Genomic DNA, 44,425 nt, shown 5'->3' on the forward strand with positions numbered 1-44,425 from the left:
CGCCGCCCGCGCCGGTAACGATCGCGACCTTGCCTTCATTGAGTCTGCTGCTCATGGGTAATCCTCTTCGTCCCGTGGATGTCGTTCGGTTGCGCTCAGCCCGGCAGGCCGAGGACGCTCTTGGCCAGGATGTTGCGCTGGATTTCGTTGCTGCCGCCGTAGATGGTGGTCGGCCGCGACTGGATGAAGATCCCCGCCGGATGCAACTCGGGGTCTTCGGCGAAGGGCTGCAGCAGGGCCGAATCCTCCCCGGCGACCTCCAGGCCCAGCTCGCTGATGCGCTGGAACAGTTCGGACTGGAAGATCTTCAGCATGGATACCTCCGGGCCGAGGCTCTCCCCACGCCGCAGGCGTTCGGCGAAACGCTCGTAGAGCGCCTTGTGGCTGTCCAGGTCCATGCTCAGCGCGGCGAAGCGGCGCGCGAACAGAGGGTCGTGCCACAGTCCCAGGTGCCGGGCCAGGCGCTCCAGGCGCTGGAGGGCGAAGGTGGACTGCTTGGGCGAACCGAGGAAGATCCGCTCGAAACCGAGCAGCGCCTTGGCCATGCTCCAACCCTGGTTGATTCCGCCGACCAGGCTGTCGTAGGGCACCCGCACGTCGTTGAAAAACACTTCGCAGAACTCGCCGTGCAGCTCCAGGTTGAGGATCGGCCGCACCTCGATGCCCGGGCTGTCCATCGGCACCAGCAGGAAGCTGATGCCGTGCTGCGCCTTGGCGCTGCGCTCGGTGCGGACCAGCAGGAAGATCCAGTTGGCCTCCGAGCCCATGGTGGTCCAGGTCTTCTGTCCGTTGATCACCCACTCGCCGTTTTCCAGGCGCGCCTCGGTGCGCAGGCTGGCCAGGTCGGAGCCGGCGTTGGGCTCGCTGTAGCCCTGGCACCAGATGTCTTCGCCGCTGAGAATGCGCGGCAGGAAGCGCGCCCGTTGCGCCTCGTCGCCATAGCGGATCAACAATGGGCCGAGCATGGTCACGCCGCTGTCGGGCAGGCGCGCGCAGCCGTACTCCTCCATTTCCTCCATCATGATCAGTTGCTTGCCGGCGCTCAGCCCCATGCCGCCGTACTCCCTGGGCCAGCCGGGACACAGCCAGCCCTGGCGCGACAACAGCAGGTACCACTCGCGGGTTTCCTCGCGCCCCAGGCGACGGGGCGGATTGCGGATGCGCTGCGGATAGTTGGCGGCGATCCACTCACGGACCATCAGGCGAAAGGCGTTGTCATCGAGACTGTCGTAGTCGCTCATCTCAGTTTCCTCTGAATACGGGGGGACGCTTGGCGAGAAAGGCCGCCTTGCCCTCGGCGTGGTCGGCGCTGAGAAACAACTGGCTCTGCAACTCGCCCTCCCGCTCCAGCAATAGGTCAAGGCCCTCGGCGAGCAACGCCTTGGTCATCGCCAGGGGCAACGGCGCCTGCTGCTCCACCCGCCCGGCCAGCTCCAGCGCCATCGCCAAGGCGCCGCCAGCGGCGCAGAGGCGGTCCGCCAGGCCGATGCGCAGTGCCTCCTCGGCCTCTACCACCTGGCCGAACATCAGGATCTGCCGTGCCCGCCCCCAACCGATGCGCGCCGGCAAGGTATGCAACTGGCCGAGGTCGGCGAGCAGCCCGACCTTGCCGAAGCCGGCGGCGAAGCGGGCGCCGGCGCCGCAAACGATGCTGTCGCAGGCCAGCGCCACGGACAGCCCGGCCCCCACCGCCCAGCCCTCGACCGCGGCGATCAGCGGCTTGCCCATGCGCACCATCTGCCGCACCAGCCGCGCGTTGTCCTGCATTCGCGCCCTGCCGGCGGCCAACTCGGTCACCCGCATGTCGCCCAGGTCGCCGCCGGCGCAGAACACCTCTTCGCCACCGGTCAGCAGCACGCTGCGGATCGATGGGTCGCATTCGGCCGCCTCCAGGGCCCGCAGCAATTCCATGCGCAGCGCCGGCGACAGTGCGTTGCGCCGGGCCGGGTTGTCGAAGCGCAACAGGCGCACCGTGCCGCGCGTTTCCTGCAACAAACCGCTCATCAGGCCACCTCCCGCTGTAGCAGCGCGGCGTAGCGCGCCTTGTGGAACGCCAGCGAGCCGTGGGCATTGAGCAGTACCATGGCGCGGCGCAGGAACAGGCCGATGTCCGCCTCGTCGGTGTAGCCGATGCCGCCGTGCAACTGGATGGCCTGGCGGGTCACCAGCAGAGCCGCTTCCGAGGCCCGTACCCGTGCGCTGGAAACCTGCCGCTGGCGCTCGCTTTCCGACGCCCCGGCATCGATCGCGGCGGCGGCCTGCTCGACCATGGCGCGCGACAGTTCGATCTGGATCCTCAGGTCGACCATGCGGTGCTGCAGCGCCTGGAAACTACCGATCTCGCGGCCGAACTGGCGACGTACCTTGAGGTACTCCAGGGTTCGCTCGAAGGCGCCATCCATCAGTCCGACCAGATAGGCCGCGCAGGCCAGCGCTGCCTCGTCCAGAACCTGTTCCGTTACCTCGCCGGACAACCACCGTGCCGGCGCATCGCGGAAACGCAGGCGCGCCAGGTGAGCGCCATCCTGGGTCGCCTCGCAGAGCAGTTCCACGCCATCGGCATCGCGCTCGACCAGCGCCAGGCCCTGCTCGCAGGCCACCAGCCAGGCATCGGCGGCGCCAGCCAGATGTACGTGAGCGACTTCGCCGTGCAGCCGCCCTTGCTGCATACGAGGGCGCCGCCGCCCATCGCGGTAGGCGATGCCCGCCGGCAGGACCAGCCGCTCAGCGGCCAGCAACGCAACGCGCTCGTCTTCCGGCAGCAGCGGCGCCACCAGCCCGGCCTCGATCAGCGGCTCGGGCAGCAGGCCGCGCCCCAGCGCCTCCAGCAACGCCGCGTATTCGCTCATGCCCAGGCCGCTGCCGCCCAACGCTTCATCCAGGCGCAGCGCCGGCCAGCCCATGGCGCAGACCTCGCGCCAGGCCTGGCGGTCCACCCCGCTACCGGTGAAACGACCGCGGCGCACGCGGCTCAGGTCGCCGTCGCGCGGCACCAGCGAAGCCGCGCTGTCGCGGATCATCCGCAGACGCTGCTCGCGCTCGCCGGCCCACTCGTCTTGCTCACTCATCTGTTCGCCCTCCTGTCGATACGCCGACCGCCCGTCCGTCATCTGCACGGGCGGCGCCGGCTTGTCCGCGCGGAGCGACCGCGCAGGCCGTGGTCCGGACGCGCGACGGATGGCTCCGCTGCCGCGCCGCCGGAACTCCGCTACGGCTTAGCCGCGCGGTACCTGAAGCTGCCCGAGGCCATGGCGATGACCTCGCCGCCCTCGTTGCAGATTTCCGCCGTGCAGAAGCAGATCGTGCGGGTCCGCCGCACCACCCTGCCAACCGCACGAAGCTCGCCGCGGGCGCTACCCATGAAGTGGGTAGCCATGTCGATGGTCACCATCGAGCAGTCCGGCAGGCAGGCACGGATCGCCTGGGCCATGGCGGCGTCCAGCACCGACATCAACACCCCGCCATGGAACTGTTGCAGGTAGTTCATCAGTTCCGGGCGATGCCCCAGGCGCACCCGCGCCACCCCGTCGGCATCGGTCCAGCGCTCGAGGCCGATGAACTCCTGGAAGCTGGCGGGCCGCTGCTCCGCCGCTGGCTGTCGTGGAAAAGAACTCATGGATGTGCACTCCTGCCGCAGGATCAGGCCTTGGCCGCGCTCCGCTCGGCGGTATCCCCGGCACTGCCCGGCGCTTGCCGTCGGGAAGCGCTCTCGGCATCGCGGGACTCGCGGTTCGGGTCGTAGAGCCGGTCCGCAATGAACAGCGCCGGGATCAGCCCGGTGAGCACGTAGGTGATGCCCATCACCAGGAAACCCGCGCCGATCGACACGTGGGTGGCCAGCAGGCCGATGCCGGCGGGCGCCACCGCCGCGCCGATACGACCCAGGTTGTAGGCGGTGCCCACCGCCGAGCCGCGGACGCGGGTGGAGAAGCTCTCGGTCATGTAGGTGGCCAGCACCCCGACCGGAACGCCGTAGATGAAGCCGAAGGTGATGAGGATCCAGAGGATGTTGGAGGGCGAGTGGTAGAACACGATCAACGGCATGAAGGCGGCGCTGCCGATGGCCCCGGCGGCGAAGGTCAGGCGCCGGCCGAAGAGATCGGCGCAGACGCCGGCGGCGACCTTGCCGAGGATCATCGCGCTGTAGGTGCCGACCATGTAGCCGGTCATCGACTTGAAGTTCATCCCCAACTCGCTCTCCAGGTAGGACGGCATCCAGTTGTTGGTGCCGTAGTAGCCGAACAGCAGGAAGCAGGAGGTGAGGCTCCAGAGCAGGAACATGCCGCGCGTTTCCGGATCGCCCAGCATCCGTCCCAGCGGGCCGGCGCCGCCAGCCTCGGCGTGGCTATGCGGAGCCGCGCCGGGACGCTGGCGCCCGGCCTGGGCCGCGAGCCAGGACGGCGACTCCGGCACCCAGGGCCGCAGGGCCAGGCAGACCAGCGCCGGCGCCACGGCGGTGAAGAACAAGGCGCGCCAGCCGAACTCGGGGATGATCTGCCCCGCCAGCAGGGTCGCCACGAGGTAGCCCACGGTCCAGCCGGCCTGCATGGCGGCGAGGATGGTGGTGCGGTACCTGGTTCCGACGCACTCGGACATCAGGATGTTGCAGGCGACGAACAGCGAGCCGAGGCCGAGCGAGGCGACGAAGCGGATCAGCGCGAACTGCCAGTAGTTCTGGGTCAGCCCCAGCAACGCGGTACCGATGGAGAACAGCACGATGGTCCAGGTCACCACTCGCACCCGGCCGAAGCGGTCGCAGCACCAGCCGCCATAGATGCCGCCGACGGCCATGCCGGCGAGAGTCAGGCTGCCGAGGGAGCCGGCTTCGAAGTTGCTCAGGCCGAATTCGGCCTTCAGGCTGTTGAGGCTGTAGGCCAGGAACATCAGGTCGACGCCGTCGGCGAGCAGGCCGAGGAAGCAGAAGACGAAGGCGATCAGCATGGTGCGCCGGGAAATGGCCGGCGCCGGGTTCGGGGAAAGCGCGGTTGCATTCATTATTCTTGTTCTCGCAAGCAGGATTTCGGTTGATCTTCACGGCAGCCCGACAGTCGTTCCCTCGCGCCGCCGCCCTTCGCTTCAGTCCGGCCGCTCTGGCGGCGGACCTACCCGGCCGTTGTCCAGCACCACCACATCGCGCTCGACGACGCGAGTGCGGAACGAGCCGTCGCTCCACATCTCGGTACGCAAGGTCTCGCCGGGAAACACCGGAGCCGAGAAACGCACCTGCAGATGTCCCAGTTGCCCCGCGCGGTAGTCGGCGAGCCCGCGCAACACCGCGTGGAATGCCACGCCGAGGGTGCACAGGCCATGCAGGATCGGCCGCGGGAAGCCGGCCCGCAGCGCTGCCGCGGGCTCCGCGTGGAGCGGGTTGTCGTCGCCGTTGAGGCGGTAGTACAGGGCCTGCTCCGGACGGGTCGGCAGGTCGAGTCGCAGGTCGGGTGTCCGTTCAGGCAAGCGATGCGGCGTTTCCGGCACCTGCCGGGAACCACCGAAGCCGCCGTCGCCGCGAAGGAAGGTGGTGCTGCGGGCGACAGCCAGCACCTCGCCGCTGAGCGCGTCGCTGAGCACCTTCTCGCTGTAGAGCAGCGCGCCCTTGTCGGCGCCCTTGTCTACCAGACCGGTGACCCGGGTCCGGCCGATCACCTCGCCTTCCGCCGGCAACGGCCGCCGCCACTCCAGGCGCTGCTCGCCGTGAACCAGGCGCAGCGCGTCCACGCCAGTCGCCGGATTGCCCAGCCAGAAGCCCGGATGACCGAGCACCAGGGCCATGCACGGCAATGCCTGGAGATCGCGGCACGGATCGACGTAGGCCAGTTGGCGCTCGTCCAGCGGGTCGCCGCCCAGACCGAGGCTCAATGCGTAGAAGGCGCTGTCGCGCCGGCTGTAGCGCTGGCGTACTTCGGGGATCGGGTAGTTCAGGAGCACCTCAGGATCGAGCGCCATCGGCCACCTCCTCGACTTCCAACACCGCATCCACCGCCCAGGCGCCCTGGCCCTCCGGCAAGGCGATGACCGGGTTGAGGTCCACCGAGCGCAAGCGCTCTCCCGCCTCCCAGGCGAACCGCGAGAGATTCGACAGCAGCCGTGCCAGCGCCGCGACGTCGGCCCGCGGCCGGCCACGCGCGCCGAACAGGAGCGGCGCGCCTCTGATGCTACGGATCATCGCCTCGGCTTCGTCGACCTCGAACGGGCAGCGGCGGAACACCACGTCCTGCAGCACTTCGACGAAGATCCCGCCCAGGCCGAACAACGCCACCGGGCCGAACAGCGGATCGCGCTGGATCCCCATGAAGCACTCCACCCCGCCCTGCAGTTGGCGCGCCACCAGGACGCCATCGAGACGCGCCTGCGGCGCCTTCTCGGCGGCCCGGCGCAGGAGCAGTTGGAAACCGGCGCGTACCGCGTCCGCATCGCTTACGCCAAGCAGCACGCCGCCGATTTCCGACTTGTGCTGGATGTCCGCCGAGGCGAGCTTCAGCACCACCGGGTATCCGATGCCCTCGGCGAAGGCAACCGCCTCTTCGGCACTGCCCAGCACCGCCTCGGCGGCGGACTCGATACCGGCGCGCGCCAGCAGGCGCTTGGCCTCGGCTTCGCCGGGCGTGGAGGCGGGCAACTGTAGCCCGCCGGCAGGCCGGCGCAGGCGCAACGGCCGGGCGAAGGCTTCGCCGAGCCGCCCCATGGCCTGGATCGCCACTACCGCCCGGGTGGGGTCTTCGAACAGTGCGAAGCCGGCCTCCTCGTAGGGTGCCAGCTCCTCCCCCTCGCCCATCACCGAGACCACGAACAGACGCTCGGGATGAGCCTCCTTGATCCGCCGGAACTGCTCGGCCAGACGCGCGCCGATGGAGGCGGCGGTGCCGGCCTGGGTGAAGAAGGCGAGCAGCGAACGGTAGCCACCGTCGACCACCATCGACTCGGTAAAGTCGCGCACCAGCGTCAGGTCGTTCAGGGCCTGCGCGGTGCAGTCCACCGGGTTGATCGGCGAAGCGAAGGACAGCCGTGCCTTCAGCCGCTCCTGGGCCATGTCCGGCATCGGCGGCATCGGCAGGCCGACTTCCTCGGCGACATCGCTGACGATGATCCCGGCGCCGCCGCTGACGGTGATCATGCCGAGGCTGTTGCCCACCGGATAGATACGCCGGGTGGCGAGGTAGGCGATGTCCATCAGTTCCTCGGTGGTCCTGGCGCGGATCACCGCATAGTCGCCCAGCACGGCGTCCAGCACCTTGTCGTCGCCGGCCAGCGAAGCGGTGTGGGACAGCGCCGCGCGGCTACCCAGGGCGCTGCGCCCGACCTTGTGCAGGATCACCGGCTTGCCGGCGCGATGCGCGGCCTCCAGGGCGGCGAGGAAGCTGTCGACGTTGCGGATGGATTCGGCGTAGGCCATCACCACGTCGATCTCCGGCGACTCCACCAGCCAGCCGATGCTGTCGCCCAGGGTGACGTCGGCCTCGTTACCGGTGGCCACGCAGATAGGGGTTCCCAGGCGGCGCTGGCGCGCCATGCCGAGCAGGTGCGCGCCGTAGGCGCCGGACTGGGTGGCGATGCCTACCCGGCCGGGCAGCGGTACGCCACGTTCCAGGCTGGTGGAGAAGAACGCGTAGTAACCGAGGTTACTGTTGAACGCGCCCAGCGCATTCGGACCGAGCAGACGCATACCGTACTCGCGGGCAGCGGCTACCACCGCATCCTGCATCGCCGCGCCGGCCTCGCCGACCTCGCTGAATCCGGAAGAGAACACGATGGCACTGCGCGCCCCCTGGCGGCCCAGTGCCCGGACGGTCTCCAGCACCTGAGGCGCAGGCACCGCGACAATGGCCGCGTCCGGTGCCTGCGGCAGCTCCGCGACGCTGGCGAAGGCCGGTAGCCCCTGGATTTCAGCACGGTTCGGATTGACCGGGAGGATTTGCCCGGCATAGCCATGGCGCAGCATGTAGGCGATGGGTCGGCCACCGATGCGGGTCGGGTCGCTGGAAGCGCCGATCACCGCGACCGAGCGTGGTTCGATCAATGGAGTAAGACTGGCGAAACGGGGAGCGTCGATGAGCTGTTGCGAGTGGTTCGCTGACATGGGTTCACCTGATCCGTTTGTCTGTGGCCGGCACGACAACCTTCTCGCGGGCGAGCGGGCCCGCGGGACGCCGCCACGGCAGCGCCCGGAAGGCCTGTCGGCCAGGGGTCTAGAGCGTGTCGCCGGTACCGAGCAACGCGGTTACCTGGCTGGACAGCGTGCCGCCGTTGCCGTGCAGCAACGCCACGTCGGCCTTGGCCAACTGCCGCTCGCCGGCCTGGCGGCGGAGCTGGGTCACCGCCTCGATGATCAGGAACATCCCGTACATCCCCGGATGCACGCAGGACAGCCCGCCACCGTTGGTGTTCACCGCCAACTCGCCGCCGGGCGCGATGCGTCCGCCCTGGACGAATGGGCCGCCCTCGCCCTTGGCGCAGAATCCCAGGTCCTCGAGGAACAGCAGGGTGTTGATGGTAAAGGCGTCGTAGAGCATCACCAGGTCGATGTCGGCGTGCCGCACACCGGCCATCTGCATGGCTCGCGGAGCGCTTTCCGAGGCCGCCGTCACGGTGAGGTCGGGCATCGACACGATCGAGCGATGCCACTGCGCTCCGGCCGCGCCAAGGAAGTACACCGGCGCATTGGGCAAGTCGCGGGCGCGCTCGGCGCGCACTACCACGCAGGCGCCACCGCCGTCGGTGACCAGGCAGCAGTCGGCGGCACTCAGCGGGTCGCTGACCATCCGCGCGGCAAGGACGTCATCGACGCTCAACGGCCCGCGGGCGAACGCCTCGGGATTCAGGTTGGCCCATTGCCGGGCAGAGACCGCCACCTCGGCGAGCTGCTCGCGTGTGGTGCCGTACTGGTGCATGTGCCGGCTGGCCGCCAGGGCATAGGCGGTGATCGGGTGGCGCGGCTTGTAGGGCGTCTCGTGCCATTGTGGCTCGCTCATCGATACCAGGCGGCCGCCGGCGGTTCGCTGGTTGGAGCCGTAGCAGATCAGCGCAGCGTCGCAGAGACCGGCCTCCAGTGCCAAAGTGGCCTGCAGCAGGTGCAGCTCGAAACTGGAGCCGCCGATATTGGTGCCATCCACGAATTTCGGGCGGATGCCGAGGTATTCGGCGACCGACAAGGTGGGAAAGGCATGGGAGCTGGTGGCGGCGAAGATCGCGTCGATGTCGGAAAGCTTCAGGCCGGCATCGGCAATGGCCTTGAGCGACGCCTGGCCGAGCAGTTCGATGGCGCTGTAGCCCGGCGCCTCGCCGACGCCGGCGCTACCGATGCCGACGATGGCGGTCTTGCCACGGATGGCTGCGCTCATGGTCGTCCCTCCTGGTGGGGAACGAACACCACGACATTGGCACCATCCTGCTCGACGATGCGCGCCTGCACACGGGTGCCGATCGGCAGGCTCTGGTGCCCGTCGATCCGCGACATCATGCGCACGCCCTCGTCCAGGTCGACCAGCGCGACATTGTGATTGCCGCCGCGGGAGCGATTGACAGTGATCGCGTAGAGCGTACCCAGGCCGCTGGCGGGAACCCACTCGAGATCAGTCTCGCCGCTACCCGGCACCAACTGGCGCGGGTAGAACACATGGCGACCGCTGGAACGGCTGCGCTGCAACATGAAACGGCCCTGGGCGAGAAACGCAAGGTACTGCGCCTCAGGTCCCGGAGTACTGCCATCGGGAAGATCTGCCACGAGGTTTCTCCTTTGTTCTTGTCGACCTTTGCTGCAAAGTGCATCGCGCTGGACGCCGAACCGGATACTGCTTCCGCCCCCGGTTGTACGTTCCGGAAGGCCAGAATATATTCACTATCGTGAATGTCAATCACAATACTGAATGAAAAGAGGAAAAATGACCAAGGACGCCACAACCAAAGGCACCAGCAGCAAAGATGTCGGCGCGGTAGTGAACGCCATTCAGATACTTCGCCACCTGGCCCACGCCGACGGACCGCAAGGCGTGGCCGCCATCGCTCGCGCCACCGGTATCAGCCCGAGCAGCGCCTTCAATATCCTGCGCACCCTGAGCAACGAACGACTGACATCCTTCGACGATGCGGGCAAGACCTACCAACTGGGCCTTGGCCTGTCGGAACTGGCCGTAGGATTCGTCGGACGCAGCTATGCCGACCTGATCCAGCCAGAGCTGGAGCGACTAAGCCTTGCCCACCACATCCTCATCGCCCTGTGGCAAGTCACCGACGATGCGCACATCCGCGTCATCGCCCTTGCCGCACCGCCCGTCGCCCACGTCAACGTCGCCGTCGGCACGCGCCTGCCGGAACTGGTCGGCGCCGCCGGGCGTTGCATTGCCGGCCTGCGCGAACTGCCGGAGGACGAACTGCGCCGCCGACTGACCCGCGTGCGCTGGGAAAATCCGCCGAGCTTCGAGCGCTACCAGGCCGAAGCGACCGAGGCCGTCGAGCGCGGCTGGGCTATCGACCAGGAACACCTTTACCGCGGCGTGAGCATGGTCGCCAGCGCCATCACCGACCGCGACGGACAACCGCGCTTCGCCATCTCCGCGATCGGCATCAGCGCCCAGCACCAGCCCGACGACCTAGAACGGATCGGCACCAGCCTGCGGGATACCGCGCGCTTCGTGAGCCGCGCGCTATTTCCCCAGGGCGAGGCACTGAAGGGGAAATCCTGAAATGACATTCAACCCACTGAACGATTAGCCGGCCCGCCGTTATCGACCCGCGACGTCGGTACCACCTTTCAACCCGAGGACCGGCAGATAACGGAGGAAGCGCCAGAATCGCTTCAGCGTCACCCGGTCCCACGCCCGCAGCGGCACCGAGCGGAACAGCTGCCAGGCATATCGCCCATCCTGGACAACAGCCTTCTTCAGCGCCTTGTTCAGGATCAGTTGCCGGGCCCGGCGATAATTCGGGTGAGCCCGATAAGGCTCGATGGCTTGCATATCCGCCTCGTAATTGAGCTTGTACCTGCCGGACAGACCGCTTCCATGCCGGCGATAACGCCCCATGTAGGCCGGTAGTCGATGAATTTCATAGCCCTGCGCCGCGATCCTGAGGGTGATCTGGAAATCCTGCACGCGAATCGACGGGTCGAAGAAATCCGCCCGCTTCATCGCGTCCATGCGGTAGAGCGCCGTCAGCGGCATGACCACCAGGGTCTCGGCCAATGCTGCATCGAACCCCCAACGCTCCACACAACCCTCGCTGAAACCGTCTCGCGCCACTTCGTTACCGGCACTGTCGATACAGATATTGAAACCGCCCACGCACCCGACCTCGGGGTGCGCAAGCAAGTAGTCGACGCGCGTGTCGAGCGCTCCAGGCAGGACAATGTCGTCGAGGTCGGGAGTCATCACGAACTCCCCCCGCGCATGACGCAAACCGTGATTGAGCGCGTCGCTCACCCCTCGGTTAGCCTGGCGGTAGAGCTGGAAACCGTGACGCTCGCGGAGCATGGCGAGACGCTCATAGGTGTCGTCCGTGGATCCGTCATCCACCACGATCAACTCGAGATTGGGATAGCCCTGCGCGTAGATGCTGGCAATCGCCTCGTCCAGATACTTCGAGATATTGAAACAGGCGCAAACGACGGAAACGAGCGGTCGCATTTCTTCCTCCCCAGCCCCGGCTCCGGGACTCGGCACAAACCGATAACCTGGCTGTCCGCTGGAAGGAAACCGTGCCATGCAGCTCGGCCACACATCCGCGGCGCCTTCAAGCGCCGGGATACTAAGAAGAACCGCCCCGACCATCGAAACCGGCAGGTCGCCCGACCCGGCGCTCGAAGGACAGAAAATCGGAAGCAATGGAGAAATGCGCGCTCAGCGCACCCACGAAACCCAGACAGAGCGGGACGACCACCCAGAGGAGAAGGAAGGACAGAACGAAGGAAGGGCCCGCAGCATTCCTAGGAGAACTGCACGACCTGGCCAATACCCGAAACCATGGCACGGCTTTCTCGCCCGCCCCGCAGAGGGGACGCCCGAACGCTCGCCAGAAAAGACAAAGCCCCTGGAACGCCAGGCATTCCAGGGGCTTTGCTCATATGTAATGGCGGAGAGATAGGGATTTGAACCCTAGGAGCCATTGCTGACTCAACGGATTTCGAATCCGTCCCGTTCGACCACTCCGGCATCTCTCCGTGCGGCGCGCATGATACCAGCTTGTACGAAGAACGCGAAGCTTTCTTGAAGATTTTTTCGCGTTCTTTCAGATGGTTGCGCGCATTTAGAGGTTAAAGCGGCACGCCCAGGCGCTTGGCTACCTCTTCGTAGGCTTCGATCACATCGCCGAGGCCCTGGCGGAAGCGGTCCTTGTCCATCTTCTTGCGGGTTTCCTTGTCCCACAGACGACAGCCGTCCGGGCTGAACTCGTCGCCGAGGACGATCTGGCCATGGAACAGGCCGAACTCCAGCTTGAAGTCCACCAGCAGCAGGCCGGCGTCGTCGAACAGCTTGTTCAGCACTTCATTGACCTTGAAGGAATAGGTCTTCATCTGCGCCAGTTGCTCGGGAGTGGCCCAGCCGAAGGCCTGGACGTGGGATTCATTGATGAACGGATCGCCCAGGGCGTCGTTCTTCAGGAACAACTCGAAGGTGGGAGGAGTCAGGGCGATGCCCTCTTCCACGCCGAGGCGACGCACCAGGCTGCCGGCGGCGAAATTGCGCACCACGCACTCGACCGGGATCATGTCGAGCTTCTTCACCAGGCACTCGGTATCCGACAGCAGCTTGTCGAACTGGGTCGGAATGCCGGCAGCTTCCAGCTTCTGCATGATGAAGGCGTTGAACTTGTTGTTCACCGCGCCCTTGCGATCGAGCTGTTCGATGCGCTTGCCGTCGAAGGCGGAGGTGTCGTTGCGGAACAGCAGGATGAGACGATCGGCATCGTCGGTCTGGTAAACCGACTTGGCTTTGCCGCGGTAGAGTTCTTCGCGTTTTTCCATGATGGGCTCCGCTTACGGGTAATAGGGCCTAGGCGATCTCGCGCCAATCCAGGCCTGAATGCTGATCGGCCACCTGCAGCCAGCCCGGATCGCACCCAAGGGTGTCGACGAAGGTTTGCCGGGCCAGCTGCGGCGAGTTGTTCTTTTCGCTGAGATGGGCCAGCACCAGGTGCTGCATGCGACCCCAATCCAGCTGCTTCACCAGTTCTGCGGACTGATGGTTGTTCAAGTGCCCTCGCGAACCGCCTACGCGGGCCTTGAGAAAATAGGGATACGGGCCACCGGCAAGCATCGTGCTGTCGTGGTTGGCCTCGACCACCAGAGCATCCACCGCACGATAGCACTCCAGCACCTCGGCCGTGGCCATTCCCAGATCGGTGAGCATGCCGAAGCGCCGCTGCCCATCGGACAGCACGAACTGGGTAGGCTCGCGGGCGTCGTGCGAGACGCCAACCACCTGCACTTCCAGCCCGCGGATCGCCAGGCGCTGGCCGGCCCTCAACAGCTCGGCGGGGTGCACCGGGCGGCGCATGCCGCTCAGGGTACCCGCACTGAGATAGACCGGGATTTGGTAATGCCGCGCCAGCAGTTCGACGCCATGGATGTGATCGGCGTGTTCGTGCGTGACCAGGATCGCGTCCAGCTGCGCGGGGCTCAGCCCCAGGCGCGCCAGACGCTTGATGATTTCACGCAGCGGGAAGCCGCAATCGATCAGTATCCGGGTGTCAGAACTGCTCACCAAGGCCGAATTGCCCCGGCTTCCGCTGCCCAGAACCGCGAACCGCATTGCGCATGCTCTCCTGGAGTTTTTCCAGTACGTTTTGCGCGACATCGGCCGGCGCAGAGGTGTTGATGTCCTTGTCGACGGTGACCTGCACGGCGTCGCTGACGGTGGTCAGGCGGACCTGGTAGCGCTGCGCCTTGGCGTCTTCCTCTTCCTTGGTCTTCTCGCCGCCGCCGAACAGGCGACTGAAGAACCCGGGCTTGTCTTCGTCGGGCTTCTTCGCCCCTTCGGCGATGTTCACGTAGTACACGCCAAGGCTGCGGTTGAGGTCGTCGACGCGGATATCGGCGTTATCCAGGGCACGCCCGACACTGACCCAGGAGCGGTCGAAGTCGGATTGCAAGGTCAGCACCGGGTTGCCGCTGCCGTCCTTGCTCAACTCGAAGGTGCCGGGCGTGTCGTAGATCGAGTTGGCTGCCAGCAGGGAGACCGAGCCGCCCTGCTCGGCGCTGCGCGCCATGCTCGCGACCATCTCGTCGAGCAGCGCCGCGTCGAGGCTCGGCGCCACCGACTTGCTCGGCCAGCTCGGGCTGCTGGTGTCACCGGCGGCGCGGGTCTGGCTGAGCACGTAGACCTCGCTGGTATTGCTTTGCACGCCGGGCTCGATACGCACCCGAACCCGTGCCTGGCCGTCCGGCTCGACACCGCTCACGCGGCTGCTAAGGCGGCGTGCCAGCGGCGCGGAAAGCTGCGACAGCGATTGCCAGTCGGAACTGAACTCGCCGGTCTGCGGGCGCTCGTCGGCGATGCGGAAACCGTTCTCCTCGAAGAACTGCCGGGCCACCGGCCAGACTTCCGCCGGCGGACGCTGGGCCACGACCCAGCGGCTATCACCGCTGCGCTGCAGGCTGTAGTCGCTGATGTCGCCGGCGTTGGCCAGCGGCTGCGGACGCGGAACCTCGTACTCACCCTCTTTTTCGTGGGTGGTGGCGACGTTCAGCGGAATCGGCAGCAGCGGATCGAGCGGCTTGCTGTGCACCCCTTCGGGCAATTGCATGGGAGGCGTTTCGCGGGCGCCGAGGTAGTCGTCACCGCGGTCGCGGAAATAGCCCTCCGGCCCCCACAGCCAGCCGCAGCCGGAAGTGTTGCCGATAACCAGGGCGAGGGCGGTCAGTCCAGCCAGTCGCTTCATTGCGTGGAGCTCCTTGATCAAGCCAATACGCCGGTCTGGCGCATGGCCTGACGCAGCGGCTCGTGGCAACGCGGGCTGAGCCAGGTCAGGGGCAGGCGGATGCCCTCGGGGATCAGACCCATCTCATGCAGGGCCCACTTCACCGGAATGGGGTTGGATTCGATGAACAGCGCCTTGTGCAGCGGCATCAGGCGATCGTTGATGGCGCGCGCGGCTGCGGCGTCGCCGCGCATGGCGGCGGCGCACAGGTCGCTCATGGCGCGCGGCGCGACGTTGGCGGTCACGGAGATGTTGCCCTTGCCACCCAGCAGCATCAGCTCGACGGCCGTGGCGTCGTCGCCGGAATAGACGAGGAAGTCCTTGCCGACGCGCTCGATGACTTCCTTGGCGCGTTGCAGGTCGCCGGTGGCCTCCTTGATGCCGATGATGTTCGGCACCTTGGACAGGCGCTCGACGGTCTCCGGAAGCATGTCGCAGGAGGTGCGGCCCGGTACGTTGTAGAGGATCTGCGGGATCGCAACGGCTTCGGCGATATGGCGGAAGTGCTGGTACATGCCTTCCTGGGTCGGCTTGTTGTAGTACGGCGTCACCAGCAGGCAGGCGTCGGCGCCGCCGCTTTTCGCGGCCTCGGTCAGCGCCACCGCCTCGCGGGTGGAGTTGGCGCCGGTGCCGGCGATCACCGGGATGCGGCCCTTGACCTGGTCGACCACGCGACGGATCACCTGGATGTGCTCTTCCACGTCCAGCGTGGCCGATTCACCGGTGGTGCCGACGGCGACGATGGCGTTGGTGCCTTCCTGCAAGTGGAAGTCCACCAGCTTGGCGAGGCTGTCCCAGTCCAGTCGACCCTGAGCATCGAAGGGGGTGACCAGTGCCACCATACTGCCCGCAATCATGCAACCGCTCCTGCCGCGAAATTAAAGCGGTAATGGTACTGTCGGCGGCAGGCCTTGCACAAGACGAGCGCCACCTCGTCGGAAGCCGCTGACAGGCGGCAGACGTTTCCCTCGGCGGCGCTTTTCGCTACCCTTCCCGCTTTAGGTACGGCCCGTGCCGCCAGCGTATTCCAGGAAAGTTGAATGTCCACCAGCCAACCCCGCGAACAATTCCTTCTGATCAGCGCCCTCGGCCCCAATCCGATGGAGCTGACCACCCTGCTCTGCCGCGCCTGCGTCGAGAGCCGCTGCGCCGTGGTCAGCAGCCGCCTGACCCGCCACGGAGAGTTCAGCGCCCTGGTGCTGCAGATCTCCGGAAGCTGGGATGCCCTCGCCCGCCTCGAGGGCAGCCTGCCGGCCCTCACCAAGCGCGGCGACATCACCCTCAGCATGACCCGCAGCAACGCCCACGTGACCCGCGCCCAGGCGTTGCCTTACGTGGCCTATGTCAGCGCGGTGTATCGCCCGGACATCCTCAACGAACTCTGCCAGTTCTTCATCGACCACAACATCGAGCTGGAGAACCTGACCTGCGACACCTACCAGGCGCCGCACACCAACACCACCATGCTCAACGCCACGATTACCGTGACGCTGCCCGCCGGCACCCAGATCAGTTGGCTGCGCGACCAGTTCCTGGACTTCGCCGACGCCCTGAACCTGGATGCCCTGATCGAACCCTGGCGCCCCCAACACCCCTGAGGAGCCGAGCCATGCCGGTCGCAATCGACAAACCCGTACCCGACTTCACCGCCCCCGCAACCAGCGGCAAGGAGGTGACCCTGTCCGCGCTGAAGGGCAAGCAGGTCGTCCTGTACTTCTACCCGAAGGACAGCACCCCCGGTTGCACCACCGAGGGCCAGGGCTTCCGCGACCAGTACGCGGCGTTCCAGAAGGCCAATACCGAGGTCTTCGGCATCTCCCGCGACGGCCTGAAGTCCCACGAGAACTTCAAGTGCAAACAGGAATTCCCCTTCGAGCTGATCAGCGACAAGGATGAAGCGGTCTGCCAGCTGTTCGACGTGATCAAGCTGAAGAAGCTCTACGGCAAGGAATACATGGGCGTCGACCGCAGCACCTTCCTGATCGACAGGGACGGCGTACTGCGCCAGGAGTGGCGCGGCGTGAAGGTGCCCGGGCATGTCGACGCGGTTCTCGCCGCCGCCCAGGCGCTCAACGGCGCCTGAGCCCCGCCCCGAAAAAAAGGCCGCATCCGCGGCCTTTTTCATTTTTCATGCGGCCGATGCTATCGCGTGGCTGCCGGAGTCTCGGGAAGGTCCTTGGGCCAGGCATCCAGCACCGCTTTCACCAGGGTCGCCAGGGGGATCGCGAAGAACACGCCCCAGAAGCCCCAGAGCCCGCCGAACAGCAACACCGCGCAGATGATCGCCACCGGGTGCAGGTTCACCGCCTCGGAGAACAGCAGCGGCACCAGCACGTTGCCATCCAGCGCCTGGATGATCGCGTGGGCCACCATCAGGTAGATGAACTGGTCGCTCCAGCCCCACTGGAAGAAGGCGATCATCGCCACCGGTACGCTCACCACCACCGCGCCGATGTACGGCACCACCACCGACAGGCCGACCAGCAGGGCCAGCAGCGCTGCGTAGTTGAGCCCCAGGTAGGCGAAGGCGATGTAGGTCACCGCGCCGGTAATGACGATCTCGATGACCTTGCCGCGAATGTAATTGGCGATCTGCTGGTTCATCTCGGCCCAGACCTGTTTCATCAGCCCACGCTCGCGCGGCAGGTAGCGGTGGAACCAGGTATGGAAGCGCTTCTTGTCCTTGAGGAAGAAGAACACCAGGATCGGCACCAGCACCAGGTAGATCATGACGTTCACCACCACCGGCAGGCTGGCCAGCGACGAGGTCAGCGCCCACTGGCCGATCTGGCCGAATTCGCCGCGCGCGGTCTCGATGGCCTTGAGCACCTGCTCCTCGCTGATCAGGCTGGGATAGCGCTCGGGCAGCATCAGCAGCACGCTCTGCCATTCGCCGAGCATCCGCGGCAGTTCGTTGAACAGGGTGAACAATTGCTGCCAGAGCAGCGGCAGCAGGACCACCAGGAACAGCGCCAGCAAGCCGAGGAACAGGCTGTAGACCAGCCACACGGCGAACAGGTGCGGCACCCGGAAGCGTTCCAGCATGCCGACCACGCCCTGGATCAGGAAGGCGATCACCATCGCCGCCAGTACCGGCGCGAGCATCCCGCCGAAGGCGAGGATGACGCTGAAGCCGAGCACCAGCATGATCGCCAGCACCACTGCCTCCTCGTCGGAGAAGTAGCGCTGCATCCAGTCGCGTAACACCTTGATCATCGGAAATCCTGAATCGGAACGGCGAAGGCTCCGCTAACGCTTGCGCAGCCAGTATCGATAGACGCCTTCGGCGGCCTCTTCGCGCAGCAGTTCATGGCCGGCGAGCTGGGCGAAGGCCCGGAAGTCTCGCTGCGACCCGGCATCGGTGGCGATCACCTTGAGCACCCCGCCGCTGGGCAGGCGGTTCAGCTCCAGCTTGGCCTTTAGCAGGGGCAGCGGACAATTGAGACCACTGGCATCCAGCTCCGCGTCACATACCAGGGGGGATGAATCGTTATCCGTCATGACAGCCTCTCCCGAAGGGCCGACAAGCATACCCAAGCCTATCCGCCGCTGGCCAGTTGAAACGGCGCTCGAAGTCCAACAGCTTCGGGGTCTCGGGCAGATACCTAGGCAGTGCCGATAACCAACGGCTAAAGTAAGGCCTTTGCCAACCTGAGCCTCCTGCATGAATGTACTGCGCCCTGCCCTGTTGACGCTCGCCTGCATGCTCGCTTCGCCGGTCATGTCGGACGATCTGCCCTCCCTGGGCGACGCATCTTCCTCGATCGTTTCGCCGGAGCAGGAGTTCCAGCTGGGCCGCGCCTGGCTGAGCATGCTGCGCAACCAGGTCGATGCGATCTCCGACCCGCAGCTCAAGGACTTCGTCGAAAGCAGCGTCTACCGGCTGGCCGAAACCAGCGACCTGCAGGACCACCGGCTGGCCTTCATCCTCATCCGCGACGCACAGATCAACGCCTTCGCCGCGCCCGGCGGCGTGATCGGGGTCAACGGCGGGCTACTGCTCAACGCCCAGACCGAAGGCGAGTATGCCGCGGTGCTGGCCCACGAACTCGGCCACCTGATCCAGCGCCACTTCGCCCGCGGCATCGAGGCACAGCAGCGCATGCAACTGCCGGTGATGGCAGCGATGCTCGCCGGCATCGTCGCCGCGGCCGCCGGCGCAGGGGATGCGGGTATCGCGGCGATCGCCGGGACCCAGGCGGCGGCGATCCAGAACCAGTTGCGCTTTTCCCGGCAGAACGAGCAGGAAGCCGACCGCGTCGGCGTCACCAACATGGTTCGCGCCGGTTACGATCCGCGCTCGATGCCGAACATGTTCGAGCGCCTGGCGCGGCAGTATCGCTACGACGGCAAGCCGCCGGAGTTCCTCCTCACCCACCCGGTCACCGAATCGCGTATCGCCGACACCCGCAACCGCGCCGAACAGTATCCCCAGGGCGGCAAGGAAGACAGCCTGCGCTACCAGCAGATGCGCGCGCGCACCCAGTTGCTCTTCGAGGAAACCCCGGGGATGGCCGGCAAGCGCTTCCGCGCCATGCTCAACGACAATCCCAAGCTGGATGCCGCGCGCTACGGACTGGCCATCTCGCAGACGCGCATCGGCCAGCTCAACGATGCCCGTGACAACCTCAGGCAATTGCTGGCGAAGGCACCCAACGACGTGGCCTACAACCTGGCCCAGGTCGAGCTGGACATCACCGCCAACCGCCTGCCGGATGCCGACCAGCGGTTGAAGAAGATGCTCGCCCAGTTCCCCAGCAGCTACCCGCTGAAACAGGTGCGCGCCGACCTGATGCTGAAGATGAGCAAGCCGCAGGAATCGGAGAAGATCCTCGACGACCTGAGCAAGGCGCGGCCGCTGGACCCGGATGTCTGGAACCGCCTGGCCGAGGTGCGCAGCCTGACCAACAACGCCATCGGCGTGCACCAGGCCCGGGCCGAGTACCTGTCTCTGACCGGCGACTACCAGGCCGCCATCGAGCAGCTCGATTTCGCCAAGCGCCGCGCTGGCGGCAACTTCCAACTGGCTGCGCGACTCGACGCCCGCCAGCAGGAAATTCGCCAGCAGGAAAAGATGGTCAAGGAAATGTTCCGCTGAACGGCGTATCCGAGGAAAAACGCCCGGCGATGCTCGTCGAAACAGGGGGTTGGGCGAACAACCGCACCGCGCTTACTCGCCCTACGCAGCGGGATGCCCTCGCCAGGTTCAGGCGTTCCCGGCCTGGCGCAGGCGCGCGGCCTGGGTGAAGTCGAGCATGCGCTTGAGCGGACGGACCGCCCGCGGGATCAACGCCGGGTCGACGAAGATTTCCCCGCTGCCCTCGCGCAGGCAGGCCAGGGTCCGCTCGAGCGTGTTCATCGCCATCCACGGGCAGTGCGCGCAACTGCGGCAGGCGGCGCCGTTGCCGGCGGTGGGGGCCTCGATGAAATCCTTTTCCGGGCACAGCTGCTGCATCTTGTAGAAGATGCCGCGATCGGTGGCGACGATGAAGGTCTTGTTCGGCAGGGTCTGCGCGGCCTTGATCAACTGGCTGGTCGAGCCCACGGCATCGGCCAGCGCGACCACGCTTTCCGGCGATTCGGGGTGGACCAGGATGGCGGCGTCCGGGTAGAGCGCCTTCATGTCTTCCAGCTGCTTGGCCTTGAACTCCTCGTGGACGATGCAGGCGCCGTCCCAGAGCAGCATGTCGGCCCCCGTCTCGCGCTGGATGTAGCGTCCCAGGTGCTGGTCCGGTGCCCAGAGGATAGGCTCGCCGTTGTCCATCAGGTGTTCGACGATCTCCACCGCGCAACTGGAGGTCACGACCCAGTCGGCGCGTGCCTTCACCGCCGCGGAGGTGTTCGCATAGACCACCACGGTCCGTTCCGGGTGCTGGTCGCAGAATGCCGAGAATTCATCCACCGGGCAGCCCAGGTCGAGCGAGCAGGTCGCTTCGAGGGTCGGCATCAGCACGCGCTTCTCAGGGTTGAGGATCTTCGCCGTCTCGCCCATGAAGCGCACCCCAGCCACGACCACCGTCTGCGCCGGATGCTGGTTGCCGAAACGGGCCATCTCCAGCGAATCGGATACGCAACCGCCGGTCTCCTCGGCCAACGCCTGGATCACCGGATCGCAGTAGTAATGCGCCACCAGTACCGCGTTCTGCGCCTTCAGTTCGGCCGCGATCGCCGCGCGATGCTCGGCGCTCTCCTGCTCGCTCAACACGCGGGGTTGCTTGGCGGCCAGGTGGGCCTGGACCAGGAGTCGTTCGGAAATGTGCGTCATAGTCGCTACACCTGAAGGCGCAACAGCGCGTCTCTCGATTTTATACCCGGCGGCAGGCTGGACCGCCGGGAGCTGACGATTGCAGGTTTCGGGCACGGCACCCGCGACACCCTCGAGCGAAGCTCGGGGTATCCGCCTGCAAGGCCGCGGATTCTAACCGCATAGGTCGCGCCAGGGCCATCCCGGCGTCCGTACCGGCCTGGCCGGTGGCTACGCTAACAAAAGACATAGGTTTCGGTCGTTAGACCTACGCGACATAATTTTTTCGTTTCTTAGAACCGTCCCTAGCTCGGCTCGCTCCACGACCGAACACGACATGCCGGCATGCCAGCGTTAATACTTTGGTATTAGGCCCTTGGTATTAGCGTTAAATAACCGGTAAATATCCGGATTTTCTTTTCGTCGAATTTACGAGCAATATGAAACATATTTCGTTGAAATAAGCTCTTCTTTCACATAATTATAAAAATATCCTGAAACAGAGCCGTCATCCCTCACCTCCAAAACGACGACTCCCCGTGCCGTGCGCCCGCCGCGCAGAAAGCGAGCCGGCGGCCGATTCCACCCTCGCACGCCAGCCCTTGCGCTTCACTGACCGACGGGAGGTTTCCCCGATGAAAACGTCATCCAGAAGACAAGTTGAAACACTCGGGCGCTATCTATCGAGTCCTCGACGCTTCTTCCACAGTAGCGGCAACCTGACCCGATCAAGGGAAGCGGCACACGCCACCCAATAAAAGGAATAAGGGATGCCTATTCATAACCTGAATCACGTGAACATGTTCCTCCAGGTCATCGCCTCCGGTTCGATTTCCTCCGCTGCGCGGATCCTGCGCAAGTCGCACACCGCGGTCAGCTAGGCGGTCAGCAACCTGGAAATCGACCTGTGCGTGGAGCTGGTCCGTCGGGACGGCTACAAGGTCGAACCCACCGAGCAGGCGCTTCGCCTGATCCCTTACATGCGCAGCCTGCTGAACTACCAGCAGCTGATCGGCGACATCGCCTTCAATCTCAACAAGGGTCCGCGCAATCTCCGGGTGCTGCTGGACACCGCCATCCCGCCGTCGTTCTGCGATACGGTGAGCAGCGTACTGCTCGACGATTTCAACATGGTCAGCCTGATACGCACCTCGCCCGCCGATAGCCTGGCGACGATCAAGCAGGACAACGCGGAAATCGATATCGCCATCACCATCGACGAGGAACTGAAGATCTCCCGCTTCAACCAGTGCGTGCTCGGCTACACCAAGGCGTTCGTCGTCGCCCATCCGCAGCACCCGTTGTGCAATGCCTCCCTGCACAGCATCGCGAGCCTGGCCAATTACCGGCAGATCAGCCTCGGCAGCCGCTCCGGGCAGCATTCGAACCTGCTGCGGCCGGTCAGCGACAAGGTGCTCTTCGTGGAAAACTTCGACGACATGCTGCGTCTGGTGGAAGCCGGCGTCGGATGGGGCATCGCGCCGCATTATTTCGTCGAGGAACGCCTGCGCAACGGTACCCTGGCAGTCCTCAGCGAACTCTACGAACCGGGCGGCATCGACACCAAGGTGTATTGCTACTACAACACCGCGCTGGAATCCGAGCGCAGCTTCCTGCGCTTTCTCGAAAGCGCCCGCCAGCGCCTGCGCGAACTCGGCCGCCAGCGTTTCGACGATGCGCCGGCCTGGCAACCGAGCATCGTCGAAACGGCGCAGCGCCGCTCAGGCCCGAAGGCGCTCGCGTACCGCCAGCGCGCCGCACCAGAGTAGAGCGTTCTCCAGCAGACGCTGGCCGTGGGTGGTGAGAATCGACTCGGGATGGAACTGCAAGCCCAGCTGTCGATTGCGCGGATCGGCCATCGCCATGATCTCGCCATCGGCATCGGCCAGGCAGTCGAAACCTTCCGGCAGGCGACTGACCACCAGCGAGTGGTAGCGCGCGACGCGCAGGTCAGCGATGCCGTCGAACAGCGGGTGACGCTGATCGAAACGCAGGGACGTGCTCTTGCCGTGCAGCGGCTTCCTCGCCTCGCCCACCGCGCCACCGGCGGCCAGCGCCAGCGCCTGGTGGCCGAGGCAGACGCCGAGCACCGGCAAGCGCCCGCGGGCCCAGGCGAGCAATTCCAGCATGCAGCCGGCGTCTTCCGGCCGACCGGGCCCCGGCGACAGCACCAGCAGTTCGCAACCGTCGGCCAGCAATGCCGCCTGGATCGTCGGCAACGGCGTATCGTTGCGCATCACCCGGACCTCCGCGCCGAGCAGGCAGAACTGCTCGACCAGGTTGTAGGTGAAGGAATCGAAGTTATCCAACAGCGTGATGCGCATCGCGCTCTCCCCTTTCGCGTTCGGCAGCGGCCACGGCGGTCAGCACCGCCAGCGCCTTGTTGCGGGTTTCCTCGGCCTCCAGCCGTGGATCCGAATCCAGCACCACGCCGGCGCCTGCCCGGACCCGGGCGATACCTTCGCGGACCTCGGCGGAGCGGATGACGATGCTGGTATCGAGGTTGCCGGCGCTGTCGAGAATGCCGATCGCGCCACCGTAGCTGCCGCGATAGCCATCCTCGTACTGCCGCAGCAACTGCATGGCACGGACCTTCGGCGCACCGACCAGGGTGCCCATGTTCAGGCAGGCACGGTAGGCATGCAGCGCATCCAGTTCGCCATGCAGTTCGCCAGCCACGCGCGAGACCAGGTGCATCACGTGGCTGTAGCGATCGACCTTGAGCATGTCGCGCACCTGCCGCGTACCGCTGCGGCAGACCCGCGCCAGATCGTTGCGCGCCAGGTCGACCAGCATCATGTGCTCGGCGACCTCCTTGGCGTCCAGGCGCAACTCCGCTTCCAGGCGATTGTCCAGTTCCGCATCGATGGCGCCCCGGGCATCGCGTCCGCGCGGGCGGGTGCCGGCGATGGGATAGAGTTCCACCTCGCGACTCTCCGCGTCGTACTTCAATGCCGACTCCGGCGAAGCGCCGAACAGGCAGAAGTCCCCCGCATCGAGGAAGAAGCGGTACGGGCTGGGGTTGCGCAGGCACAACTGGCGATAGGCCCGCCAGGGGTCCGCACACGGCATGCTGAAGCTGCGCGACGGTACGATCTGGAACACGTCGCCGGCCCTCACGTGGGCCTGCAGGCGCTCTACCTGGCGGGCAAAGCTCGCATCGTCCAGGTCGACCTGGTAGTTGCCGGCCCGTACGCCTGCCACCGGCGACTCGGAAACCTCCTCCACGGCGCCATGGAATTCGTCGGCACACTGGCGCAGGCTGGCGGCCAACCGGTCGTGCCCGGCCGGATCGTGGACGAACGCCTGCAGCGAAGTCCGGCGCGCCAGGTGATCGATGTCCAGCAGCAACTCCGGCACCAGGAACAGGTAGTCCGGGCAATGCCGCGCAGGTTCGGCCGGCGCCGGCAAGGGTTCGAACTGCTCGGCCAGGTCGAAGCTGAACAAGCCGCCCAGCAGCGCGGGCCCCTCCGCGTCGCCCAGCGTTCCGAGCACGCGGCGCAGCGCCTCCAGGCTGGACAGGCCATGCAGGCGTCGCCACTCGTCCGCATGCGACTCTTCCTGGGGGAAGCGCCAGTGCAGGGTGTCGCCGTCACGCAAGCAGGTGACCTGGGCCGGACAGGCCTCGCTCAATGGCGCCAGCAAGGCACGTCCGTTGGAGTTCAACGCCCGCAGCACCACATCGCGCCCCCAGCACTCGATGCGCAGGCAGCTGGAAAGGATCGCCACGCTACGCCGCGCAGCCTTGCTGTCCACGTCGAAGCAGTCGAACAGCATCCGGTTGGCGCCGGCCATGCGCCAGATCGACAGCGCCTCCGGCACCAGCGTGCGGTACTCCAGACTTTCTTCCAGTCGATAGCCAACCCCGCTCACGAGCCACCTCCTCGCGCCCATGGGCGACTGGCCTGCGCGACGCTAGCGCGCAACGGCATGTTCATCATCGATAACCCCCCTTTTCCCCCAATTGCGACCGCTGCCGTCGGCGGCGATCGCCGCAATGGATGTCCCGTGTCAGTCCAGAGGCAGCGCCTGGCGGGAGAGAATCTCCAGCATCCGGCGCATGCTCCCCAGGTGCAGTTCGCCGGGCAGGAAGTCGACGCTCTGCCCACCCCAGGCGCGGTGCAGCTCCTCGCTCAGTTCGTCGAGGGATTCGCCCATGGACTGGCGCCAGAGCAACCGCCGGCACAGGCGCAGACACTCGGTATAGGCCGACTCGGCCCCATCCGCGGCCAGCCGCCCCCGCAGCAGGCCGCCGTGTCCCGGGATCAGTTGCAGCAGGGTCGGCAGACGCTGCAGACGTTCCAGGGACTCCAGGTAAGCCTCCATGTCGTCGAACACCAGCGGCCGCCACACCCCCTCTGCCTCGTCGAACTCGCCCAGGGCATCGCCGCAGAACAGGCGTCGGCGTCGCACGTCGTAGAAAACCACGTGATCGTCGCTGTGGCCGTGGGCCTCTATGACCTGCAGGCGATGCCGCGGTCCCAGCTCCAGCCACTCGCCGTCGGCCACCGCGCGAACCGGCAGAGCGTCCCAGGCACAGGCCTCGGGCAACCGCTGCTCCGCACGCAACAGTTGCCGGTTCAAGCGCTCGACCACCCGCACCGCGCTTTCCGACTTCCAGGCCTGGCAGGTCCGCTCGGACGCCAGGACCTGTACGTTCGGCAGCCGCGGACACAGGTAGGGCAGCAGGCCGCAGTGGTCGTAGTGCTTGTGGGTGATCAGCCAGTAGTGCACCTGGGACGGGTCGGCGACCCAGCGGCACAGGTCCGCCCAAACCAATTCGGCATCCCGGCTGATCCCTCCTTCAACCAGCGCCCAGCTCGCCTCACCGAGACGCAGCAGGAACACCGGCACCTGGACGTCCCCCAACAGGCACAGGTCATCATCCAGTTGACCGGGAGCCGAAAGCCTCAACATGGCCGGTTCACCTCCTCAGGTTTGCGGTACAGCGCCGCGCCCCAGGTCGCGCCGGAGCCGTAGGTCAGGACCAGCACCCGCTGTCCCGGCTGGATGTCCGGCCAGAACATCGCCAGCGTGACCGGGGTCGAGGCCGAAGCCATGTTGCCCAGACGATCCACGGTCACCGCGAACTTGTGCTGGGGAATGCCCAGTTGCTCCTGCACCGCATCGAGGATGCGCAGGTTCGGTTGATGGCAGATCACATGGTCGATGTCGTCCAGGGTCAGCTCATGGGCCGCGAGCATTTCGCCGGCGATCCGTACCAGGGTCTGGCTGGCATGCTCGAACATCGGCCGGCCGCGCATGAGGAACTCGCCCCCGCCCTCGCGCAGGACATTCTCGTCGAGGAAGGTCGGCGAGGCACTGCCCGGCGCCGCAGTCATCAGCAGGTCGAAGTAGTTGCCGTCGGCGCCCAGGCGCAGGTCCAGCAGGCCGTCGTCGAGGCTCTCGCCGGCGCTGACCACCACTGCGCCGGCACCGTCGCCGAGCAGGATCGACAGGTTGCGGCCGCGGTCCGAACAGTCCATGCGCTTGGACAGCACCTCGCCGCAGACCACCAGGACATGCCGTGCCAGCCCGGCGAGGATCTGCCCGCGAGCCATCTGCAAGCCGTACAGCAACCCGCTGCACTGTGCCCGGATATCCAGCACCGGGATGTGCCGCAGGCCCAGCAGCGGCTGGATCAGGCAGGCCTGGGACGGGTCGTGGTGATCCGGCGACAGGGTGTTCACCAGCAACAGGTCGATGTCCTCCGGCAGCAGCCCGGCAGCCTCGATGGCCTGGCGCGCCGCCGGCACCATCAGCGCGCTGACCGCCTGTTCCGGCTCGACGTGATAGCGGGTGCGCACGCCGGTACGTTCGACGATGAACTCGTCCGACGTATTGATGCGCCCTACCAGGTCATGATTGCTGACCTGGCGTTTCGGCAGGCTGAAACCCAGCCCGGCCAGGATCGGATTACCCATGTGCAGCCCTCCTCGGACACCGTGGTTCAACATGGCGATGCCTCAGCACACCAGCACCTCGCCCAATTGCCAGACCTGGGCGGCGAACCCCCAGCCAGTGGCTGCGCCGGCCATGACGATACGATCGCCGGGGCGGATCTTGCCCTCGCGCAGGCCGGTCATCAGGGTGTACGGGATGGAAACGGAGATCATCACGCCGGTATCGCCCATCGTCAGTTGGTACTGCTCAGGACGGGCACCGATGCCCTCGGCCCAGGCCTTGACCAGGAACGGCGCTGGCTGGTGGAAGACGAAATAATCGATGTCATCGCTGCCCAGGCCGGCCTTTTCCAACGCCCGGCGCATCGCGATCGGCACGTTGGTCGGAACGAAGCTGGCCATCTTGTTCTGGCCGTCGCTGAACAACGAGAAATACAGCCGCGGCTTGGCCTCGCCGGTCGGGTTTTCCGGCAGGCGCCAGCGACCGGTGGCCACTTCATAGAACGTGGCGTCGCTGTGTTCGGCCGAAGCCAGCAGATCGCAGCTGTCATCGTCGCCGCGGGTCAGCAGGGCCACCGCGCAGCCATCGGCGAACAGGGTCGAGGTACGCGAGGTGAAGTCGAGCAGGTTGGAGATGTACTCGCTGCACACCACCAGCACTTTCTCGGCCTTACCCTGGCGGATCATGCTCGCTGCCAGGCGCAGGTTGAGCAGGAAGCTGGCGCACTCCATCTGCGAATCCAATGGCAGCGCCCGACTCAGGCCGAGCTGCTTGGACAGCACGTTGGCCATGCGCGGGTAGAGACGTCCGCGCAGGTCCGGCAGGACATCGCCGGCGTCGGTCATGATCGGCGAGGAAGCCGAACAGATCAGCATGTCCACGCTATCCGGCGCGGTATCGCTGCTGCGCAGCAGGCGCTCGGCGGCCCGGACCACCAGGCTGAACTCGTTCTCGCCGTTCCGCGGGTCGAAATAGCCCCGCCGATTGACGCCCCAGAATTGCCACCAGGACTCGCTGAGGTCCGGTACCGCGGCGAACACCGGATCGTCGTTTTCGTAGCTGCGAGCCGGAAGTTCACAGGTGATCGCTGCCAGTTTGACCTTATGCATGAGCTTCTCCCGCCAGTTCCAGGGTCACGCCCTCCACCACCATGCCGAACGGATCGAAGCTGATCAGCAGCAGTTCATCCAGACGGTCGCGCTGTGCCGCGCGCAGTTGCGACGCCAGTTCGAACGGCCCCAGGCAACGACCATCGGGCCGTCCCTGGCCGAACCATTCCTCGCGCACCCAGTTCAGTTGCGGGAAGTCCCCGGCCAGACGGGTGAATCCGGCGCGTACCGCTTCGGGCAATCCAGGTTGGGCCGGCAGGTTGAGGTGTCCCTTGACGTCGCCTACCTGGCGAATATCGGTATTCAGCGGAATGCTCAGCGGCAGCCATTCCTGCGCCGGATCACCGCCCAGCGCACCGCGACGGAACGCGGCCTTGCCGGTCGGCCGGCAGAGCAGCGCCAGGGCGCCGTCGGCAAGGGCGAAGCCGGACTCGCTGTCCACTTCCAATCCCTGGCTGGATTCGCCGCGCACGACCAGGACGTTGCGATAGCCCTGGTCGCTGGCGAGGGTATCGACCACGTAGAGGGCGCGGGCCAGGCTCGAGTCGGTGAGGTCGAAGACATGCGCGCGATTCGCGCCGAGGACCTTCTGCAACGGATGGCCGATCTTCGGCGCCATGATGTCGCGGTTCTCGATCAGATGGTCGGGAGACAGGGCGAGGCCGACGATCAGGTCGATCTCCTCGGGCTTGACCACCGCCTCGTCCAGGGCTTCGCGAACCGCCGGCAGCAAGCGCTGCATCAGCATCTCGTCGCCCTGGGCGCGAGGGCGTTCGCCTCCCAGCGGCCCCTCCAGACACACATAGGATGGGGGCAGGTTCACCCCCACAGCCTGAATCAACATGCCCGTTCCTCCGGAAGGTTGTCGTGATAAAGGGTGTCGGCCAGGTGGCGCAGCTCGGCGCGCGCCAACTTGCCGTTGTCGTTGCGCGGCAAGGCCGGCAGCACATGCAATTGGCTGGGCAGCATGTGCGAGGGAATCTGTTCGGCGAGATGCTGGTCGATGCGCTGCGCCAGCAGGATCTGGTTGTCGTCCAGCGGAGTGGCCAGGGTGACGAACAGGGTCGGACGCAAGCCGTCGTGCAGCCGGCAGGTAGGAACCAGAACCGCCTCGCTCACTTCCGGCAGATGACGGCAGATCGCCTGCTCGACCTGGGTCGGCACCACCCAGCGGCCATTCACCTTGAACAGATCGTCTTCCCGCCCACAGTGACGGTAGGCACCCGACTCGTCGCGCTCGAACAGGTCGCCGGTGCGGTACCAGCCACCTGCGAAGCGCGCCTGCTGCTCTTCGCTGGCCCGCCAGTAACCCGGACTCAGCCCTAGGCCACGCACCAACAGCACGCCTTGCCGGCCCGCTTCCTCGATAGTGTGTCCTTCGCGGTCCACCAGCCGGCACTCATAGCCAGGCAACGGCAGCCCGGTGCTGTCGGCACGCGCCTGGCCCGGGCGGTTGGCGAGGAACACATGGCCGACCTCGGTAGCCCCGATGCCGTCGCAGATCTCCAGCCCGTGCGCGGCCCAGAATTCGAACTCGCCGCGCGGCAGCGGCGAGCCGGCGGAAAACGCCAGGCGCACGCTGCTCAACAGCTCCCTGGCCTGCGGACGCAGCGAGGCATAGATGGCCGGCACCCCAAACAGGACCCGGGGGCGGAAGGCGACCAGGTTCTCCAGAACCCGCTCCGGGCTCGGCCAGGTATCGTCGAGCAGCGCCGAGGCTCCGCTGAACCAGGGAAAGAACAGGCTGTTGCCCATGCCATAGCCGAAGAACATCTTGGGAATCGAATACAGCCGGTCTCCCGCCTGCAATGCCAGCAACTCCGTAGCGAACGCCCGGCAGAAACCGAGCGTGTTGCGCAGGCTGTGCATCACCCCCTTGGGCGCCCCGGTGGAACCCGAGGTGTATTGCAGGAAACAGGCTGCCGCCGGGTCCTGGCGATGGAAGGCACTCCAATCGAGGTCCGCAGGACCGACCAGCGCGTCCAGCGAGAAATCGTCGAGCAAAGGGCGTCCGGCGGCCGCACGCAGGGTCAACGGCGCCAAAGGACCGCTCAGCGACGGTGCATCGGCTTCACGCACCACCAGGCTGGCCTGGCAGTCGGCAGCGATATCGGCCAGGGCCTGCTCGCGGGACTTGGGATTGATCACGGCGGGAATGGCGCCGACCGCGATGCAGGCCAGGAACAGGCAGGCCAGCGAAGGCGAGTCGTTCAACGCCAGCACCACGCGATCGCCGGGCTTGAGCAGGCGGGCCAGTTGGCTGGCCTGGGAGAGAATGTAGGTCCGGCATTGCAGCCGGCTGAGAGTCTGGCCCCGATAGTGATAAACGGCGGTATCGGGATCGAAATCGAGGCGGAACAGAACCTCGGTCAGGTTGGCCAATGTGGACATGACAGAACGTTCCCTCTTCAGCGATATGCATCCGGATCAGGAGATACCTGAGCCAGAGCGCTTGCTTTGTCAGGAACGGGAAACTAGCGGCGCTGGGCGAAGCGCGATATTCGGAGTCCGAACGAAAAAGTTTCGGGGAGAAGAACCACGGGCTTCGTAGGCCGCGGCAATCGGCGCGAACCAAACCGCGAGAAATTTGGCACACCCACCGGGCTGCGCGGGATCCGAGAACGGCAACCAAGCAAGAAGGGCGGCAGCCTTTTTACGCAAGAGCCCATTGGCCAGACAAAAACCGTTACAACCCTTGCTCGAGGCCTCGTCCGAACCCATGAGATGGCAAACCAATGACAACCCACTTTGCTCGGCAAATCGCCTCCCAGATCTCACAGTTCGAGGCGCTCGACCTGGGCTCCAAGGGGCGACGGCATGCCTGGAAGCAGGCGGCCATCCATCGGGCCGATAGCGCTCCGCCCCGCCTCGCCTGCCATTTGCAGGCTTCCCTGTTGAAATCCCATTGCGTAGTACACTGGGCGAGCCTGCCGAAGAGGACACCTACATGCCCCATAGCTACAGGAAAATGGAATCGCCGGTCGGGACACTGACCCTGGTAGCCAGGGACGATGCCTTTCTGGTCGCGATTCTTTGGCAGCATGAGCGTCCCAACCGAGTACCGCTGGACGAGATGCGGCTCTCCGAGGACAGCTCCCTCCTGGCGGAAACCGAACGCCAGTTGCGGGAATATTTTTCCGGCAAACGTTCCCGGTTCGAACTCCCGCTCGACTTCCAAGGTACCGAATTTCAGAAAAAGGTCTGGTCCGCCCTGCTCACCATTCCATTCGGCGAGACCCGCAGCTATACGGAAATAGCCGTGCAGATCGGCAGCCCCAACGCAGTACGGGCGGTTGGAGCCGCCAACGGACGGAACCCACTGTCCATTGTTGCACCTTGCCATAGGGTGATCGGAGCCTCTGGCGGCCTCACCGGTTTCGCCGGTGGGTTGGCCGCCAAGCAGTGGTTGCTGCGTTTGGAAACCCGAGGCAGGACACCAGACCTGTTGAGCATGATCGAGGACGAGTGAGCTGCCGCTTGCCCTCGCGCCCGGTGTTCACCGGAAAAATCCTCGCCTTTTGACTTGACCCGACTGCAGCGGGGACATTTCAGATCGAGGACCGACGGCAACTGAGCGCAACTCGTTCGTAAGTCAGGTCCTTGTTCCTGGGCGGTAACTGATAGTCGACGGAACAGGAGCCATCGCTCCAGCGAATGGACAGGCGCCCCTGGTCCTCGATACCGAACACCAGCAAACGGGACAGGTTGTCGACCATTCCCACGACCCGCTCTTCCTTGTCGTATGCCTGTGCACCGAAGGGAATCTTTCCTCCAGAGTCCATGCTCAGGTCGAACTGCACCCGCCGACCGGACTCCGCGGAGAAACGCTTGGCGATCACGGCGCCCCGGGTCGGCACGGCCATTTGCGTGCTGTCGCTGATCTCGGTATCGCTTCCAAGGGTATTGGTGTCCAGGTTCACCCAGTTGTAACGATAGGGTTGCATGTAGGGGAGCACGGCATAGCCACGGCCGTCGGTGCGAACCGAAGAGTAGCCGTCGAGGCCGACGCCGCCGACCTCCGGAACCTCCACCAGGCCGAACGTTTCCCCCACCGGCTGGCCGAAGGTCACTCCCCCCGAATGCACCACTACCGAACCGCTTGCTCCCAGGTTGATCTGCTTGTTGTCGCGCCCCTGGCTGTAATTGGCGGACAACTTGGCCTTGGACGTGTCCCAACCCAGGCCGACGCTGCCGGAGTTGCCGCCGTCCTTGCTGTAGTTGGCCTGTGCGCTGTAGTTGAACGCATTGGCTTCATCCAGGTATCCGGAGATACCGGTGTTCAGGCTCGAATCACCATGCTGTGAACTCACGGCATTGGCATATACCTGACTGGAGCGTGCGCTACCGCCCAAGGGGATGCTGACGGAGGCCGTGAACTGGGTATCGGAGCGCCCGAACGAACCCGTCTCGTGGGTACGGGAAACCGCCAGGCTATAGCTCGCGCGCTTGATGCCGCTGCTGAAGCCGAACTGCACGCGACGGCTGCTGCCGGGGCGATTCCAATATGTGGTTTCGCCCGCCGTGAGATAGAGCGAACTGCGTCGGAACAGCGTCTGGTTCACCGTCAGGTCTATGCGGCTCTTCTGCCGACTGGAACTTGAGCCATAGAGGTAGCTCTCTTCGGACATGTCGTCGATATGCTGGCTGAGAGTACGGTAGCCTTCCGTGGAATAGCGATAGCCCACCACGGTAAAGCTGGTTTCGGTGGCGTTGATGGTCTTGGAATAGAGAAGCCGCAGACTCTGTCCCTGGTTGCGCCCACCCCGCCGCGTGCGGGACTGGCTATGGGTCACGTCCGCAGAAAAACCGCCCAGGGGCGTGTTGAAGCCGAGGCCCAGGTTGGTGGCATTGTACTTCTCCGCAGCGAGCAGGCCGCCAAAGCCGGTAACCCTGTCGGACAAGCCATACACAGCCGACCCCTGGAGCAGGTTGACCGACGGCTGGCCATCATTATGGTACTCACCGGCGGCCAGGCCATAGCGCAGGTTCCCCTTGCGGGTCATGACCGGCAGGTAGGAATAGGACTGCTTGAAGGACCGCTGGCGTCCGTCCGCCTCGATGATCTTGACCTCCAGGTCGCCATTGGAGCCGCTGGGATAGATGTCGGTGATCTCGAACGCACCGGGCGGTACGTTGGTGGAATAGATCACGAAGCCATTCTGGCTCACCTCGACCGTCGCATTGGTTTCAGCGATACCGCGCACCACCGGGGTATAGCTGATCTCGTTGTCGGGCAGCATGCCGATATCGGATTGCAGTTGCACGCCGCGCATACGCACGCTCTCGAAAGCATCCCCCTGAGCGGAGGTATACAACTCGCCGAGGGACAAGGTCCCCTTCAGGGCACGAATGTCACGTTCCACATAGGTACGGTTGCTACTGAACTTGTTGCGCATGCCGGTACCTCCGCTCAGGGAGGAGTCGTTGCGCAGACGCCAGCCAAACAGGTTGAAGCCGTTGCGCAGGCCCAGGTAGCGATAATCGCTGTTCTGGCCAAAGTTGGTGTTGCGCGTGAAGTTGGCCTGGTAGTTGGAAAACAACGCGGTGACACCGTCATCCCAAAGAGAGGGATCCACATAGCCACGCGAGTGCCGCTGTACATACAGCTGTGGAATGCTGACCAGCAGGGAAAGGCTGTTGACGTCGAACTCGATGGATGCACCGGGGATGAGTTCGGCGACATTCAGGGGCGTATTGTTTTCCAGATTATCCGGAATGAGCTTGTCCCGAGTCAGCCGGGCGATATCGACCCCGATCTCCTTGAGCAGCCCTACCCGGACGACCGGACGAACGCTTCCGGTTTCGGGATCGGCACTGAACACGACATCTTCGCGCCGGATCATGATCTGGTTCAAATGAATGTCGACGCTGTAAGTGCCGGGCGACACCGAGTTGCCGTTCTCGAAATACTTCAGTTCAACGGGCGCCCCGCCCTCGTTGTTCAGGAACTCGGCGTTGAATTCCACCGCGAAAGTTACGGCAGGCAAAGCCAATCCCAAGGCCATGAGACAGGAAGACCTGGAATAGACGGACAACTCGAAGTCGAACTTTTTCCTAAATATGGCCACGCGAATATTCCTTGGACTAATTTCCGACAAAACGGAAACACCCATCCATAGGGGAAGTTAAGAGCAGTTCTTCTGCTCTTCTACTCTGCTCTTCTGAGCTTCAGTCGGATAAGGAGCTGGAATGTTTATCGAGTCCGCCATAGTCATTTACGCTCTGGAACTCGACATTTCCAGAAACGCCGGATGGAGTTCCCTTGATTTCGAATCGGCGACTCGACTTCGGCGCGACCATGTCGGCAGCAACAACATAATAGGCATTGCCAGCTTTTAATTTCACGCTGGCTAAAGAGACATGAAACGCAGTATCGTTGGAAACTTCGACAACCGACTTTCCACCCTGACGGACAAGACGCCAGCTCAACTTTCCAGGCGCTTCGGCGGAAGTTCCCGACAAGTTATCGGGGCGGTAGAAGACCTTGATACGCTGGCGCAAAGCTATCTGCAACGTATTAGCCGAGGCAGATTTTTGCGGAATTTCCTGGACGTTCAGGCGGAATACGGATTCCCTGTCGCTCGGCAAGCCCTCCCCTTGAAACAGGATACGCAGGGTTTGCTGCTTGTTGCCTCCCAAACGACTGAGGGCAGGCGTGATGACAAACGGAACCTCACGTTTATCTGCCCCATTATCAGCCTCTACCCAGGATTGAATCATCACGTCCTTGGAAGCCTGGTTCCTGACCAGGATCGCAGCCTCCTTGGCAGGCGCCTGCAGAACGACCCGGGTTCCTCCCAGTGTGATTCCCGCATTGGCCAGGGTTGAAAAAAGCAAAAGGATGCCACCCCAGATAACTCTGGAAGAAAATGGATATTTCATGATGAACTCGCACCTCATGGAACGGGGTATATACATACCCCGCCCACGTAGCAGAACTTAGTTGTATTCCAGGGTGAACGGCAGGGAACCGTCGGCACTACCAGCCGTAGGAGCTACGGAGCCGGATTTGACATAAGCGGCACGCAGATTCAGCTTGGCACTGTAGACAGTGATGTCATTGCCTTCGCCATCTTTTTGTACCTTGGAATCCAGGGGCGCATCGATGGTCTCGTTCGCCGACAGGTTCAGCAGCTTGCCATCGGATCCATAGATACCGATACCGACACCGGTGGCGGTGCCGACGGTTTTCAGCAGGCTCTCATTGTTCGGGTCAATAGTGCTCCCAGACATCGGGTTGAACTTCAGCTTGACGGTGGTCAGGCCGGTACCGGTCTTGCCACAGTCCAGGTTCAGGTTCAGGCTGGTACCACCGGCGATGCTGCCGCCCGCGGTGCCGCCCAGCGAGTCGATGCTGATCTTGCCAAGGTTTACGTCGATGGTCTGGTTGCCCGCAGCACCGCCAACGGTGGTGCCGGCACCACCAGTGATGCTGCAAGCGGCCGCGGTGATTTCACCTTTGAAATTGATGGTGCCGTCTGCCGCCATGGCATTGCCGACGACCAGGCTGGCTACTGCGGCAGCCAGAATGCTTTTCATGGAAATGGACACGATTGAGCTTCCTTTTGACAGTGAAAGTGTTGCGATTTTTGAACTCTATAAGAGCCAGCAACATTCTCCGAAAAGCCGAATAGAACGACAACGAAGCACTTCCCAGGCAATCGTGTGAAATCTCCCCAGTGCTTGTATGAAGTTTCCTACAAGCGGAAAAAACCTCGTAGTTAAAAACCCTCCGACACCATAAGCCCGCTACCACTAATAGCCAAACAAAATGAACGATCCGAAAGAAGCGCATCAGCTTCGACAGCGCCTCTTATATAGAAAAATGAAAAACCAAGACAAACCAAAGCAAACCCAGCAGGCTCCCAATTATCCCATTACCCAGCAGCAGGCGCGGAGCTTACGGGAACGGGAAATCCATGCTGGTGAATAGATGCGATTCAGGTTATGGAGAAACCTGAACAGCTTCTGAAACCTCTATCTGGTCCGATCTCTAGAGCTTTGCCAATTCGGTTGAGATACTGATTTCGAACGCACTTAGTTTGCCTTCCAATGAAGAGGCCAGATTGGCTATCCGCTCGGAAGACTCCGATGGGTTCTGGCAAGCCTTTTCAAGGCAGGAACAAGACTCGACCAATAGGCTGCTGCCCACCACCCTCGCAGCCCCTTTTATCCTGTGCGCAAGTTCGGCCACTCCTTGCAGGTCTGCGAGTTCAAGCAATTCCGCCAACCGAGTACGATCATCCCGACTGCTGGCCAATAAAGTTTCCAGCAACCGCTGCAATGCAGCCGGCTCGCCGCCGGTAATGGCCTCCAGTGAACGAATGTCGAAAAGACTTTCCATCGGCGATTCCGAACCAAGCTCTTTCATACAGACTCCATCGATATGCTTAAAGGAAGGTCACTGCGCGTTGCGCTATCCCGCCTGCGGGACTCCAGGCATCCGTAGAACGACAAGGCCGTACATGCCGTCCGGGCCAGTTATCCGCAAGCAGCATAAGGGAATTGCCTCCGCCTCTGCCGTCCAAACAGGGGAGCATCGCTTGTTGCGTCTCCTCGAACGGACCCAATCGGCCCTGGAAACGCTCATGGCCGGCACGGAGTCTACCTTTGCCAGCCGACCGCAGCCGGCCCGACCGCTCGTTTCGGGGAGGGAAACTCCTACGGTAAGTCTGTGCGAAGAGGCGTCATCGGTTGCGACCGCCTGACGGTTCGAAGCGAACCTGGCGGAGGAGCCATCGCTGCGACAGGCGAGTCTGGGTTACGCGCAGGTCGCGATGAAACAGCGGCATAAGCCACTATTGGCGCACACAGGCATACGAGGAAGACGCAGGGAACACCTGGTTGAAAACCAGCTCTACAGATCATCGAGCGGCGAGGGTTCTATCTATGGCAAATCCATTGGACGGCTTGCACGACGCGGACCACGCGAAGGCCGAAAAAACGGAAGGAAGGATGCCATCGGTCAGCGATCCCAGGGCGCTTGCCCGTCTTCTGGAATTGATACTGTCCACCGCCCAGGCCGGTCTCGCCTTCTCCAAGGACCGCTTCGACATCGGACGCTTTCGCGCGCTCCAGCATGCCGTCGCCGAATTCATCGCCAGCGACCAGGGGGTAGCGTACGAACGGGTCGAGAACTGGATCGCTCTGGACAGCCACTACCCGACCCCGAAACTGGACGTCCGTGCGTTGATCCTCGACTCGCAACAGCGGGTTCTGCTGGTTCGGGAGGCCTCGGATAGTCGCTGGACCCTACCAGGCGGCTGGTGCGACGTAAACGAGTCGCCGGCAGATGCGGTAGTTCGCGAAACCCAGGAAGAAAGCGGACTGGAAGTTCGAGCGATACGCCTGTTGGCATTGCTGGACAAGCACAAGCATCCCCACCCTCCCCAACTGCCGCATGCGTTGAAAGCCTTCTTCTTCTGCCACGTCACCGGAGGCAGTCTTCAACAACAAACGGACGAAACGTCGGCGGCCGAGTACTTCCCGGTGGACGCCTTGCCGCCGCTTTCCGAGCACCGGGTACTGGCCTCGCAGATCCAGACGTTATGGCAGCGAATCCACGCGGAAACGCCAGAGGCGCTTTTCGACTAGCCCCCCGACCTCATGGAGTCATCGCGCGGCAGACGGCCTGACCCTAACGACGTCCAGCAGGCGTACCCGGCAGATCGACCGGCCAGTCGACGAGCGCCTGCCGCCCTCCCCCATCGCCGGCAGCTTGATGCCGCCAACAGCGGCGCAGCGTGCCTTCCGAGCAGTAAAGCCGGCCCGTCGTTCTCGTTCGAATGCGTGGCGGAGCGCACCCGAGGCGCCAGCCATCGACCATCCCGAACGTGCCGATGGAGCGAACTCCGAGCGAGTTCCCCCGCTTCGTCCATAGCTCATCTGTGCTAGTCGACCCTCACCTTGGGCTGCACCTATGATTCGTCCCTTGGATGACCCTCCGCGGTCGGGAACAAGACATTCAAGGACGAACTCATGGGCAAACCATTCCTTCACGCTCGGCGCTGGCTGCTGCCGCTCACCTTCATCTGCACGGCAACGACTGCGGTCGCCGAAAGCACCGGCGACTACTGGATCGTCTACGGCAAGGGCGAACGCTACAACAACGAGGTATTCGTCGCCAACGCCACCGGCATCTTGCAGCAACCCAAAGGTATCCAGTCGGCGCAGATCATCCAGCTATTCGAAGACCGGTCGATGCCGACGCTGACGGCCTACGAGGTCCAGTTCAAGTGCAAGGAGCGCAGGGTCCGCTTCGACAACGCACGCGCCATGCGCCGCATCGACAACGTCATCACCAACGTGAAAACCGTCGACGGCTGGATCGACCCGGGGAAATACGATTACTGGCTGCAACGCTCGTTCGCTTTCGTCTGCGCCCCGGCCATCCGCGACAACAACCAGATGTTGCCGCTGGGCAAGATGCCCATTGCACGCATGGTGCAGACCGTCCAGGCAATGTTCGTCGAACTGCAGGGCGTCCAGGCCAAGAAACAGACCATGCGCGATCTGGATGCGATGCTCGGCAACGAGTAGAAATGAAGGAAGGCGGCTTGCCGCCCTCCTCCGGAGCCCCACGGAGCAGGTCAGCGGCATGCCGCTCGCAGCGTCCTGCCGGCCGTAGCCAGCGCCGCGACGAATAGCCAGAATGTTTCTCTATGCGAGGAGCGCGCGGAGCTGCGCGGGGACCTCCATGACTTCGCGGGTATCCGGGGAGACACAGACCTGCGTCAGGCTCGCAGTGAACGCCACCACGTCCGGCGAAAGACGTCCTTCGACTGAAAACGAGAAAGAATGCGTCCCCACGTTCGACACGCCCACCTGCATCGTGAGCTCGTCGTCCCAGGTGACCGGATGCAGGAATTCCAGGGAGAACGCTCTCGCCGGGGGAAGAATCCTGAACCCCAGGAGGGTTCTGAGCCCCGGGCCGCCCAGCCAGACCCCGAGCGCCTCCTGCACCGCTTCCAGCACAAAGTATGAAAAACGTGGCGTATAGACGATCCCTTCGGGATCACAGTCGCCAAACAGTACCGTTCTCTTTATGAAAACCGGGGTCGGCATCGGGTCACTCATCCGGTCGCCAGGAAAGGAACCTCACTCTATGGGAGTCCCGGTCCGCTGACAAATCCTCGGATAGCCGTGCACCAGTTCACCAGGCTGCGCGGGGTCTGACAGGAACACGCCAGAACGAACGGGAAAGCGGCTGCCAGTACCGATATGACTGGCGGAAGCGCGAAACCGGCCTTCTTCCCGATGTCGATAAGGATAAGAGTTGCGGTGCGCTGGGGATGAGATATCCGGACTGCGGAAACAGAAAAGCCCGCCTTGTCGGGCGGGCTTTTCATATCGACTCGGTCGATTCTGGCCAGTTTCCTGGCCAAGGCATACTGCAGCTCCGAAGCTAAAGTTGCGAGCTCTACGGAGAGCTACAGAAACTCCTTTCTAATATGGTGGGTCGTGTAGGATTCGAACCTACGACCAATTGGTTAAAAGCCAACTGCTCTACCGACTGAGCTAACGACCCAACGCGAGGCGTATAATACTGATTTCTAACGTAAAAACAACACCCCTCGTGAATTTTTTTCAGAAATATGGCGTCGGGTCGGAAATACCAGCCGCCGCGAAGCCATCCGCACGCAGCCGGCAGCTATCGCATTTGCCGCACGCACGTCCCTGCTCATCGGCTTGATAACAGGACACCGTCAGGCCGTAATCCACCCCACGCGCCACGCCCGCCTGGATGATCTGCGCCTTGGACAGATACTGCAGCGGCGCCTGGATGCGGAAGCCATTGCCTTCCACGCCCGCCTTGGTTGCCAGATTCGCCATGCGTTCGAAAGCCTCGACGAACTCAGGGCGACAATCCGGATAACCAGAGTAATCCACCGCATTCACACCGATGAAGATGTCACGGGCATCCAGGACCTCGGCCCAGCCCAGGGCGAGCGAGAGGAACACCGTATTGCGCGCCGGCACGTAAGTCACCGGTATACCTTCGCTAGGCGACTCGGGCACCGCGATGCTCTCGTCGGTCAATGCCGAGCCGCCCATGCCATTGAGGTCGAGCCCTATCACCTTGTGCTCGATCACGCCCAACTGCCGGGCCACGCGCTCGGCGGCCTGCAGCTCGGCACGATGGCGCTGGCCGTAGTCGAAACTCATGGTGTAGCAGGCGTAGCCGTCGGCCTTGGCCATGGCGACAACGGTGGCGGAGTCGAGGCCGCCGGAGAGCAGGATGACCGCTTTCTTCTGGTTCATGATGGATTCCTCGTCTCAATGGCCCGGTTCGTCGTTCCAGAGAATCTTGTGCAGTTGCAATTGCAGGCGGACCGGCAGGTTGTCGGCCACGATCCAATCGGCCAGTTCTCGCGCGCTGACCTGATGGTGGCTCGGCGAGAACAGGACTTCACCGGCACGCTGGTCGAGGCGGTACTCGATCAGCTTGGATACCGCCCAGTCGTAGTCCTCTCGCGAACAGACGACGAACTTCACCTGATCGTTGTCGGTCAGCAACGGGATATTTTCGTATCGGTTGCGTCCGACCTCGCCAGATCCCGGCGTCTTGAGGTCGAGAACCTTGCTTACGCGCGGGTCGACCCGTGACACGTCGAGAGCCCCGCTGGTTTCCAGGGAAACCTCGTAGCCGGCGTCGCAGAGCCGTTCCAGCAGAGAGATGCAATTCGGCTGGGCCAGCGGCTCCCCGCCGGTCACGCAGATGTAGCGGGGCTTGTAGGCGGCAACCCGCTCGAAAATGGCGTCCAGGCTAACGACGTCGCCGCCGCTGAAGGCATAGGCGGTATCGCAATAGTGACAGCGCAAGGGGCAGCCGGTCAGGCGCACGAAGACCGTCGGCAAGCCGGCGGTACGTGTTTCCCCCTGCAACGAGTAGAAAATCTCGGTGATGCGCAGGGTCTGTTGCATATTCAGCCACGGGCGTGACGACTGAACAGGTCGTCCGCCTCCGTTGCGGTAAATGAAGGAACGCCACGGGACGTATCCTGTCGTGGCGCTCGAAATCCCGGAAGGTCTCGCGTGGAGAGGCACGAAGATCAGCCGAGCTGAAACCATGCAGCTTCACGGGGGCGCCGATTCTAACGAAAAAACCCGCGACAGGCGCGGGTTTGTTCATCGGGAACGGGATCAGCGAAGGTTCTTGAGATCGCGCTGCGCCAGTTGAGCGGCCGAAGTGCCTGGGTACTGGGAAATGACCTGCTGGAGGATACCCTTGGCCTTGTCGTTGTTACCCAGGCGACGCTCGACGTCCGCCAGCTTGTACAGAGAGTCGGGCACCTTCTGGCTGCTGGGGTAGCTCTGGCTGACCCGCGCGAAGGCCTGGCCGGCACCTTGCAGGTCGCCCTTGGCCAGGTTCACCTCGCCGAGCCAGTACTGGGCGTTGCCGGAGTACTGGCTGTTCGGGTACTTGCGCAAGAAGGCATTGAACGCCTGGCTCGCCTTGTCGAAATCCTTGCTCTTTATCAGGTCGAAGGCCGCATCGTAATAGAGCTTCTCCTTCGCCGGGTCGCCCGGCTCGCTGCTCGGCGCCGGTGCGTTGTTGCCTGCGGGAGCCGCAGGCGCCCCATTGGCGTTGATGGCGCCAGCGGGTGCGGAATTCTGTGCAGCGGGAGCGCCACCACCGGAAATCCGACGGTCGAGGTCCTGGTAGCGTTCCAGGCTTTCCTGCTTGAGCTGCTGGATCTGGTTCTGCTGCTCCTCGAGCGTGCCACGCAGGCGAGCCAACTCGTCCTGCATCTGCTGGAGCTGCATGAACAGTTCGCCCTGCACGGAGGTGGGGGTTGTCACCCCACCTCCGGCAAAGGCGCCGCCGGCACCTGCCGTGCCATACCCGGAAGGAGGAACGTTGCCGCCATTGTTGGCGGCAACGCCGTCATACACAGGAACTTCCGCCCAGGCCGCTAATGGCAGGCTGAGCGCGAGGAACGTCAGGACACGCAGGTGCTTGGGCATAACGACTTCTTACTTCTTCAGCTCGACGCGACGGTTCTGAGCCCAGGACTGCTCGTCGTGGCCGGTAGCGACCGGACGCTCTTTACCATAGGAAACCAGTTCCAGCTGGGCCGGCGAAACGCCCTGCAGCACCAGGTAGCGCTGAACGGCCTTGGCACGACGCTCGCCCAGAGCCATGTTGTACTCGCGGGTACCGCGTTCGTCGGTGTGGCCTTCCAGCACTACGCGCTGACCGCTGCCTTTCAGGTCTTTCGCGTGTACGTCCAGAGCGCGCATGGCTTCCGGCTTCAGGTCGGAGCTGTCGTACTCGAAGTAGAAGGTGGTGATCGCACGCAGAGCGGCTTCGTCGCTCAGGCTGCCGTCAACGGCACCGCTGTTGGCGCCATAGCCTGCGTTCGGGTCGACGCCGCCATTGGCACCTTCACCGGAAGCATCGCCGCCCTTGGAGGAGCAACCCACAGCCACAGCCATGGCCAGAGCCAGCGCAGCAAATTTGCCGAATTTCAGCATTTCCATCATGTAACTCCTAATGAACCCCAGTGTATAAGTTTGTAACCGTTGGCGACCGTCAGTTCAGGTAAGGGGACCAGGAAGGCTCGCGCACATCGCCCTGAGCGGTAGGGAGAGGTATCCGTACGCGTCCGTTGATGGATACGAGCATCAGCACGCCCCGGTCCTGCTGGCGGGTGGCGGAGATTAGCATGGTGCCATTGGGTGCAACAGTGGGCGAATCGTCCAGAGTGGTGTTCGACAGCACCCGCAGATTGCCGCGCTGGAGGTCCTGGGCGGCGATCTGGAAGTTGGTGTAGCCCTGTTGGCGGTGGACCATTACCAGGGTCTTCTCGTCGGCCGAGAGTTTCGGGTTGGCGTTGTAGTTGCCGATGAAGGTTACCCGGTCCACGGCACCGCTGTTCACGTTCATCTTGTAGATCTGCGGCTTGCCGCCACGGTCCGAGGTGAAGTACAGGGTAGAGCCGTCCTTGCCCCAGAAGGGTTCGGTATCGATCGCCAGGTTGTTGGTCAGGCGGCGCAGGGCGCGGCTGCCAAGGTCCATGACGTAGATTTCCGGGTTGCCGTCGCGCGACAGGACGAAGGCCAGGCGGTTGCCGTCAGGGGAGAATGCCGGAGCGCCATTCAGGCCCTCGAAATTGGTGATCTGCTCACGACGGCCAGTATCGACGTACTGGATGAAGATACGCGGGCGCTTCTGTTCGAAGGAGACATAGGCGATACGGCGGCCATCGGGCGAGAAGCGCGGCGACACGATGGGCTCGCGCGACTGCAGCAGGGTCACCGGGCGGGCGCCGTCGTAGTCGGAGCGCTGCAAGGTGTAGCGGGTGTTGTCGACCGAGAAACGCTCGGCGGTGACATAGAGCATCTTGGTGGAGAACGCGCCCTTGATACCGGTGAGCTTCTCGAACGACTGGTCGGCGATGTAGTGCGACATGTCGCGGAGCTGATCGGTGCTGCCGGTCACGCTGCCGGTCAGGACCTGCTGCTCGGTGCCGACATCGAACAATGCGTACTGCACCTGCAGGCGTCCGCCGGCAGGCACGATGTTGCCGACCATCACGTAGTTGACGCCAACTGCCTTCCAGTCACGGAAGATCACTTCGCTGGCCCGCGCCGGCTGGCTGATCATGTTCTGCCGGGGCAGCGGCTCGAAGTAGCCGGAGTTGCGCAGGTCGTTGCCGATGATATTGGACATGTCTTCCGGCAACACATTGCCCCCCTGGAAGCCGAACGGCACCACGGCGATGGGAATGGCACGGTCGTTACCGCTGGAGATCACCAGCGGGTCGGCAGCCTGCGCAGCACCTGCCACCAGGGCCAGGGCGAACAGCGCAATGCGAATCAGGGTACTCACAGACTCAAATCCTCCGGTTTAAAGATGATGCGGCGCTGACGATACAGGCTGTCGAAGGTAGCCCGCGGCAATTGCTGCATCTCGGGAATACGGCCGACGTTGCGCACCGCCGCCACCGCCGAACTGTCGAAAGGCTTGTCGCCACTCGAACGGCTGACGCTGGCATTGGTGATGGTACCGTCCGGCAGCATTTCGATCAGTACTTCTACGCTCATTCCATTACGCGCCGATGGAGGACGCCGCCACTGCTGGCTCACCAGGTTGACGATCAGGTCGTCGAGACTGCCGGTGACCTCGCTGCCCACCTCGTCGGCCAGGGCCTGCTGGCGCTCGGTCGTATCCGAAAGCAACTCGGCCAACGCCTGCGCCTTCTTGTCCTCGGCAGCCTTGCGGGCTGCCGCGGCAGCGGCGGCGGCCTTTTTCTTG

At 64.1% G+C, this 44,425-nt stretch carries 43 protein-coding genes, 2 tRNA genes and 1 pseudogene (1 of these 46 only partly in view); 8 read left to right on the forward strand and 38 right to left on the reverse strand.

Annotated features, from left to right (window positions below; translation table 11 throughout):
* The 10 genes from HMPREF2716_RS08275 to HMPREF2716_RS08320 all read right to left on the reverse strand — a co-directional run.
* On the reverse strand, window positions 1–55 hold the 5' portion of the coding sequence (locus tag HMPREF2716_RS08275; protein WP_003086302.1) for an SDR family NAD(P)-dependent oxidoreductase. Its footprint begins 863 nt before the window's first position; the window shows 55 of its 918 coding nt (coding positions 1–55); the start codon lies at window positions 53–55; its stop codon lies beyond the left edge, outside the window.
* A 40-nt stretch (window positions 56–95) separates the two neighbouring features.
* Entirely contained in the window at window positions 96–1,241 is a 1,146-nt protein-coding gene (locus tag HMPREF2716_RS08280; protein ID WP_023518468.1) for an acyl-CoA dehydrogenase family protein, read from the reverse strand.
* Window position 1,242: 1 nt separating this feature from the next.
* On the reverse strand, window positions 1,243–2,004 hold the full coding sequence (locus HMPREF2716_RS08285) for an enoyl-CoA hydratase/isomerase family protein (protein WP_003086299.1): 762 nt from the start codon (window positions 2,002–2,004) through the stop codon (window positions 1,243–1,245).
* Window positions 2,004–3,068, reverse strand: coding sequence for an acyl-CoA dehydrogenase family protein (locus HMPREF2716_RS08290; protein ID WP_023110296.1), 1,065 nt, complete (start codon window positions 3,066–3,068; stop codon window positions 2,004–2,006). The genes HMPREF2716_RS08285 and HMPREF2716_RS08290 overlap by 1 nt, the downstream gene beginning before the upstream one ends.
* Before the next feature lie 140 nt (window positions 3,069–3,208).
* Window positions 3,209–3,616: a PaaI family thioesterase gene (locus HMPREF2716_RS08295; RefSeq protein WP_023097915.1), complete on the reverse strand. Its 408-nt coding sequence runs from the start codon at window positions 3,614–3,616 to the stop codon at window positions 3,209–3,211.
* Window positions 3,617–3,639: 23 nt separating this feature from the next.
* On the reverse strand, window positions 3,640–4,995 hold the full coding sequence (locus HMPREF2716_RS08300; RefSeq protein WP_034044841.1) for an MFS transporter: 1,356 nt from the start codon (window positions 4,993–4,995) through the stop codon (window positions 3,640–3,642).
* Between the two features lie 81 nt (window positions 4,996–5,076).
* Entirely contained in the window at window positions 5,077–5,943 is an 867-nt protein-coding gene (locus HMPREF2716_RS08305; protein WP_003112540.1) for a MaoC/PaaZ C-terminal domain-containing protein, read from the reverse strand.
* Window positions 5,927–8,074, reverse strand: coding sequence for an acetate--CoA ligase family protein (locus HMPREF2716_RS08310; protein WP_003145556.1), 2,148 nt, complete (start codon window positions 8,072–8,074; stop codon window positions 5,927–5,929). The genes HMPREF2716_RS08305 and HMPREF2716_RS08310 overlap by 17 nt, the downstream gene beginning before the upstream one ends.
* Before the next feature lie 109 nt (window positions 8,075–8,183).
* Window positions 8,184–9,335 carry a thiolase gene (locus tag HMPREF2716_RS08315; protein ID WP_003112542.1) on the reverse strand — a complete coding sequence of 384 codons (1,152 nt, stop codon included), beginning with the start codon at window positions 9,333–9,335 and terminating at the stop codon, window positions 8,184–8,186.
* Entirely contained in the window at window positions 9,332–9,718 is a 387-nt protein-coding gene (locus tag HMPREF2716_RS08320; RefSeq protein ID WP_003086280.1) for a Zn-ribbon domain-containing OB-fold protein, read from the reverse strand. Before HMPREF2716_RS08320 ends, HMPREF2716_RS08315 begins: the two co-directional genes overlap by 4 nt.
* A 157-nt stretch (window positions 9,719–9,875) precedes the next feature.
* Here HMPREF2716_RS08320 and HMPREF2716_RS08325 point away from each other — a divergent pair, with 157 nt between their 5' ends.
* Complete coding sequence (locus HMPREF2716_RS08325) at window positions 9,876–10,676, forward strand: IclR family transcriptional regulator (protein WP_003120643.1); 801 nt, start codon at window positions 9,876–9,878, stop codon at window positions 10,674–10,676.
* 39 nt (window positions 10,677–10,715) lie between these two features.
* Here HMPREF2716_RS08325 and wapB read toward each other — a convergent pair whose 3' ends face one another.
* The 6 genes from wapB to dapA all read right to left on the reverse strand — a co-directional run bounded on the left by wapB (window position 10,716) and on the right by dapA (window position 15,764).
* A complete protein-coding gene (gene wapB / locus HMPREF2716_RS08330; RefSeq protein ID WP_012614415.1) occupies window positions 10,716–11,708 on the reverse strand; it encodes a 1,2-glucosyltransferase WapB in 993 nt (330 codons plus the stop codon).
* A 350-nt stretch (window positions 11,709–12,058) separates the two neighbouring features.
* Window positions 12,059–12,148: transfer RNA gene (locus HMPREF2716_RS08335), tRNA-Ser, on the reverse strand.
* Window positions 12,149–12,241: 93 nt separating this feature from the next.
* Window positions 12,242–12,952: a phosphoribosylaminoimidazolesuccinocarboxamide synthase gene (gene purC / locus HMPREF2716_RS08340; protein ID WP_003108622.1), complete on the reverse strand. Its 711-nt coding sequence runs from the start codon at window positions 12,950–12,952 to the stop codon at window positions 12,242–12,244.
* Between the two features lie 28 nt (window positions 12,953–12,980).
* Entirely contained in the window at window positions 12,981–13,739 is a 759-nt protein-coding gene (locus tag HMPREF2716_RS08345; RefSeq protein ID WP_003123205.1) for an MBL fold metallo-hydrolase, read from the reverse strand.
* Window positions 13,678–14,868, reverse strand: a complete 1,191-nt coding sequence (gene bamC, locus HMPREF2716_RS08350) for an outer membrane protein assembly factor BamC (RefSeq protein WP_003086271.1) — start codon at window positions 14,866–14,868, stop codon at window positions 13,678–13,680. The genes HMPREF2716_RS08345 and bamC overlap by 62 nt, the downstream gene beginning before the upstream one ends.
* 17 nt (window positions 14,869–14,885) lie before the next feature.
* Window positions 14,886–15,764, reverse strand: coding sequence for a 4-hydroxy-tetrahydrodipicolinate synthase (dapA, locus tag HMPREF2716_RS08355; protein ID WP_003086270.1), 879 nt, complete (start codon window positions 15,762–15,764; stop codon window positions 14,886–14,888).
* A 183-nt stretch (window positions 15,765–15,947) separates the two neighbouring features.
* Here dapA and HMPREF2716_RS08360 point away from each other — a divergent pair, with 183 nt between their 5' ends.
* Window positions 15,948–16,505, forward strand: coding sequence for a glycine cleavage system transcriptional repressor (locus tag HMPREF2716_RS08360; protein ID WP_003086267.1), 558 nt, complete (start codon window positions 15,948–15,950; stop codon window positions 16,503–16,505).
* An 11-nt stretch (window positions 16,506–16,516) separates the two neighbouring features.
* Window positions 16,517–16,990: a peroxiredoxin gene (locus HMPREF2716_RS08365; RefSeq protein ID WP_003086262.1), complete on the forward strand. Its 474-nt coding sequence runs from the start codon at window positions 16,517–16,519 to the stop codon at window positions 16,988–16,990.
* A gap of 59 nt (window positions 16,991–17,049) precedes the next feature.
* Here HMPREF2716_RS08365 and HMPREF2716_RS08370 read toward each other — a convergent pair whose 3' ends face one another.
* On the reverse strand, window positions 17,050–18,123 hold the full coding sequence (locus HMPREF2716_RS08370; RefSeq protein ID WP_003108615.1) for an AI-2E family transporter: 1,074 nt from the start codon (window positions 18,121–18,123) through the stop codon (window positions 17,050–17,052).
* Window positions 18,124–18,156: 33 nt separating this feature from the next.
* Window positions 18,157–18,408, reverse strand: a complete 252-nt coding sequence (locus HMPREF2716_RS08375) for a sulfurtransferase TusA family protein (RefSeq protein WP_003086258.1) — start codon at window positions 18,406–18,408, stop codon at window positions 18,157–18,159.
* A 163-nt stretch (window positions 18,409–18,571) separates the two neighbouring features.
* Between HMPREF2716_RS08375 and HMPREF2716_RS08380 the strand changes: the two genes are divergently transcribed.
* Entirely contained in the window at window positions 18,572–20,005 is a 1,434-nt protein-coding gene (locus HMPREF2716_RS08380) for a tetratricopeptide repeat protein (protein WP_003086256.1), read from the forward strand.
* Between the two features lie 108 nt (window positions 20,006–20,113).
* Here the strand turns inward: HMPREF2716_RS08380 and nadA are convergent, their stop codons facing one another.
* Window positions 20,114–21,172 (reverse strand): quinolinate synthase NadA, encoded by a 1,059-nt coding sequence (gene nadA / locus HMPREF2716_RS08385; RefSeq protein WP_003086254.1) that lies wholly within the window; start codon window positions 21,170–21,172, stop codon window positions 20,114–20,116.
* Window positions 21,173–21,921: 749 nt separating this feature from the next.
* Between nadA and mvfR the strand changes: the two are divergent.
* Window positions 21,922–22,920 (forward strand): annotated as a pseudogene (gene mvfR / locus HMPREF2716_RS08390) (multiple virulence factor transcriptional regulator MvfR).
* Here mvfR and phnB read toward each other — a convergent pair.
* The 7 genes from phnB to pqsA all read right to left on the reverse strand — a co-directional run bounded on the left by phnB (window position 22,873) and on the right by pqsA (window position 30,555).
* Window positions 22,873–23,475 carry an anthranilate synthase component II gene (gene phnB / locus HMPREF2716_RS08395; RefSeq protein WP_003112548.1) on the reverse strand — a complete coding sequence of 201 codons (603 nt, stop codon included), beginning with the start codon at window positions 23,473–23,475 and terminating at the stop codon, window positions 22,873–22,875. The pseudogene mvfR and the gene phnB overlap by 48 nt on opposite strands.
* A complete protein-coding gene (locus tag HMPREF2716_RS08400; protein WP_070621857.1) occupies window positions 23,453–25,045 on the reverse strand; it encodes an anthranilate synthase component 1 in 1,593 nt (530 codons plus the stop codon). The genes phnB and HMPREF2716_RS08400 overlap by 23 nt, the downstream gene beginning before the upstream one ends.
* A 117-nt stretch (window positions 25,046–25,162) precedes the next feature.
* Window positions 25,163–26,068, reverse strand: coding sequence for a 2-aminobenzoylacetyl-CoA thioesterase PqsE (gene pqsE, locus HMPREF2716_RS08405; protein WP_003086247.1), 906 nt, complete (start codon window positions 26,066–26,068; stop codon window positions 25,163–25,165).
* Window positions 26,062–27,075: an anthraniloyl-CoA anthraniloyltransferase gene (pqsD, locus tag HMPREF2716_RS08410; RefSeq protein ID WP_003117014.1), complete on the reverse strand. Its 1,014-nt coding sequence runs from the start codon at window positions 27,073–27,075 to the stop codon at window positions 26,062–26,064. Before pqsD ends, pqsE begins: the two co-directional genes overlap by 7 nt.
* A gap of 42 nt (window positions 27,076–27,117) precedes the next feature.
* Window positions 27,118–28,164, reverse strand: coding sequence for a 2-heptyl-4(1H)-quinolone synthase subunit PqsC (pqsC, locus tag HMPREF2716_RS08415; protein ID WP_003108612.1), 1,047 nt, complete (start codon window positions 28,162–28,164; stop codon window positions 27,118–27,120).
* Window positions 28,157–29,008, reverse strand: a complete 852-nt coding sequence (gene pqsB, locus HMPREF2716_RS08420) for a 2-heptyl-4(1H)-quinolone synthase subunit PqsB (RefSeq protein ID WP_003159726.1) — start codon at window positions 29,006–29,008, stop codon at window positions 28,157–28,159. The genes pqsC and pqsB overlap by 8 nt, the downstream gene beginning before the upstream one ends.
* The gene (gene pqsA / locus HMPREF2716_RS08425) at window positions 29,002–30,555 is read right to left on the reverse strand and encodes an anthranilate--CoA ligase (RefSeq protein ID WP_023518464.1); all 1,554 of its coding nucleotides are present in this window, start codon (window positions 30,553–30,555) and stop codon (window positions 29,002–29,004) included. Before pqsA ends, pqsB begins: the two co-directional genes overlap by 7 nt.
* 556 nt (window positions 30,556–31,111) lie before the next feature.
* Here pqsA and HMPREF2716_RS08430 point away from each other — a divergent pair.
* Window positions 31,112–31,633 (forward strand): methylated-DNA--[protein]-cysteine S-methyltransferase, encoded by a 522-nt coding sequence (locus HMPREF2716_RS08430; protein WP_003086236.1) that lies wholly within the window; start codon window positions 31,112–31,114, stop codon window positions 31,631–31,633.
* 79 nt (window positions 31,634–31,712) lie between these two features.
* On the opposite strand, the gene HMPREF2716_RS08435 is transcribed toward HMPREF2716_RS08430, so the two are convergent.
* From HMPREF2716_RS08435 to HMPREF2716_RS08450, 4 genes are all read right to left on the reverse strand, one after another.
* On the reverse strand, window positions 31,713–34,232 hold the full coding sequence (locus HMPREF2716_RS08435; RefSeq protein WP_023090758.1) for a fimbria/pilus outer membrane usher protein: 2,520 nt from the start codon (window positions 34,230–34,232) through the stop codon (window positions 31,713–31,715).
* 100 nt (window positions 34,233–34,332) lie between these two features.
* A complete protein-coding gene (locus HMPREF2716_RS08440; RefSeq protein ID WP_031756394.1) occupies window positions 34,333–35,046 on the reverse strand; it encodes a fimbrial biogenesis chaperone in 714 nt (237 codons plus the stop codon).
* A gap of 57 nt (window positions 35,047–35,103) precedes the next feature.
* Complete coding sequence (locus tag HMPREF2716_RS08445) at window positions 35,104–35,715, reverse strand: fimbrial protein (RefSeq protein WP_004348355.1); 612 nt, start codon at window positions 35,713–35,715, stop codon at window positions 35,104–35,106.
* Between the two features lie 442 nt (window positions 35,716–36,157).
* Window positions 36,158–36,535, reverse strand: a complete 378-nt coding sequence (locus tag HMPREF2716_RS08450; RefSeq protein WP_003117019.1) for an Hpt domain-containing protein — start codon at window positions 36,533–36,535, stop codon at window positions 36,158–36,160.
* 584 nt (window positions 36,536–37,119) lie between these two features.
* Between HMPREF2716_RS08450 and HMPREF2716_RS08455 the strand changes: the two genes are divergently transcribed.
* Together HMPREF2716_RS08455 and HMPREF2716_RS08460 are read left to right on the forward strand one after the other, a co-directional pair.
* Window positions 37,120–37,758: an NUDIX hydrolase gene (locus tag HMPREF2716_RS08455; RefSeq protein ID WP_003120654.1), complete on the forward strand. Its 639-nt coding sequence runs from the start codon at window positions 37,120–37,122 to the stop codon at window positions 37,756–37,758.
* Between the two features lie 384 nt (window positions 37,759–38,142).
* Complete coding sequence (locus tag HMPREF2716_RS08460) at window positions 38,143–38,703, forward strand: hypothetical protein (RefSeq protein WP_003117022.1); 561 nt, start codon at window positions 38,143–38,145, stop codon at window positions 38,701–38,703.
* Between the two features lie 120 nt (window positions 38,704–38,823).
* Here the strand turns inward: HMPREF2716_RS08460 and HMPREF2716_RS08465 are convergent, their stop codons facing one another.
* The 8 genes from HMPREF2716_RS08465 to tolA all read right to left on the reverse strand — a co-directional run.
* Window positions 38,824–39,228, reverse strand: coding sequence for an acyl-CoA thioesterase (locus HMPREF2716_RS08465; RefSeq protein ID WP_003112559.1), 405 nt, complete (start codon window positions 39,226–39,228; stop codon window positions 38,824–38,826).
* A gap of 387 nt (window positions 39,229–39,615) precedes the next feature.
* Window positions 39,616–39,691: transfer RNA gene (locus HMPREF2716_RS08470), tRNA-Lys, on the reverse strand.
* Window positions 39,692–39,750: 59 nt separating this feature from the next.
* Window positions 39,751–40,425 carry a 7-cyano-7-deazaguanine synthase QueC gene (gene queC, locus HMPREF2716_RS08475; protein ID WP_003111415.1) on the reverse strand — a complete coding sequence of 225 codons (675 nt, stop codon included), beginning with the start codon at window positions 40,423–40,425 and terminating at the stop codon, window positions 39,751–39,753.
* Between the two features lie 15 nt (window positions 40,426–40,440).
* On the reverse strand, window positions 40,441–41,088 hold the full coding sequence (gene queE, locus HMPREF2716_RS08480) for a 7-carboxy-7-deazaguanine synthase QueE (protein WP_003112571.1): 648 nt from the start codon (window positions 41,086–41,088) through the stop codon (window positions 40,441–40,443).
* A gap of 219 nt (window positions 41,089–41,307) precedes the next feature.
* Window positions 41,308–42,132, reverse strand: a complete 825-nt coding sequence (gene ybgF, locus HMPREF2716_RS08485) for a tol-pal system protein YbgF (protein ID WP_003120698.1) — start codon at window positions 42,130–42,132, stop codon at window positions 41,308–41,310.
* Between the two features lie 9 nt (window positions 42,133–42,141).
* Window positions 42,142–42,648: a peptidoglycan-associated lipoprotein Pal gene (gene pal, locus HMPREF2716_RS08490; RefSeq protein ID WP_003111417.1), complete on the reverse strand. Its 507-nt coding sequence runs from the start codon at window positions 42,646–42,648 to the stop codon at window positions 42,142–42,144.
* A gap of 52 nt (window positions 42,649–42,700) precedes the next feature.
* A complete protein-coding gene (tolB, locus tag HMPREF2716_RS08495) occupies window positions 42,701–43,999 on the reverse strand; it encodes a Tol-Pal system beta propeller repeat protein TolB (RefSeq protein ID WP_070621858.1) in 1,299 nt (432 codons plus the stop codon).
* Window positions 43,996–44,425, reverse strand: a 430-nt coding sequence (gene tolA / locus HMPREF2716_RS08500) for a cell envelope integrity protein TolA (protein ID WP_070621859.1), incomplete at its 5' end; no start/stop codon positions are given. The genes tolA and tolB, both read right to left, overlap by 4 nt.

It is taken from the genome of Pseudomonas sp. HMSC076A11 (assembly GCF_001810205.1).
Lineage (GTDB): Bacteria > Pseudomonadota > Gammaproteobacteria > Pseudomonadales > Pseudomonadaceae > Pseudomonas > Pseudomonas aeruginosa.

What these genes read in the sequence shown, in the direction of transcription:
- HMPREF2716_RS08280 (WP_023518468.1), bottom strand. Translation starts at nt 1,241, where the DNA reads ATGAGCGACTACGACAGTCTCGATGACAACGCCTTTCGCCTGATGGTC.
- HMPREF2716_RS08285 (WP_003086299.1), bottom strand. Translation starts at nt 2,004, where the DNA reads ATGAGCGGTTTGTTGCAGGAAACGCGCGGCACGGTGCGCCTGTTGCGC.
- HMPREF2716_RS08290 (WP_023110296.1), bottom strand. Translation starts at nt 3,068, where the DNA reads ATGAGTGAGCAAGACGAGTGGGCCGGCGAGCGCGAGCAGCGTCTGCGG.
- HMPREF2716_RS08295 (WP_023097915.1), bottom strand. Translation starts at nt 3,616, where the DNA reads ATGAGTTCTTTTCCACGACAGCCAGCGGCGGAGCAGCGGCCCGCCAGC.
- HMPREF2716_RS08300 (WP_034044841.1), bottom strand. Translation starts at nt 4,995, where the DNA reads ATGAATGCAACCGCGCTTTCCCCGAACCCGGCGCCGGCCATTTCCCGG.
- HMPREF2716_RS08305 (WP_003112540.1), bottom strand. Translation starts at nt 5,943, where the DNA reads ATGGCGCTCGATCCTGAGGTGCTCCTGAACTACCCGATCCCCGAAGTA.
- HMPREF2716_RS08310 (WP_003145556.1), bottom strand. Translation starts at nt 8,074, where the DNA reads ATGTCAGCGAACCACTCGCAACAGCTCATCGACGCTCCCCGTTTCGCC.
- HMPREF2716_RS08315 (WP_003112542.1), bottom strand. Translation starts at nt 9,335, where the DNA reads ATGAGCGCAGCCATCCGTGGCAAGACCGCCATCGTCGGCATCGGTAGC.
- HMPREF2716_RS08325 (WP_003120643.1), top strand. Translation starts at nt 9,876, where the DNA reads ATGACCAAGGACGCCACAACCAAAGGCACCAGCAGCAAAGATGTCGGC.
- purC (WP_003108622.1), bottom strand. Translation starts at nt 12,952, where the DNA reads ATGGAAAAACGCGAAGAACTCTACCGCGGCAAAGCCAAGTCGGTTTAC.
- HMPREF2716_RS08345 (WP_003123205.1), bottom strand. Translation starts at nt 13,739, where the DNA reads ATGCGGTTCGCGGTTCTGGGCAGCGGAAGCCGGGGCAATTCGGCCTTG.
- bamC (WP_003086271.1), bottom strand. Translation starts at nt 14,868, where the DNA reads ATGAAGCGACTGGCTGGACTGACCGCCCTCGCCCTGGTTATCGGCAAC.
- dapA (WP_003086270.1), bottom strand. Translation starts at nt 15,764, where the DNA reads ATGATTGCGGGCAGTATGGTGGCACTGGTCACCCCCTTCGATGCTCAG.
- HMPREF2716_RS08360 (WP_003086267.1), top strand. Translation starts at nt 15,948, where the DNA reads ATGTCCACCAGCCAACCCCGCGAACAATTCCTTCTGATCAGCGCCCTC.
- HMPREF2716_RS08365 (WP_003086262.1), top strand. Translation starts at nt 16,517, where the DNA reads ATGCCGGTCGCAATCGACAAACCCGTACCCGACTTCACCGCCCCCGCA.
- HMPREF2716_RS08370 (WP_003108615.1), bottom strand. Translation starts at nt 18,123, where the DNA reads ATGATCAAGGTGTTACGCGACTGGATGCAGCGCTACTTCTCCGACGAG.
- HMPREF2716_RS08375 (WP_003086258.1), bottom strand. Translation starts at nt 18,408, where the DNA reads ATGACGGATAACGATTCATCCCCCCTGGTATGTGACGCGGAGCTGGAT.
- HMPREF2716_RS08380 (WP_003086256.1), top strand. Translation starts at nt 18,572, where the DNA reads ATGAATGTACTGCGCCCTGCCCTGTTGACGCTCGCCTGCATGCTCGCT.
- nadA (WP_003086254.1), bottom strand. Translation starts at nt 21,172, where the DNA reads ATGACGCACATTTCCGAACGACTCCTGGTCCAGGCCCACCTGGCCGCC.
- phnB (WP_003112548.1), bottom strand. Translation starts at nt 23,475, where the DNA reads ATGCGCATCACGCTGTTGGATAACTTCGATTCCTTCACCTACAACCTG.
- HMPREF2716_RS08400 (WP_070621857.1), bottom strand. Translation starts at nt 25,045, where the DNA reads ATGGGCGCGAGGAGGTGGCTCGTGAGCGGGGTTGGCTATCGACTGGAA.
- pqsE (WP_003086247.1), bottom strand. Translation starts at nt 26,068, where the DNA reads ATGTTGAGGCTTTCGGCTCCCGGTCAACTGGATGATGACCTGTGCCTG.
- pqsD (WP_003117014.1), bottom strand. Translation starts at nt 27,075, where the DNA reads ATGGGTAATCCGATCCTGGCCGGGCTGGGTTTCAGCCTGCCGAAACGC.
- pqsC (WP_003108612.1), bottom strand. Translation starts at nt 28,164, where the DNA reads ATGCATAAGGTCAAACTGGCAGCGATCACCTGTGAACTTCCGGCTCGC.
- pqsB (WP_003159726.1), bottom strand. Translation starts at nt 29,008, where the DNA reads ATGTTGATTCAGGCTGTGGGGGTGAACCTGCCCCCATCCTATGTGTGT.
- pqsA (WP_023518464.1), bottom strand. Translation starts at nt 30,555, where the DNA reads ATGTCCACATTGGCCAACCTGACCGAGGTTCTGTTCCGCCTCGATTTC.
- HMPREF2716_RS08430 (WP_003086236.1), top strand. Translation starts at nt 31,112, where the DNA reads ATGCCCCATAGCTACAGGAAAATGGAATCGCCGGTCGGGACACTGACC.
- HMPREF2716_RS08440 (WP_031756394.1), bottom strand. Translation starts at nt 35,046, where the DNA reads ATGAAATATCCATTTTCTTCCAGAGTTATCTGGGGTGGCATCCTTTTG.
- HMPREF2716_RS08450 (WP_003117019.1), bottom strand. Translation starts at nt 36,535, where the DNA reads ATGAAAGAGCTTGGTTCGGAATCGCCGATGGAAAGTCTTTTCGACATT.
- HMPREF2716_RS08455 (WP_003120654.1), top strand. Translation starts at nt 37,120, where the DNA reads ATGCCATCGGTCAGCGATCCCAGGGCGCTTGCCCGTCTTCTGGAATTG.
- HMPREF2716_RS08460 (WP_003117022.1), top strand. Translation starts at nt 38,143, where the DNA reads ATGGGCAAACCATTCCTTCACGCTCGGCGCTGGCTGCTGCCGCTCACC.
- HMPREF2716_RS08465 (WP_003112559.1), bottom strand. Translation starts at nt 39,228, where the DNA reads ATGCCGACCCCGGTTTTCATAAAGAGAACGGTACTGTTTGGCGACTGT.
- queC (WP_003111415.1), bottom strand. Translation starts at nt 40,425, where the DNA reads ATGAACCAGAAGAAAGCGGTCATCCTGCTCTCCGGCGGCCTCGACTCC.
- queE (WP_003112571.1), bottom strand. Translation starts at nt 41,088, where the DNA reads ATGCAACAGACCCTGCGCATCACCGAGATTTTCTACTCGTTGCAGGGG.
- ybgF (WP_003120698.1), bottom strand. Translation starts at nt 42,132, where the DNA reads ATGCCCAAGCACCTGCGTGTCCTGACGTTCCTCGCGCTCAGCCTGCCA.
- pal (WP_003111417.1), bottom strand. Translation starts at nt 42,648, where the DNA reads ATGGAAATGCTGAAATTCGGCAAATTTGCTGCGCTGGCTCTGGCCATG.